The 51297-nt window shown below is 74.9% G+C and carries 34 protein-coding genes (1 of these 34 cut by a window edge); 12 read left to right on the top strand and 22 right to left on the bottom strand.

Going from position 1 to position 51297, the window contains the following annotated elements:
• Positions 1-397: 397 nt before the first annotated feature.
• On the bottom strand, positions 398-667 hold the full coding sequence (locus tag ABTY15_RS17705; protein ID WP_350589405.1) for a DUF5132 domain-containing protein: 270 nt from the start codon (positions 665-667) through the stop codon (positions 398-400).
• A gap of 132 nt (positions 668-799) precedes the next feature.
• Positions 800-2500, bottom strand: a complete 1701-nt coding sequence (locus ABTY15_RS17700) for a DUF885 domain-containing protein (protein WP_350589390.1) — start codon at positions 2498-2500, stop codon at positions 800-802.
• 172 nt (positions 2501-2672) lie between these two features.
• Here ABTY15_RS17700 and ABTY15_RS17695 point away from each other — a divergent pair, with 172 nt between their 5' ends.
• Genes ABTY15_RS17695 through ABTY15_RS17675 form a run of 5 tightly spaced genes read left to right on the top strand, consistent with a single transcriptional unit; the run spans position 2673 to position 9488 of the window.
• On the top strand, positions 2673-4262 hold the full coding sequence (locus tag ABTY15_RS17695) for an ABC transporter substrate-binding protein (RefSeq protein ID WP_350589385.1): 1590 nt from the start codon (positions 2673-2675) through the stop codon (positions 4260-4262).
• A gap of 13 nt (positions 4263-4275) precedes the next feature.
• Positions 4276-5241 (top strand): ABC transporter permease, encoded by a 966-nt coding sequence (locus ABTY15_RS17690; RefSeq protein WP_350589374.1) that lies wholly within the window; start codon positions 4276-4278, stop codon positions 5239-5241.
• A gap of 5 nt (positions 5242-5246) precedes the next feature.
• Positions 5247-7127, top strand: a complete 1881-nt coding sequence (locus ABTY15_RS17685) for a dipeptide/oligopeptide/nickel ABC transporter permease/ATP-binding protein (RefSeq protein WP_350589369.1) — start codon at positions 5247-5249, stop codon at positions 7125-7127.
• Positions 7127-8149, top strand: a complete 1023-nt coding sequence (locus ABTY15_RS17680) for an ABC transporter ATP-binding protein (RefSeq protein WP_350589364.1) — start codon at positions 7127-7129, stop codon at positions 8147-8149. Before ABTY15_RS17685 ends, ABTY15_RS17680 begins: the two co-directional genes overlap by 1 nt.
• Positions 8150-8177: 28 nt before the next feature.
• Positions 8178-9488 (top strand): NAD(P)/FAD-dependent oxidoreductase, encoded by a 1311-nt coding sequence (locus tag ABTY15_RS17675; RefSeq protein WP_350589355.1) that lies wholly within the window; start codon positions 8178-8180, stop codon positions 9486-9488.
• A gap of 14 nt (positions 9489-9502) precedes the next feature.
• On the opposite strand, the gene ABTY15_RS17670 is transcribed toward ABTY15_RS17675, so the two are convergent.
• On the bottom strand, positions 9503-9817 hold the full coding sequence (locus ABTY15_RS17670; protein WP_350589352.1) for a DUF5132 domain-containing protein: 315 nt from the start codon (positions 9815-9817) through the stop codon (positions 9503-9505).
• A gap of 365 nt (positions 9818-10182) precedes the next feature.
• Positions 10183-11457 carry an ROK family protein gene (locus tag ABTY15_RS17665; protein WP_350589348.1) on the bottom strand — a complete coding sequence of 425 codons (1275 nt, stop codon included), beginning with the start codon at positions 11455-11457 and terminating at the stop codon, positions 10183-10185.
• Positions 11458-11582: 125 nt separating this feature from the next.
• On the opposite strand from ABTY15_RS17665, the gene ABTY15_RS17660 reads away from it, so the two are divergent.
• Genes ABTY15_RS17660 through ABTY15_RS17640 form a run of 5 tightly spaced genes read left to right on the top strand, consistent with a single transcriptional unit; the run spans position 11583 to position 19029 of the window.
• Positions 11583-12935, top strand: a complete 1353-nt coding sequence (locus ABTY15_RS17660; protein WP_350589341.1) for an extracellular solute-binding protein — start codon at positions 11583-11585, stop codon at positions 12933-12935.
• A 46-nt stretch (positions 12936-12981) separates the two neighbouring features.
• A complete protein-coding gene (locus tag ABTY15_RS17655; RefSeq protein WP_350589333.1) occupies positions 12982-13917 on the top strand; it encodes a carbohydrate ABC transporter permease in 936 nt (311 codons plus the stop codon).
• Complete coding sequence (locus ABTY15_RS17650) at positions 13914-14777, top strand: carbohydrate ABC transporter permease (RefSeq protein ID WP_350589315.1); 864 nt, start codon at positions 13914-13916, stop codon at positions 14775-14777. Before ABTY15_RS17655 ends, ABTY15_RS17650 begins: the two co-directional genes overlap by 4 nt.
• A gap of 9 nt (positions 14778-14786) precedes the next feature.
• Positions 14787-16778, top strand: a complete 1992-nt coding sequence (locus tag ABTY15_RS17645) for a hypothetical protein (protein WP_350589303.1) — start codon at positions 14787-14789, stop codon at positions 16776-16778.
• A gap of 25 nt (positions 16779-16803) precedes the next feature.
• Entirely contained in the window at positions 16804-19029 is a 2226-nt protein-coding gene (locus ABTY15_RS17640; protein WP_350589293.1) for an RICIN domain-containing protein, read from the top strand.
• A gap of 112 nt (positions 19030-19141) precedes the next feature.
• Here ABTY15_RS17640 and ABTY15_RS17635 read toward each other — a convergent pair whose 3' ends face one another.
• Positions 19142-20827 carry a PLP-dependent aminotransferase family protein gene (locus ABTY15_RS17635; RefSeq protein ID WP_350589285.1) on the bottom strand — a complete coding sequence of 562 codons (1686 nt, stop codon included), beginning with the start codon at positions 20825-20827 and terminating at the stop codon, positions 19142-19144.
• A 180-nt stretch (positions 20828-21007) separates the two neighbouring features.
• On the opposite strand from ABTY15_RS17635, the gene ABTY15_RS17630 reads away from it, so the two are divergent.
• Positions 21008-21499, top strand: coding sequence for an Lrp/AsnC family transcriptional regulator (locus tag ABTY15_RS17630; protein WP_350589277.1), 492 nt, complete (start codon positions 21008-21010; stop codon positions 21497-21499).
• A 41-nt stretch (positions 21500-21540) separates the two neighbouring features.
• Here the strand turns inward: ABTY15_RS17630 and ABTY15_RS17625 are convergent, their stop codons facing one another.
• From ABTY15_RS17625 to ABTY15_RS17615, 3 genes are all read right to left on the bottom strand, one after another.
• Positions 21541-22485 (bottom strand): hypothetical protein, encoded by a 945-nt coding sequence (locus ABTY15_RS17625; RefSeq protein WP_350589267.1) that lies wholly within the window; start codon positions 22483-22485, stop codon positions 21541-21543.
• 78 nt (positions 22486-22563) lie between these two features.
• The gene (locus ABTY15_RS17620; protein ID WP_350589261.1) at positions 22564-22806 is read right to left on the bottom strand and encodes a hypothetical protein; all 243 of its coding nucleotides are present in this window, start codon (positions 22804-22806) and stop codon (positions 22564-22566) included.
• Positions 22807-23001: 195 nt separating this feature from the next.
• Positions 23002-23949 carry a quinone oxidoreductase family protein gene (locus ABTY15_RS17615; protein ID WP_350589253.1) on the bottom strand — a complete coding sequence of 316 codons (948 nt, stop codon included), beginning with the start codon at positions 23947-23949 and terminating at the stop codon, positions 23002-23004.
• Between the two features lie 75 nt (positions 23950-24024).
• Between ABTY15_RS17615 and ABTY15_RS17610 the strand changes: the two genes are divergently transcribed.
• Positions 24025-24516 carry a MarR family winged helix-turn-helix transcriptional regulator gene (locus ABTY15_RS17610; protein ID WP_350589244.1) on the top strand — a complete coding sequence of 164 codons (492 nt, stop codon included), beginning with the start codon at positions 24025-24027 and terminating at the stop codon, positions 24514-24516.
• Positions 24517-24547: 31 nt separating this feature from the next.
• Here ABTY15_RS17610 and ABTY15_RS17605 read toward each other — a convergent pair whose 3' ends face one another.
• The 14 genes from ABTY15_RS17605 to ABTY15_RS17540 all read right to left on the bottom strand — a co-directional run.
• Positions 24548-26200 (bottom strand): CocE/NonD family hydrolase, encoded by a 1653-nt coding sequence (locus tag ABTY15_RS17605; RefSeq protein ID WP_350589238.1) that lies wholly within the window; start codon positions 26198-26200, stop codon positions 24548-24550.
• Positions 26201-26340: 140 nt separating this feature from the next.
• Entirely contained in the window at positions 26341-28032 is a 1692-nt protein-coding gene (locus ABTY15_RS17600) for a DUF885 domain-containing protein (protein WP_350589233.1), read from the bottom strand.
• A gap of 127 nt (positions 28033-28159) precedes the next feature.
• Positions 28160-28582, bottom strand: coding sequence for a VOC family protein (locus ABTY15_RS17595; RefSeq protein WP_350589227.1), 423 nt, complete (start codon positions 28580-28582; stop codon positions 28160-28162).
• The gene (locus ABTY15_RS17590) at positions 28579-28845 is read right to left on the bottom strand and encodes an acyl carrier protein (protein ID WP_350589212.1); all 267 of its coding nucleotides are present in this window, start codon (positions 28843-28845) and stop codon (positions 28579-28581) included. The genes ABTY15_RS17595 and ABTY15_RS17590 overlap by 4 nt, the downstream gene beginning before the upstream one ends.
• Complete coding sequence (locus ABTY15_RS17585; RefSeq protein ID WP_350589205.1) at positions 28838-30727, bottom strand: HAD-IIIC family phosphatase; 1890 nt, start codon at positions 30725-30727, stop codon at positions 28838-28840. The genes ABTY15_RS17590 and ABTY15_RS17585 overlap by 8 nt, the downstream gene beginning before the upstream one ends.
• Positions 30728-30747: 20 nt before the next feature.
• Positions 30748-33369, bottom strand: a complete 2622-nt coding sequence (locus ABTY15_RS17580; RefSeq protein ID WP_350589201.1) for a 3-oxoacyl-[acyl-carrier-protein] synthase III C-terminal domain-containing protein — start codon at positions 33367-33369, stop codon at positions 30748-30750.
• Entirely contained in the window at positions 33366-33614 is a 249-nt protein-coding gene (locus ABTY15_RS17575; RefSeq protein ID WP_350589198.1) for an acyl carrier protein, read from the bottom strand. Before ABTY15_RS17575 ends, ABTY15_RS17580 begins: the two co-directional genes overlap by 4 nt.
• Positions 33611-35008, bottom strand: a complete 1398-nt coding sequence (locus ABTY15_RS17570; protein ID WP_350589196.1) for an MFS transporter — start codon at positions 35006-35008, stop codon at positions 33611-33613. Before ABTY15_RS17570 ends, ABTY15_RS17575 begins: the two co-directional genes overlap by 4 nt.
• Before the next feature lie 41 nt (positions 35009-35049).
• On the bottom strand, positions 35050-41328 hold the full coding sequence (locus tag ABTY15_RS17565) for a condensation domain-containing protein (RefSeq protein ID WP_350589186.1): 6279 nt from the start codon (positions 41326-41328) through the stop codon (positions 35050-35052).
• Positions 41329-41355: 27 nt separating this feature from the next.
• On the bottom strand, positions 41356-41559 hold the full coding sequence (locus tag ABTY15_RS17560; RefSeq protein WP_350589181.1) for an MbtH family protein: 204 nt from the start codon (positions 41557-41559) through the stop codon (positions 41356-41358).
• A complete protein-coding gene (locus ABTY15_RS17555) occupies positions 41556-44543 on the bottom strand; it encodes a type I polyketide synthase (RefSeq protein ID WP_350589175.1) in 2988 nt (995 codons plus the stop codon). The genes ABTY15_RS17560 and ABTY15_RS17555 overlap by 4 nt, the downstream gene beginning before the upstream one ends.
• A complete protein-coding gene (locus tag ABTY15_RS17550) occupies positions 44540-47788 on the bottom strand; it encodes a non-ribosomal peptide synthetase (protein ID WP_350589168.1) in 3249 nt (1082 codons plus the stop codon). Before ABTY15_RS17550 ends, ABTY15_RS17555 begins: the two co-directional genes overlap by 4 nt.
• Before the next feature lie 11 nt (positions 47789-47799).
• The gene (locus ABTY15_RS17545; RefSeq protein ID WP_350589159.1) at positions 47800-49713 is read right to left on the bottom strand and encodes a non-ribosomal peptide synthetase; all 1914 of its coding nucleotides are present in this window, start codon (positions 49711-49713) and stop codon (positions 47800-47802) included.
• A gap of 152 nt (positions 49714-49865) precedes the next feature.
• Positions 49866-51297, bottom strand: the 3' portion of a protein-coding gene (locus tag ABTY15_RS17540; RefSeq protein ID WP_350589150.1) for an AfsR/SARP family transcriptional regulator. 623 nt of this gene lie beyond the right edge of the window; 1432 of the gene's 2055 nt are visible here — the last part of the coding sequence; its start codon lies off the right edge, out of view; its stop codon occupies positions 49866-49868.

Genomic DNA, 51297 nt, shown 5'->3' with positions numbered 1-51297 from the left:
GGACCGCCTTCCAGCGGGCCCTCCGGGCGCTTCGTTCTTTCGTGTTTCCAGCTTATCAGATGTTTTCCGCTCCGTTTCCGGGGCTTCGTTCATCCGACTCGCCGGTGTCTTCCGGGGTTTTGCGCCCCGTCCGACGTTCCAAACATTAGCCGACCTGCGCTCCGAAAAGCGAATCCGGCCGCAATCCCCGGAAACGCGCACGCCGAATAAGCACCGAGCCGCGAAGCGCACAAGGCACGACACAACCCGGCCCGAACCGGGAAGTGGTGTTTCGTGAGGATTGGCCGCCCCGGGACCGTCCGCGCCGATGCGTGTCCGGTGCTCCCTGCCGAGCGACTAGAGAACACTACCCGTCCTTGCCGCCGCACACAAATCCCCTGACGAGCGGCATGACGGCTCAGGGCGCCTTGCTGCCGTTGTCGCTGACCGGCGCGACCGTCACCCGCGCGGTCCGCGCCGCCGGGCGCCCGGCGGCGGACTCGGCGGAGGCTTCGGCCGCGATCTCCTGGAGCTCGGCGCGGGCCTCGTCGGCGGCCTTCTTCACGTCGAGGGCGATCCCGACGGAGGCCTTCACCACCTCGCGCAGCACCGGCTTGGCGACCCGCTTCACCAGCGGCAGCACGACCAGGCCGAACAGAAAGGGACGCAGAGCAGGCAACGGCAGCATGGACTTCACATCTCCCCGATTCGCGCCGGCGTGCGGCCGAACGCGTCAAGACCAGGACGGAATCAAACCCGCACGCACCGTAGTCCGCCGCCGAACCGTCCAGCCAGTCAACCGTCAGCGCAGCCACGGCCGTCAGTCCTTCGAGTGATCGGCGAGTTCACGCACCATCCGCCGTCGCAGGGCGGGGAACGGCAGCCCACCACCACCGAGCACGGCCTCGTGGAAGGCCCGGACGTCGAATCCCGCCCCCTGGATCCGCTCCGCCTCCGCCCGCAGTTCACCGAATTCCATGTAACCGGCGCGATACGCCAGCGCCTGCCCCGGCAGATCGGTCGCGTAGCGCAGCAGGTCGGAGGCGATCTGCCGGTCGGAGGCGGTGGAGTTGGCCCGCATGAACGCCCCCGCCTGCGCCAGGTCCATGGTGCCGAGGTTGAGCCCGGTGTCGACGACCAGGCGCTGTGCGGTGAACCGCTCCTCGCCGAGCCGCCCGTAGGCGTCCCAGGGGTCCTCGTACAGCCCCATCTCCCAGCCGAGCCCGGCCGCGTACTCGGCCCAGCCCTCGTTGAACGCGTCGAAGCCGATCACCTCCCGGCGCAGCTCGGGCAGGGCCCGGTCCTCCGACTGCCGGGCCAGGTGGAAGTGGTGCCCCGGCGCGAGCTCGTGGTAGATCAGCGAGGCCGCCCCCAGCAGTGAGCGCTCGGCGAGGTCGGAGCCGTTGTAGCGGTACCGGCCGACGGGCGAGGCCGCCGTGGGCTGCTCGTAGTAGCCGAAGGTCATCCCGGCCTCCAGCGCCGGATCCAGCCGGGCCAGCCCGTACGGCGCGGCCGGCAGGCGCGCGAACCACCGGGGCAGCCGCGGGGCGAGCCGGTCCAGGTGGGTGCGGAAGCGGGCCTCCACCTCGGCGGGTGTGGCCGCGTACAGGTGCGGCTCGGTGCGCAGCCGGTCGTGGAACTCCTCCTCGGTGCCCCGGAAGCCGAGCGCGGCCCGGATCTCGCGCATCCGCTCGGCCAGCTCCCGGCACTGCTCCCGGCCGAGTCGGTGCAGCCGCTCGGGCGGGTGTTCGCCTCCGGTGTGGGCCCGGACGAACTCCCGGTACGCCTCCTCGCCGCCCTGGTACCCGGCCCAGCCGACCGCCTCGGGCGCGGCCCGCCGGTAGGTGGGGTCGTCGAGGACGGCCAGCAGCCGGTCGAAGGCCGGCTCCAGCTCCGCTGCCACCAGCCGCTGTACGCCGTCCCGGACCAGGCCGCGCGCCGCCGCCGGCAGCCCGTCGAGCCGGCCGTCCTCGGCCGCCACCCGGCGGGCCAGCGAGGACCGCAGGCCGACGGCGGTGGCCCGCGCCCCGGCCAGCGCCGGGGCCGGGACGCGGAAACCGCGGTCCGCCTGCCCAGCCGTCTTGGCGGCCACCGTGCCGACCGCCCGGGCGAGTTCGCGCACCAGCGTCAGATAGCGCTCACCGTCGGCCGGTCCGGTGAAGGCGAACCCGCCGAACACCGCGTCCCCGTACTGCGCCAGCGGGAAGAGCCGGTACGGCGTGGCGGCGGGTGTCAGCCAGTAGCAGCGGTCCGCCCGGAGGTCCTGCTCGGCGAGCGCCGCGAGGAAGGCGGCGGTGTCGGCGTCCGCGCCCGACAACTGCGCGCCCGCCAGGGCCCGCAGGCGCTCCAGCACGCCCGCCGCGAAGGCCGCCCGCTCCGCCGCCTCGGCGGGCGACACCCCGGGCAGCGTCTCCACCGGCAGGCCGCGCCGGGCCCGCAGCAGTGGATCCCGGGCCAGCAGGAACTCCCAGTAGCCGTCCGCCAGATGACCGATCTCCTGGCCCGCCTCGTCCGCTCTCATAGGGTCAGTGTGGTCACGAAGCACTCAGCAGGGCGCCAATGTCGCCCGAACGAGCGAAATCCTCGACCGGCTGCGGACCGCCCGCGCGGCCCCGAACGCCAAGTGCCGTGGCGGTCGCCCGGGTTGCCCCCGCCCGTGGGCCCGGCGTGCCGCGGCGCCGCGCGGTGGCACCATGGCCGCCATGCCCCGCCGCCGCACCCCGTGCACGGCCGCCCTGACCGTCGCGGCCCTCCTCGCGGCGGGCTGCGCGGGCCCGGTCCGGTCCGCGACGGACACCCCGGTGGTGGCGCACGGGACGGTCCGGATCGCGGTGCCCGCCGAGACGCCGAGCTTCCACCCGTACTCGGCCTTCGGCGCCGGCCCGGCCCGCTACGCCTACGACTCGCTGGTCAACGTGGCCGCCGACGGCACCGTGGTGTCCGGGCTGGCCACTGCCTGGCGGGCCGACCCGACCTCGGCGGTCTTCACCCTCCGCCCGGGCGTGACCTGTTCCGACGGCACGGCCCTCACCGCCGAGGCGGTGGCCCGCTCGCTGCGATACGCGGCCGACCCGGCCAACCAGCTGGCCGGTGCGCAGGCGGTGCTGCCGGGCGTCCCGTTCACCGTGACCGCCGACGACCCGACCGGCACCGTCGCGGTCACGGCGGCCGCCCCGCACCCTTTCCTCACCCGTACCCTCGGCCTGCTGCCGATCGTCTGCCCGGCCGGCCTGGACCGACCGCAGTCCCTGGACCGCACCAGCGCGGGCACCGGCCCGTACGTGCTGACCGGTTACACGGCCGGCGGCCCCTACGAGTTCACCCGGCGCGAAGGCTACGGCTGGGGCCCGGCCGGGGCGGACACCGCCGCCCCCGGCCTGCCGGCGCGGATCGTCCTCAACGTGGTCCCGCAGGAGGCCACCGCCGCCAACCTGCTGCTCACCGGCGGTGTGGAGATCGCCACGGTGCACGGCCCGGACCGGGCCCGGCTCACCGACCGCGGCCTGGCCACCGCCGACGTGGCCACCATCGTCGGGCTGACCTTCTTCAACCAGCGCCCCGGCCGCCCGCTCGCCGACCCGGCGCTGCGCCGCGCCCTGGTCGCCGCGCTCGACCGCCAGGGCCTGGCCAACGTCGCCGTCGGCGGCACCGGCCGCCCGGCCGGCGACTTCGGCGCGGTCGGCGCCGTCTGCCACGCCGAGCTCGCCGCCGCCAACCTGCCCGCCCCGGCGACGGCGGCCGAGGCGCTGCGCGCCGCCGGCTGGACCCGGGGCGCCGGCGGCCGGCTGCTCCGGGACGGCCGGCCGCTGCGGCTGCGGCTGATCACCAGCCCGGACCTCGGGCCGACCCTGCCCTCGGTCGCCGAGCTGATGGCCCGCAGCTGGACGGAGCTCGGCGCGGACGTCCGGCTGGTCTCCGAGAGCCTGCCCGCGCTGGTGAACGCGATGTACCGGTCGGGCGACTTCGACGCCGTGGTCGGCAGCACCCCGGGCTTCCCGCTCCCGGTCGGCTTCGTCCCGTTCTTCTCCGGCCCGCCCCCGGCCGAGGGCCTGAACTTCGCAGGTGTCACCAACCCCGGGTACGACGCCCTGGTCGCCCAGGCGCTCCGGGAGCCGGACACCACCGGCTGCGACACCTGGAACCGGGCCTCCGCCGAGCTGTTCCGCGCCGCCGACGCGCTGCCCGTCGCGGACGGCCGTAGCACCGTCTACGGCCGGCGCACCACCTTCGCCACCACGTTCGGCGGCGCGCTCGTACCGACCAGCATCCGCCTGCACCGGTGAACGGGAGAACGACGTGCCCCGACGACGACCGTCGCCCCACGCCCTCGCCTTCCTGACCCGCCGCACGGCCCGGCTGCTGCTCTGCCTGGCGGTGGTGCTCACCGCCTCCTTCGCGATGGTCCGGCTGGTCCCCGGGGATCCGGTGCGGGCCGCGCTGGGGGTGGACGCCGCCCCGGCGCTGGTGGCCGCGCGCCGCCACCAGCTCGGGCTCGACCAGCCCTTCCTGACCCAGTACCGGCACTACCTGGCCGGGCTCCGCCACGGCGACCTGGGCACCTCCCTGGTCACCGGGGTGCCGGTGGCGGAGCTGGTCCGCACCCGGCTGCCCGCCACCCTCGCCATCGCCGCACTGGCCTTCCTGGTCACCCTGGCGGTCGCCCTGCCCGGCGGCCTGCTCGCCGCCGTGCTCACCCGGGACGGACGGCGCCCGCGCTCCGAGCTGGCCTTCACGGCGGTGACCGCCGCGCTGGCCGGGGTGCCGGACTTCCTGCTCGCCGCCGGGCTGACCGCGCTGCTGGCCGTCGGCCTGCGGCTGCTGCCGGTCGCGGGCGCCACCGGCGCGGACTCCGCCGTCCTGCCGGTGCTCGCGCTGGCGCTCGCCCCGACCGCCGTGCTGCTGCGGATCGTCCGGGTGGAGGCGCTTCGGGTGCTGGCCGAGGACTACCTGCGCACCGCCCGCGCCAAACGCCTGCCGCCCGCGCGGCGCTACCTGCGGCACGCCGCCCCGAACACGGCGACCGCCGCGCTCACCGTCGCCGGGAGCCTGCTGCCCGCCATGATCGCCGGGACGGTCCTGGTCGAGAAGGTGTTCGCCTGGCCGGGTATCGGCTCGGCGCTGGCGCAGTCCGTGGTCGCCCAGGACTACCCGGTGGTCCAGGCGATGGTGCTGATCCTGGGCAGCACCGTCCTGCTGGCCGGCCTGCTGGTCGACCTGCTGCTCGCCCTGGTGGACCCGCGCTCGACGATCCGGGAGACCTGACCCCGATGCCCCGAATCCTCCGGCTGCCGCGCTCCCCGCTGGCCTGGACCGCACTCGCCATGCTGGCCCCGCTGCTGCTGCTCGCCGCCCTCGGCCCGTTCCTCTGGGGCGAGGCCGCCGACCGCCCGGACGTCACCGCCGTGCTCGAGGGCCCGTCCCTCACGCACCCCTTCGGCACCGACAACCTCGGCCGGGACCTGCTCGCCCGGGTGCTCACCGCCACCCGGCTCTCGCTGCTGCTGGCCTGCGCGGCCACGCTGCTCAGCGCCGGCGCGGGCATCCTGCTCGGCGCGTCCACCGCCGTGCTGGCCGGCCGCGCCCGCCGCTGGCTGGGCGCCCTGATCACCCTGCTGCTCGCCTTCCCCGGCCTGCTGGTCGCGATCTTCCTGGCCGTGGTCTTCGGCGCGGGCGCCACCGGCGCGCTGCTCGCCCTGGCCGTCGCGGGCGTACCCGGCTCCGCCCGGCTGGCCCAGACCCTCGCCGCCGGGGTCGCGGGCACCGACCACCTGGCGGCGGCCCGCGTCCTCGGGCTGCGCCGGCACCGGCTGATCCTGCGGCACGTGCTGCCCAACATCGCCGAGCCACTGCTGCTGAGCACCACCACGGCGGCGGGCACCGCGCTGATCGCCCTCTCCGGGCTGAGCTTCCTCGGGCTGGGCGTGCAGCCCCCCGCGTACGACTGGGGCCGGCTGCTGGGCCAGGGGCTGGACCGGATCTACGCCCAGCCGCTGCCCGCACTGGCCCCGGGCCTGGCCGTCCTCTACGCCGCGCTGACCTTCCAGCTGCTGGGCGAGGCGCTGGCCGGCGGCGCCGCCCGGCGCCCGCACCGCGCCCCCGCACCGCCTGCACCACCCGCACCACCCGCACCGCCCGCACCGCCCGCCGTGGGCGAACCGGCCGGCGGCGACGAGGTGCTGCGGATCGACGACCTCACCGTCGAACTCCCCACCCCCGACGGGGTGATCCGCCCCGTGCGGGACGTCTCACTCACCCTGCACGCCGGTGAGATCGTCGGACTGGTCGGCGAGTCCGGCTCCGGCAAGTCGCTCACCGCCCTCGCCATCGCCGACCTGCTGCCCGCACAGGCCCGGGTGAGCCGGCGCACCCACCGGCTGCTCGGCACCGAACTCACCGCCCTGCCGGCCAAGGAGCGCGACCGCCACCTCGCCACCACCCTGGCGATGGTCTTCCAGAATCCGGCCTCGGCCCTCAACCCCGCGCTGCGGGTGGACACCCAGCTCACCGAGGCGGTCCGGGCGCACCGCGGCGCCGGCCGGACGGCGGCCGCCGCGCAGGCCGTGCACGCCCTGCGCCGGGTCGCCCTCCCGCCCGCACTGCTGCGCTCCCGCCCGCACCAGCTCTCCGGCGGCCAGCGCCAATGCGTGCTGATCGCCGCCGGGCTGATGGTCCGCCCGGGCCTGATCATCGCCGACGAGCCGACCACCGCCCTCGACGTCACCGTGCAACGCCAGGTCACCGACCTGCTGGCCGCCGTCCGCCGGGAGTCCGGCACCGCCGTCCTCTTCATCAGCCACGACCTCGCGCTGGTCGCCGGCCTGTGCGACCGCGTCCTGGTGATGTACGCGGGGACGGTGGTCGAGAGCCTGCCGACCGACCGGCTCGCCGACTCCGCCCGGCACCCCTACACCCGGGCCCTGGTCGAGTCCGTCCCCCGCCTGACCGCCGACCGCGGCCAGCCGCTGCGCACCGTCGAAGGCAGCCCGCCCGACCCGCTCGCACCCCCGCCGGGCTGCCCGTTCCAGCCCCGCTGCGCCCACCGCCGGGACCGCTGCGCCGCCGAGGCCCCCGCCCTGACCGGGCTGGACGCCGACCACCGGGTCGCCTGCTGGCACCCGCTGCCCGCACCGGCGACGGCGGGGGCGTGATGACCCTCCTCCAGGTCGCCGACCTCACCGTGCGCCACCACGGCCCGCACGGCCCGGTCACCGCCGTGGACGGCGTCTCGCTGGAGATCCCGGCCGGCCGCACGCTCGGCCTGGTCGGCGAGTCCGGCTCCGGCAAGTCCAGCCTGGCCCGCGCCCTCGTCGGGCTCAGCCCGGTGCACTCCGGCCGGGTGCTGCTCGACGGCCGGGCGGCCGGGGGCCGCACCCTGCGGGCCCGGCGCCGGCTGGGCCGCCGGGTCCAGGTCGTCTTCCAGGACCCGGACACCGCGCTCGACCCCCGGATGACGGTCCGGCAGACCCTCGCCGAGGCCGCCACCGCCTTCCGCCGGCTGGACCGGCCCGCCCGCGCCGAGCGGGTCGCCGGGCTGCTCGACCTGGTCGGCCTGGACCCGCAGCTGGCCGGCCGGCTGCCGCGCCAGCTGTCCGGCGGGCAGCGCCAGCGGGTGGCCATCGCCCGCGCGCTGGCCGTCGAACCCGCCCTGCTGATCGCCGACGAGATCACCTCCGCCCTGGACGTCTCCGTCCAGGCGGCCGTCCTCAACACCATCCGCGACCTGCAACGACGGCTGGGCCTGGCGATGCTGTTCATCGGCCACAACCTGCCCGCGGTCTGCCACGTCTCCGACGCGGTGGCGGTGATGTACCGCGGCCGGATCGTCGAGTCGGCGCCGACCGCCGACCTGCTGCGCGCGCCCCGGCACCCGTACACCCGTGCGCTGCTGGCCGCCGTCCCCGGTCTCCCGCCCGCGCCACCACCGCCGGACGCCGCCCCGCTCCCGCTCGCGGCCGCCGAGGCCGCGGCGCCGGCCGGCGGCTGCCGGTTCGCCGCGCTCTGCCCGGTCGGGCCCGCCCGGCACGCGGAGCGCACCGTCTGCACCGAGCGGGACCCGCAGCCGGGCGCCGCCGAGCGCCCGCACCGGGCCGCCTGCCACTTCCCGCCCGACCCGGACACGCCCGGACCCTTCCGGCCCGGCCCGGACACGCCCGAGGATGAGCGGTCGTGAACCCCGACGCACCCCAGGAGGCGTGGTCGTGAACCCCGACACACCGGACGCCGTGGTGGTCGGCGCGGGCGTCATCGGCGCCGCCGTCGCCCTCGAACTCGCCCGCACCGGGCGGCAGGTGGTCGTCCTGGACAAAGCCGGCGCGGCCGGACACGGCTCCACCAGTGCCTCCAGCGCGATCATCCGGTTCAACTACTCCACCTTCGCCGGAGTCGCCACCGCCTGGGAGGCCCAGCACCTCTGGACCCGCTGGCCGGAGCACCTGCACCTGCCGAACGACCGCCCGCTCGCCGTCTTCCACCGCACCGGCGCCGTCGTCCTGGACGCGCCCGGCGCCGACCCGGCCGCCACCGCCGCCCTCTTCGACCGGGCCGGCGTCCGGTACGAACGCTGGGACGCCGCCGCGCTGCGCCGCCACCTCCCCGGGATCGACGCCGGGCGGTACTGGCCGCCCAAATCGGTGGACGACGAGACCTTCTTCGCCGCCCCCACCGGCGAGCTCGGCGCGCTGTACACCCCCGACGCCGGGTTCGTCGACGATCCGCAGCTCGCCGCGCAGAACCTCGCCGACGCGGCCGCGGCCCTCGGCGCCCGCTTCCACTACCACCGGCGGGTGGTGGCCGTGGACCGGCACTCCGACCGGGTCCGCGGCCTGCGGCTCGCCGACGGCGACCGGATCGCCACCCCGGTGGTGGTCAACGCGGCCGGTCCGTGGTCCGGCGCGCTCAACCGACTGGCCGGCGTCGGCGCCGAGTTCACCGTCGGTGTACGGCCGCTGCGGCAGGAGGTCCACCAGGTCGCCGCACCGCCCGGCTACGGCTCCGGCGCCGCGCTCGGCCCGGTGATCGCCGACCTCGACCTCGGGACCTACCTGCGCGCGGCCCCCGGCGGCCGGCTCCTGGTCGGCGGCACCGAACCGGACTGCGACCCGCTGGAGTGGCTCGACGACCCCGACCAGGCCGACCCCCGGCCGACCGTCCCCCGCTTCCGCGCCCAGGTGACCAGGGCCGCCCGCCGGCTGCCCGGCCTCGTCGTCCCCAACCGCCCCAGCGGCCTCGCCGGCGTGTACGACGTCGCCGACGACTGGACCCCGGTCTACGACCGGACCGACCTCGGCGGCTACTACGTCGCGATGGGCACCAGCGGCAACCAGTTCAAGAACGCCCCGCTGGTCGGCCGCTTCCTCGCCGAGCTGGTCGACCGGGTCGAGGCCGGGCACGACCACGACCACGAGCCGGTGCGCCACCGCTGCGCGCACACCGGCACCGTGGTCGACCTGGGGGCCTTCTCCCGTCAGCGCCGGGTCGACCCGGGCGCCGCCCGGACCGTCATGGGCTGACGCTCACGACGAGGTCAGCCGGACTTGGCGCCGGAGCCGACGGTGGCGGGCACCGGGGCGGGAGCGCCGTTGCGGGCCTTTCCGGCCTTGCCGTTGCCGGAATCGGCGGAGTCCGCGGGGTCCACCGCGACATCGGACCCGCTCATCTCGGCCGTCACCTCGGCGGCCAGGTCCTGAATTCCCTCGCTGGCTTCGTGCGCGACCTTCTTCACCTCCACGACGAGCCCGATGGAGGTCTTCACAATTCCCCGGAGGAGGGGCTTCGCGATCCGCTTCGCCAGCGGGGCCACAATGAGACCCACCAGGAACGGGGGAACAACAGGCGGCATGATCCTTCTCCCTGAATGGACTATTCGGGACTACTCGACGTGCTGCCTCGGAACCTACCGGACACGGTTTCCGAGATTAGGCCGCCCACCTGGGACCTCGCCAAACGGCGGCAGCAGATTTCACCCCTGCGGGTGTTCCCGGGGCTCCGGAGGGTGAATTCCGGCATTCGACTTGCCCGCGCGCCGGACGCTCGGCTAGATCACGGTCCGGCCGGTCCGACAATCAGCGAATTTCTTCGCCGACTTCCGGTGTCGGACCCCACGCCAAATCGACCACGAACTCAGGTACTTCGTAGGGAAAGCTGTGTCCGGCGCCTTCCGGCGTGAACGGCGTGAACGGCGTGAACACCGATCGGGGCCGGGCCTCAGGCGTTCGCCATCACGGCCGTCGGGTCCTGGTAGACGGCGTCCAGGGCGAGCAGGGCGCCGCCGCGCGCGGTGCCGGCCAGGCCGAGCTCGGAGAGGACGATCTCGCAGCCGCCGGCGTCGGGGGCCATCACCAGCTCGCGGACCTGCGCGGTGACGGTGTCGATCAGGTGCTCGCCGAAGAAGGCGAAGTGCCCGCCCAGGACGAGCAGCCGGGGGTTGAGGATGTCGGCCAGCAGGGCCAGCCCGGGGGCCAGGTGGTCGGCGATCCGGCCGAGTGCGGCCAGCACCCGCCGGTCGCCCGCGCCCGCCCGGTCGTGCAGTTCGGCGAGGCGCTGCCCGAGGTCGATCCGCGGGTCGCGGACCGGGTCGCCGGGCTCGGCGGCGGAGCGCAGCAGCGCGTCCCGGCCGACGGTGGTCTCCCAGCAGCCGCGCCGCCCGCAGGCGCAGGGCTCGTCGGAGGGGACCAGCCGCAGGTGCCCGACCTCGCCCGCGTACCCGCCGGCGCCGCGCACCAGCTGCCCGCCGGCGATGATGCCGACGCCGACGCCGGTCTGGCCGGTGACGTAGACCAGGTCGCGCACGTTGTCGGCGGAGGCCAGCACGTACTCGGCCAGGGCGCCGAGCTTGGCGTCGTTCTCCAGGTGCAGCTCCGGGGCGCCCGGGCCGATCCCGGCGCGCAGCAGGGCGAGCGCCGGGACGTCGCGCCAGCCGATGTTGGAGGCGTACTTGACCACGCCGGCGTCCATGTCCACCGCGCCGGGGGTGGCGAGGGTGACGCCGACGACGTGCCCGCCCGCGCCGCGGACCGCGGCCATGCCCTCGGCGGTGAGCCGCGCCACCGCGTCCAGGGCGGCCTGCGGGCCGACGGCCCGGACGTCCAGCGGGGTGCGCCGCTCGAAGGTGACCTCGCCGCGCAGGTTGAGGGCGAGCAGGCTGATGTAGTCGACGTTGATCTCGGCGCCCAGGCCGTGCACGCCCCGGCCGTCGACCTCGACCGCCTGGCCGGGGCGGCCGACGGCGCCGCGGTCGCGTTCCGCCTCGCCCTCGCGGACCAGGCCGCCGTCGAGGAGTTCGGCGATCAGGTGGGAGACGGTCGCCTTGGGCAGCCCGGTGTCCTCGGCGATCCGGGCGCGGGAGCGCGGGCCGTCGTCCCGCAGCAGCCGCAGCACCATGCTGAGGTTCGCCCGTCGCGAGGCGGACCGGTCCCGCGCCACGGCCGGGCGGGCCATGGCCAGGTCGCGTACGCCCGTTCCCTCCAGCGCCTGCTTCACCAAACCGCTCCTCTCCTGTGTCCGGTCCCAGCCTATTGACGCACCCGCTATTAGTTCGAACAATAGCGGAACTAATTGGCCAGCGCTCGTGCCCACCCCTCCTCCACGACCTCCAGGAGACCCACGTGAACGTCGGAACCCACTCGGCCGGGCCCCGGACCGCGGCCGCCGCGATCGCCGCCCTGACCCTCGCCGGCCTGCTCGGCGCCTGCTCCTCCGGTGACTCCGGCAGCTCCGGCAGCTCCGGCAGCACCGACGCCGGCGCCGGCTCCGGCGGCGTGGTGAAGCTGGAGTTCTGGGGCTGGGCGCCCGGCTACGAGCAGTCGGTGGCGCTGTTCAACCAGAGCCACCCCGGCATCCAGGTCACCTTCGCCAAGACCGCCTCCGGCGCCAAGGGCGGCTACACCAAGATGCTCACCGCCGCCAAGGCCGGGAACGCCCCGTGCCTGGCCCAGGTCGGGTACGAGACGCTGCCCAGCTTCGCCGCCGCCGGCGCCCTCACCGACATCGCCAAGTACACCGCCGAGACGAAGCCGCAGTTCGCCGACTGGACCTGGAAGCAGGTCACCATCGCCGGCCAGACCTACGGCATCCCGGTCGACACCGCGCCGATGGCCCTGATCTACCGCAAGGACCTGTTCGCCAAGTACGGCATCACCGCCCCGCCGGTCACCTGGGAGGAGTACGCGGCCGACGCCGCCAAGGTGCACGCCGCCGACCCGAACGTCTACCTGGGCAACTTCGGCAACGACGCGTACAACTACGCCGGGCTCGCCTGGCAGGCCGGGGCGAACTGGTTCGGCACCTCCGGCGAGCAGTGGCAGGTGACCCTGGACAGCCCGGCCAACCAGAAGGTGGCCGGCTACTGGCAGGCGCTGCTGGACCAGAAGCTGCTGAAGACCGACCCGAGCTTCGAGGCCGCCCACTTCGGCGACCTGACGAACGGCACGGTGCTCTCCGACGTCAACGCGGTCTGGGCCACGCCGATCATCGCGAGCAGCGTCAAGGAGGGCGCCGGCCAGTGGGCGGTCGCCCCGATGCCGGTCTGGGACGCCGCCAAGCCGGTCTACGGCAACGACGGCGGCTCGGCCACCGCCGTGCTCAAGGGCTGCGGCCACGCCAAGGAGGCCGCCGAGTTCGCCACCTGGATGAGCACCGACGCCGCCAGCGTCGGCAACCTCGTCAAGGTCACCGGGATCTACCCGGCCGCCACCTCCGGCCTCTCCCACCCGGCCCTCGCCCAGCCGGACCCGTTCTACGGCGGCCAGACCGTCTTCGACGTCTTCAAGGCCGAGACCGCGCACATCAACACCGACTGGCAGTGGGGGCCGACCATGACCCAGACCGCCACCGACCTCGGCGACGGCCTCGGCCGGGCCGGGACGGGCGGCACCACCCTGCCGGGCGTGCTCGCCGCCGTGCGGACCAAGACGGTCGCCGGGATGAAGCAGCAGGGCCTGAGCGTCTCCGGCGGCTGACGGCCGGTCGACCCAGCAGACGAACCGACCGAAAGGCCGCACCCCCATGACCACCGCCCCGCCGGGCCCCGGCCGCCGGCTGCCCGGCCGAGGCCGGCACCAACGCCGGCGCCGACCGCCCGTGGTGCTGTTCCTGGCGCCGTTCCTGGTGCCGTTCGCCGCGATCTACCTGGCACCGATCGGCTACACCGTCCATCAGAGCCTGTTCCGGATGCACCGCTCCGGCCTCGGCCTGACCGCCCCCACCGAGGTGTTCGTCGGGCTGTCCAACTACGCCACCGCGCTGGGCGACGCCGAGTTCCGCGGCTCGCTGCTGCGGGTCCTGCTGATCGGCCTGGTGCAGGTGCCGCTGATGCTGCTGCTGGCGCTCGGCCTCGCCCTGCTGCTGGACGCCAAGGCCGCCCCGCTCAAGCGCTTCTTCCGGCTGGCCTTCTTCCTGCCCTACGCACTGCCCGGCGTGGTCGGTGCCCTGATGTGGTCCTACCTGGTGGCGCCGGGCCTGAGCCCGATCACCGCCGCCGCCCACCACCTCGGCCTGCACCTCGACCTGACCTCGGACGCGCTGCTGGGCCCGACCATCGGCAACATGCTGACCTGGGGCTGGACCGGCTACAACATGCTGATCATCTACTCCGCCCTCCAGGCCATCCCGGCCGAACTGAGCGAGGCCGCCACCATGGACGGCTGCTCGGCCTTCGCCATCGCCTGGCGGATCAAGGTCCCGCTGGTGCGCCCGGCCCTGGTGCTCACCGCCGTGTTCTCGATCATCGGCACCGCCCAGCTCTACAACGAGCCGGCCATCCTGCACAACGTCGCGCCCAACCTGTCCAGCGGCTACACCCCGATCTCCGCCGCCTACCAGGCGGTCGGCGCCAACGACTTCAACGCCGCCGCCACCGAGTCGGTGATCCTCGCCCTGCTGGCCTTCGCGCTCTCCTTCGGCTTCCTCCGCCTGGTCCAGCGACGGGGGGCCGCCCTGTGAGCGCCCCCTCCCCCGGCACCCGGCCCGGGCTCTCCCGCTACCTCGTGCTCGGCGTGCTGCTGCTCGCCTCGGTGTACTTCCTCGCGCCGGTCTGGTGGCTGCTGGTCTCCAGCACCAAGACCAACACCGACCTGTTCAGCGGCAACGGCTTCTGGTTCGGCCACTTCGCGCTCGCCGAGAACGTCCGCGAGGTGTTCACCCGCCAGGGCGGCATCTACCCGGAGTGGCTCGCCAACAGCGCGCTCTACGCGGTCGGCGGCGCCGCGGTCAGCACCCTGATATCCGCGCTGGCCGGCTACGCGCTGGCCAAGTACCGCTTCCGCGGCCGGGAGTTCACCTTCAACACCGTCCTCGCGGCGGTACTCGTCCCGCAGCCGCTGCTGGCCGTCCCGCTCTACCTGATGTTCTCCGGCGTCCACCTGGTCAACACCCCCTGGGCGGTGCTGCTGCCCAGCATGGTCAGCCCGTTCGGCGTCTACCTGGCCCGGATCTACGCGGGCGCCTCGGTGCCCGACGAGCTCATCGAGGCCGGACGGCTGGACGGCGCCGGGGAGTTGCGCATCTTCGCCACCATCGCCCTGCGGGTGATGTCCCCGGCGCTGGTCACCATCTTCCTCTTCCAGTTCGTCGCGATCTGGACCAACTACCTCCTGCCGGTGCTGATGCTGGCCGACGACCACCTCCAGCCGGTCACCGTCGGCGTCGTCGGCTGGCAGGCGCAGCGCGCGATCGGCCCCAGCGCCGTGCCCACCAACATCGTGATCACGGCGGCCGCCGTCTCGGCCGTCCCGCTGGTCGTCATGTTCCTTTCCCTGCAACGCTTCTGGCGCTCCGGCCTGGTCGCCGGCAGCACCAAGTGAGGAGCCCGCGTGCCCGCCAGGTACCACCTCCGCTTCCAGCTGCACCCCGGCCGGGACGTCGCCCGGCAGGCCGCCGAGCTGGCCGGGTTCTGCCGCGGGGCAGGGGTCGCCGAGGTCGTGCTGCTGCTCGGCGCCGAGGAACTCTTCGCGGGGCACCCCGCCGGGGCGGCCGAGGACCTGCTCGTCGAGACCGCGGCCACCGCCACCACGATCCTGCGGGAGGCCGGGCTCGGGGTCAGTCTCAACCCCTGGGTCACCGCCGGACACGCCGACCGGGGCCGGGTGGACGAGCTCGGCTTCGCCCCCATGGTCGACCCCGCCGGGCGGGCCGCCACCGCCCAGGCCTCCTTCGCCTGCCCGCGCTGGCGGGCCTGGATCACCGCCCACTACGCCCGGTTCGCCGCCCTGGACGTGCGGGTGCTCTGGCTGGAGGACGACTTCCGCTACCACAACCACGCCCCGCTGGAGTGGGGCGGCGGCTTCGAGCCGCTGATGCTGGACCGGTTCGCGGAGCTGGCCGGGGAGCCGGTCACCCGGGAGCGGCTGGTGGCCGCCGTGACCGCCCCCGGGGAGCCGCACCCGTGGCGCGCCCTGCTGCAACGGGTGTGGCGCACCGCCCAGTTGGAGGTCGCCGAGCTGCTGGCGGCGGCCGTCGCGGAGCACTCGGACGGGACGGTCCAGCTCGGCCTGATGAGCTCCGAACCCGGTGTCCACTCGGTGGAGGGCCGCGACTGGCCGGCCCTGTTCACCGCGCTCGGCGTCCACGGGCGGGTCGCCCACCGCCCGCACTTCGCCCGCTACAGCGACGCGCCCGGCCGCGAACTCAGCTTTTCGCTCTGGATGTTGGAGGCCCAGCGGGTGCTGCGGCCGCCGCACGCGACCAGCGAGCCGGAGATCGAGAACTGGCCGCACACCGCCTGGTCCAAGTCCGACACGCAGACCTGGTCCGAGCTGGTCACCGCCCAACTCGCCGGCTCCGACGCGCTGTTCCTCAACCTCCACCCGATGCAGTCCGGCCGGGCCGGGCGCTTCCCCCGGGTCGCCGAGCTGCTGCGCCGCTCCCGCCCGGCCCTGGACTGGGTCGCCGACCAGCGGCAGCGCGGCGCGGGCACCCTCGGGGTGGGCCTGCCGATGCCGCAGGACGCGGCCGCCCACGTCCGCACCCGGGCCGGGGGTTCGCCGGCCGCGCTGGCGGTCGACGCCGGTCCGGCCGCCGACTTCCTGCTGCGCTACGGCGTCCCGGTGACCGCCGAGGACGCCCCCGTCCAGGCCGTCTTCGGTGAACTCGCCCGGGCGCTGCCGGACGCCGAGGTGGAGCGGCTGCTGGCCGGCGGGCTGCTGCTGGACGGCGCCGCCGCCGAGGTGCTCACCGCACGCGGCTTCGGCCCGCTGCTGGGGATCCTCGGGTGCGAGCTCGTCGAACGCGAGGCCGGGCACCCGGGCCGCCCGTACGCGCTGGAACAGGTGCACGACGAGGAGGTGTACCTGAGCGTCAACGTCCAGCCCGCGCTGCCGCGGCTGAAGCTCGCCGACGAAACCGAGGTGTGGACGTCCGTCCTGACCCCCGACCTGCGCCCGTGGGGCCCCGGCCGGTTCGGCTACCGCAACGCGCTCGGCGGACGGGTCGCCGTACTGCCCGCCACCGCCCCGGCCCTGCTGCCGTACGACGACGACGGCCGGCGCCTGCTGCACGCCATGGTCCGTTTCCTCGAAGGCGACCGGCCGGACCTCCCGCTGGTCAGCGGCGGCCCCCACCTGATGCCGTACCTGACCCGGTCCGGGCCGCGCCGGCTGCTCGCCGTAGCCAACGGCAGCGCCGATCCGGCCCGCCCGCGGATCGCCCTGCCGAACGCCCCCGAGGCCCCGGGCGCCACCCTGCTGGCCCCGCTCACCCCACCGACCCCGGCCCGTCTGACCCTGGAACCGGACGGGCCGGCCCTCGACCAGGACCTGCCGCACCGCGGCTGGCTGGTCGTGGACTGGCAGTTGGCGCGTGTCTGATCCCACCCCACCGTGAGGAGAGTCCGTGTTCCCCCCACCCCGCGGCCGCCTGGTCGCGACCCTGGCCGCCCTGGCCGCCCTGCCCCTCGGCCTGAGCGGCGCGGCGGCCACCCCCTCCGCCGCCGCTTCCCCAGCCGCCGCTTCCTCGGCCGGCTTCACCGTGACCGTCGGCGCCCCCGTGCCGTTCGGCCAGATCTCCGACACCCCCGCCTCGCCGTACGTCGACAAGGACGGCACCTTCTACTTCCAGCAGTCCGCCGCCCTCTACGGCGCCCAGGACACCCGGGAGTGGAGCTTCTTCACCGGCAGCGACCTCGACGGCGCCACCCCGGCCGCGGGCCTGAACAAGGCGGTCGACCCGGCCAACCCCGCCGACCGCAACGACGACACCACCTGGCGCTGCAACCACAGCCCCACCGGCCGGACCGCCACCCCCGCCCCGGCCGGTTCGCACTACGCGCAGCCCAACTACTGCGACCTCACCGGCACCTGGGTCGACCCGGACACCGGCGACTGGTACGGCCTGGTGCACAACGAGTTCACCCCGCAGCCCTTCGGCGACGGCATCCACTTCGACGCGATCGACTACGCCGTCTCCACCGACCAGGGCCACACCTGGACCATCAAGGACCAGGTGATCACCTCCCCGTACAGCACCGCCCGCGGTGACACCACCGCCTTCCCCAACCAGACCTACGACTACGGCGACGGCGACCCCCGGCTGTTCGTCGACACCGCCTCCGGCTACTTCTACGTCACCTACGGCTCCCGGATCGTCGACAAGGGCGGCAGCTGGGGCAACTTCCGCGCGCACGTGGCCCGGGCCCCGATCGCCGGCAAGATGGCGCCCGGCACCTGGCAGAAGTGGTACGACGGCGCCTGGTCCCAGCCCGGCACCGGCGGCCGGGAGAGCACCGTGGTGCCGGTCGACGCCGCCCACCCGAGCGGCTACCTGCCGCCCGCCACTGAGTACGACCCGGCCCGCACCGGGACGGTGAGCCAGCAGGTCGCCGCGGGCACGCTCGCCCCGACCTCGCCGCTGTTCGTCATGGACGTCACCTACGACGCCTACCTGGGGCTGTACATCGGCGAGCCGCAGGGCGTCGACCAGAGCGGCAACGCGCCGCAGCAGTTCTACGCGACCACCGACCTGGCCACCCAGAAGTGGACCCTGATCGGCGACACCGGCGGCTACCACACCGCCTCCTGGTACCGCTGGTTCCTGGACGACGCCAACCGGACGAACAACACCGTGGTCGGCAGGACCTTCCGCGCCTACTGCGCCTGGAGCTGCGCCAAGGGTGCGAACGGCGAGTACACCCGGGTGACCATCGACTCGGCCACCCCGGCCGCGCCCGTGGACACCGCCAGGGCCTACCGGATCGGCAACGCCGACGGCCGGATCCTCGCCCAGGTCCCCGGCAAACCGGGCACCACCTCGCTGGGTGCGCCCACCGGCGCCGCCGCGGAGTCCTGGCGCTTCACCGCCAACGGCGACGGCTCCTACCGGATCGCCAACGCGGGCAGCGGCGGGCTGCTCGGCGTCGACTCCACCCGCACCGCCGGCCGCGCCTGGGGCACCAAACCCACCGTCACCCCGGTCGGCACCGGCGGCCCCTCGGTGGGCCAGCAGTGGTTCGTCCTCCCGGCCGGCCCGGCCGGCGCCCTGCGCCTGGTCAACCGGTACAGCGGCCTGGCCCTCGGCCTCTCCTCGGACGCCGCCCGCGCCGTCGAGACCACCCCCGCCCGCACCTGGAGCGACACCACCGGCAACCCGGTCGGCGGCGCCCGCACCGCCGGGGAGCAGACCCTCGCCCTCACCCCGACCGGTGCGGGGAACGGCCCCCTCACCGGCACCCACACCCTGACCGCCGCCGGCAAGGCGCTGGACGACCCGGCCCACTCCACCACCGCCGGCACCCAGCTGATCACCTGGACGCCCAACGGCGGCGCCAACCAGGACTGGGTGTTCACGCAGCAGCCCGACGGCACCTACCAGATCGTCAACCGCGAGTCCGGGCTCTGCCTGGACGTCAACGGCGGGTCCACCGCCCGCGGCGCCAAGGTGATCCAGTGGACCTGCACCGGCGGCACCAACCAGCGCTGGAGCGCCACCCCGGCGGGCGGCGGCTACACCCTCGCCGCGAAGGTCAGCGGCCTGTTGCTGACCACGGCCGGCACCGCCGACGGCTCACCCGTCACCCAGCAGGCCGACACCGGCTCGGACTTGCAGCGCTGGACCGTCAACTGAGCTGTTTCGTCGGCTAGTTGACGGCACGCGACCCGCCTCGGCACCCGCCTCGGCACCCGGCTGCGGGGCCGGGGCGGGTGGCGCGGTACGGCGTCCGCCGCCGGTCGAGCCGTTACGCCCGGCCCAGGATGACCGGGTCCTCGGCGAGTTCGGCCAGCAGGGCGTCCAGCTTCGCCCGGTCGACCGAGGGCATCAGGAAGACGTGTACGTAGCTGCGGCGGGTGGACTCGTCGCCCGGGACCATCAGCACGTCCTGGGAGGACAGCGACCACTTCGCCACCAGCTCGGCGCTCGGCTTGCGGAACCGCACGGTGACGGCGCCCGGGGTGCGAGCCGGCCAGAGCTCGACGCCGGTCTCCTGCTCCATCGCCAGCAGGCGCCGCTCCAGGTAGTCGGCCAGCTCCTGGGCGCCGCGGATCCGGTCCACCTGGTCCTGGTAGGAGTGCCGGGACAGGTGGTCCCAGAGCACCAGCGGGGAGAAGCCGTTGCGGGAGCCGGCGAAGGTGGTGTCCGGCGCACCGATGTAGTCCGGCTGGGACGGCGGCGAGATCTGGTACTTCACCTTCGTCATGTAGATGCCGCACGGCCACGGCGCACCGGGCCACTTGTGGCCGCTCATGGCGATCGAGGAGACCATGTCCACCTCGCCGAACTCCGCGGTCGGCAGCCGCAGGCCGAAGTCGAACTCCGGCAGCCGCGCGTCCGGGGTCCAGCCGTACGCCGGGTCCTCGGCGGCCATCCGCATGAAGGGCGCGTAGCCGGCGCCGAGCGCGCCGTCGACGTGGATCCAGAAGCCCCGCCGCAGGTCGACCAGCGGCTCGCCGGTCTGCGGGCAGGTGCCGTACACCACCTCGCGGCGGACCAGGCCGTGCCGCTCGAAGATCGGCAGCAGCCGCTCGCAGACCGCCCGGACGTCGTCGTGGGCGCCCTTGAAGGTGCTGCCCAGGTTGAGGTTGACGAAGACCGGGTGCCCCTTGGCGGCGAAGAACTCCACCAGCACGGCGAGCGCGTCGACGTCTATCTCGCCCGGGCCGTCCCAGGACCGGCCGGACGGGCCCGGGGCGGAGGGCACCTCGGTGGGCCAGCCGGGACGGCCGGTGGCGGGGTCGACCAGCGGGCACTCGTCCGGGTACAGCTCCAGGCCGACGGCGTGGAAGGTCTCGACGCCCAGCACCCGGACGGCCTTGGCGAAGGAGTAGTGGGTGTCCTCGGAGTAGAACGCGACCGGGCGGTGGGCGTTCGGGTTGTGCCGGTCGGGCGCGGCCTGGACGTAGCGCAGGGCGTCGAACGGGGCCGTCGGCGGCTGGATCAGCGCCTTTCCGCTCAGGTAGTCCCGGGCGTTCCAGAGCGCGTACATGTTGCCCTCGGTCGAGCCCATGGACAGCATGTAGCCCCAGTACGACTCGGGGTCGGCCGGGTCGTGCGGGCGCTCGGCGTGCCACAGCCGCGCGTAGTAGTCGAGCACGGCGGCCTCGACGACCTTGGTGTTCGGCTTGTAGCCGCCGCTCTGGAACGGGTCGCCGAGGTTGTTGATGTTGTTCGGCATGAACCGGGCCAGGTCCAGCGCGGTGCCCTTCATGTCCTGGGTCGCCTGGTAGCCGACCAGGTGCTCGCGCTTGCGGGTCAGGTACTCGTCCACGGTGTCGAGGGCGCGCAGGCGCTGGGCGTCGTCCAGCCCGCCCGCGGGGAGCACGAACTCACCGCCGTCCAGCTCCGGCCCGGGGTCGACGGCGGTCGCGGCTTCAGCGGCGGCGGTCGCGGTCGCGGTCGACTCGGTGAGGGTCACGGTCGGGCTCATGGGCGCGGCACTCCGGGATCTGCTCTGCGAACGGGAGTCCGCGAACGGGCGCGGCTCGGTTCGCCGCTCGGGGCCCAGGATGGAACTTTCCGACCCGGAGCGGAAGATCACCCGAACAAGATTCGGTCTAGCGGCGTCCTGTCTTGCGAATGTGCGGAAACGCCTGCGATCCTAGGCGCCATGCCGAATAATCCGCAGGCCCGGCGGGCGCCCATCGACGACGTGGACGGGGCGATCATCCGCGCGCTGGCCGACAACGCCCGGATGCCCAACAACGCCCTGGCCGAGGCGGTGGGCATCGCCCCGTCCACCTGCCTGGCCCGGGTCCGCGCGCTCCAGGAGCGCGGCATCATCCGGGGGTTCCGGGCCGACGTCGACCCCGCCGCGATCGGGCTGCCGCTCCAGGCGATGATCTCGGTCCGGCTCCGCGCCCACACCCGCGAGCAGAACGAGAGCTTCCGCAGCACCGCCCCGGACCTGCCCGGCGTGCTGGCGGTGTTCCACATGGCCGGCTCCGACGACTACCTGCTCCACGTCGGCGTCGCCGGGCCGGAGGCGCTGCGCGACTTCGTCGTGGACAACCTCACCACCCACCCGGCGGTGGCGCAGACCCGGACCAACCTGATCTTCGAGCAGATAGCGGGCCGCCGTTACCTCGCCCCGGAGCGCTGACGCGATCCGGTTGACGGCTCGTCAGCCCAGCGCCTCGGCTCTCAGCCCAGCGCCTTGGCCTGCCAGTAGCCGAACTGCCCGAGCGCGTCGCCGTCCAGCGCCCACGGCCAGTCCGTGACGGTGTCGCCGATCAGCCGGAAGACCTCGCTGCTCTCCCGCACCCGACCGGCCTGGACCAGGGCGAACGCCAGCAGGTTCAGGTCGGCCGCGGCGGCCGCGTGCCGCAGGTGCCCCGGGCGCGGCCAGCTCGCCAGCGCCCCGTCCAGTGCCCGGGCGGCCCGTGCGTTCGTCCACTGCCGCCGGGCGAGCAGCGCCTCCACCCCGCCCTTGGCGGCGGTGCGGGTGTGCTCGTCGACCACCCCCATGAGCTCCACGCCGACGGCCGGGGCGTTCGACGGCACGGAGGCCCGGACCGACTCCACGAAGTCCAGCTGGCTGCTGCGCGAGCCGCACTCCTCCGGGGAGAGGTAGCGCAGCATCTGGACGTGGGCCTCGCGGTTCCACCGGTCGCGCGTCACGATCTCCTGCCAGACCGCGAACACCTCGCGCGAGTCGGCGCGGATCAGCCGCAGGATCCCGAGCAGCACCACCCAGGGGGCCGGGTCCCCGGCGCGGGCCTCGGCGGCGGCGTAACAGAGCTCGGCGGCCGCCCGGGCGTCCTCCATCCGCCCCGCGTGCCGACCGCGCACCAGCTCGACCCAGGCCTCGAAGATCATCGGATCGGCGCCGTTCGGGCTGCGCATCCGCCAGGACCGGGCCAGCGCGGATGGCGCGGCGGCCTCGGCGAGCACCGCGAACCGGTGCCCACGGCGGTCCCAGTCCGTACCGGCCTCCTGGAGCAGCCGCTCGACCTGGTCGACCTGAATGGAGTCCTGGCCCGGCATCCCGCGGGAATTCAGCTGGCGCCGGACCCGGCCGAGGCCGGCGTCGTCGAGTTCCGGCAGGAGGCGCGGGCCGGAGGCGCGAAATCTTCGAAGGATCGACACGCGGCGCAGCCTAGGCCCCGGACGTAAGGCCGAAAAGCCCTCGGAAGGGAATTGTTATTTCCGACGAATCCGGTGACCCTACCGCTTCGTACCGCGACCGGTCGGAGGGGGGAAAATTCCGGACTTCCCGTGGCTCCGGAACTCGTTGCCCACCACCACCAGCTGCGCGTCGTCACCGTTCGGCATCCCCGCGATCGCGATGCTGCTCGCCGCGAAGATCTGCGCACTGCCCACCCCCTGCACCGCGTTCCAGCCCTGCCACGAACCACTCGCGAAAAGGGCGATGTGATATGCCAGCCCGTCGTAACCGATGATCAACACCTGAAGGTCACCGCTCGGCATCCTGGGCCGCGCTGCGCAGCGCCGGCTGCGGCCGACACGGGGCACTGATCGCGGACGGGCCTTAGTGGTCAACTCCGAAAGTCCCTTCGGGGATTGACGCGATGGGTGTGACTGCGTGGGGCACGGCGGGCTGGTCGCGGGAGCCGCCTCGTGGTCGGCGCTTTCTGCGTGTTGTCAGGCGACACGGAGGATGCTCTTGCCATGTGTTGCGCCCTCGGCGAGGTGCTGCACGGCCGAGGCCATGTCCCCGAGGGCGTACTCGGCGGTGATGTCCAGGCGGACCTTGCCGTCGGCGACGAGGCCGAGTGCGCGGCGGGCACTGTCGGCGAGCCGCTCGGGGTGGGTCTGGCTGAGCAGGTTGCTGTTGTAGGTCAGGAGTGACTTGCCGTGCATGAGGAGGTCGTTGGCGTTGGCGAGGACGGGTTCGTACGTGGCGAGGTTGCCGTATGCCACCAGTCGGCCGTGTACGGCGAGCCGCTCGAGGCCGGCGGTGCGGGTCGAGCCGCCGACCGGGTCGAGGATGACGTCGGGCTTCTCGTCACCGAGCTTGGCCGGGAACTCCTCGCGGAGCAGGAGCTGGTCATACCCGAACCGTGCGGCGTAGTCGGCCCTGTCGGCAGTGCCGACCACGCCCACGATCCGGCCCGCTCCGGCCAGTCGGGCGAACTGGGCGGCGAGCGTGCCGACTGAGCCGGCGGCGGCGTGGATCAGCACGCTTTCGCCGGGCCGTACTCGCGCGGCGGTGTTGATCAGGTCGTAGGCGGTCGGCGCGCCCCACCCGAGACCTGCGGCCGTCCTCAGCGGCATGCCGCCGATGCCCAACGTGAGCGTGGCGGGTGCCAGGACCACCTCGGCGTAGGCGCCTGAGGCGGTCAGCGCGGCGACGGCCTCACCGACACGGCGTGCGTCGACACCCGCGCCGACCGCGACGATGTGCCCGGATGCCTCGAACCCCGGGACGAAGGGGCGCGGCACGGCGAAGTGGCCGTCCCTGACCATGGTGTCGCCCCACTGGATCCCGGCGTAGGCCACGCGGATCGCCACCTGGCCGGGGCCGGGGGTGGGCTCATCGAGTTCGACGATCCGGTAGTGGTCATCGGTGTCGAGAACGACAGCCTTCATCGCTACAGCCCCCTGTGTTGACTCAGTATCCTTACAGTTGAGAAGCGTAGGTATATAAGGTTCCTGAGTCAACCCATGAACCTGTCAGTGGAGCGGGAGTACGCGGTGGAAGCCCGGATCGAGAACGACCTCTGCACCCGGATCAGGCGGTCGGAGCAGGCGCTGATGGCGCACCACGAGGCAGTGCTGCGCGCCTACGGGCTGACCATGACGCAGTACACCGTGCTGTTGATCCTCTCGCGCGAAGGCGGCATGTCCGGCGCCCAGCTGGCCCGTTCCTGCGGGGTGACGCAGCAGAGCATGAGCAGCGTGCTGACCAATATGGAGACCAAGGAACTGATCCGCCGCGAGACGTCCCCGGTGCACGCCAAGGTGCAGATCGCCACCCTCACCGATGGAGGCCGGACGCTGCTGGACAGTGCCTACCAGGAGGTGATCATCCTTGAGCGCGCGCTCACCGACGCGTTCACGCCCTCCGAACACGCCGCACTCTGCGAGCTCCTGGAACGCGCCACCACCGTCCTGGTCCAGCAGACGCGCCCGGCGACAGCCCCGCCCGCCGGCTGAGCCCGCCTCCGCGGGATCAGCCAGGCACGCCCTAACGAACGGGGAGGGCGAGGTCGGACGGGTCGGCGGCCGTGGAGCCGAAGGTGACCGTGCTGCCCGACGGGGTGAGGCCGCCGTAGAGGGGGTCGCGGGTGCCGAGGACGAGGGCGAGGCGGTGGCCGGCGGGCAGGTCGTAGGCGGTGGCGAAGAGGGTGACGTCCAGCGGGAAGGGCTGTCCGGCCGGCTGCCCGGACCAGCTCTGCGGGGCGTGCGAGATCAGCCGGCCGAGGCCGAGCGCGTTCACGTCGTAGAGGTAGGCGACGACCGTGCCCTGCGGGCTGGTGGCGGTGACGGTGGTGTGCAGCCGGGCGGCGCCGCGCAGCGCCAGGCCCTGCGGGTACGGCGCGGACTGCCGGACGACGGCGGCCGAGCGGGCCAGCAGCGGGACGACCACGGTGGGCGACTGGTGCGTGGTCTGGTCGACCAGCCCGGACAGCAGGGCGATCCCGCCGCTCGCACCGGAGGGCAGGTCGCCGAGCACGGTCGTCCGCCAGTCGCCGGGCCCGGCGGCCGGCCCGGTTTCCCCGAGGCTGTCGGCGCCGAGGGCCAGGTGGGCGGTGCGGGAGCTGACGGACGACCAGTCGGGGTGGCTCTCGTGCGTACCGGCGGGGCGGACGGTCAGGTCGACCGCCGGCCGGCCGTCGCCCGGCGCCCCCTTGAGGTACTGGTCGAACCAGGAACGGGCGCTGCCCCAGGCCGGGTTGACCAGGCCGAGCAGTCCGGTGAACTCCTGGCTCGCGTGGTCGCCCGGGCGCAGTTCGAGGCGCTTGGGCCCGGTCAGCCGGTCGTAGAAGGCGGTGACCTGGCCGGGGTTGAAGAAGCTGTCGCCCCAGGCGTTGGCCAGCAGGACGGCGGTGCCGTTGGCGTTGATCCGGTCCAGGTAGCGCGCCGGGGAGCGGACATCGGCCCAGCGGACCACCTCGGGCAGGTCGCGGTCGGCGAACAGGTCGTCCAGCACCCGCCCGAACTCGGCGCTGCGGCGGCCGGTCGGGGCCTGGATCCCGGCGAGCACGGTGGCGGCCTGGAGGTGCCGGGTCTGCCCGCTGTACAGCGAGTCGGTCAGGTCGGCCCAGCCGCTCAGCGAGGCGACGGCCTTGATCCGCGGGTCGAAGGCGGCGCCGAGCAGGGTGAGGCCGCCGCCCAGCGAGAGCCCCACCATGCCGACCCGCTGCGGGTCGGCCGGGGTGTGCGCGAGCGCCCAGTCGATCACCGTCGAGATGTCGGCCACGTCCTTCGGCCCGGCGACGTCGACCTCGCCCCCGGAGCCCCAGAAGCCGCGCACGGTGTAGGTGACGACGACGTACCCGGCGGCGGCGAACGCCCGCCCCTGGGCGACGTACTCCAGGTCGTTCTGCCCCCAACTGGCCGGCTGCACCACCAGCGGGTAGCGCCCCTGCGGGTCGGCACCCGGGGTGCCGGGCGCCGGGGTGAACACGTCGGCCTTCAGCACCACGCCGTCCCGGGCGGAGATGTCGGCCAGGTGGAACGACCCGACGCCGAGCGCCTGCTGCACGGCGGAGGCCGCCGGGGCTACCGGGGCCGCGGCCGCCGCGGGCTGCGCCACGGCGCCCGCGCCGAGGGCGAGTGCCACCGCCAGCGCGGCGCTCGCCACCCGACGTCCGTGGCTGCTGGGGAATCGTTCCATCGCTGCTCCACCGCTCCATCCGTGCGCTAACCATTCGACTGCCGGAGCCTAGCGATCTGATGGGCCTTCAGAGGAGATGATGATCAGCCAACTTACCGGCCAGTAATGCAGGTCGCACACGCCACGCCTGGCGGCACGGCTCACAGGGCGGCGAGGGTGTCCGCCAGGTCGGTGAGGCCGAGGGAGCCCAGGGACAGGGCCTCGGTGTGCCAGGCCTTGAGGTCGAAGGTGGTGCCGTGGCGGTGGCGGGCGCGGGCGCGGCCGTCGAGCCAGGCGCGTTCGCCGAGCTTGTAGCCGATCGCCTGGCCGGGCCAGCCGAGGTAGCGGTCGATCTCGCCGGCCCGCCGGGCGGGTGAACTGCCGTGGTGGGCGGCCATGAAGGCGGTCGCGAGGTCCGGCGTCCAGCGCTCGCCGGGGTGGAAGCCGGAGTCGGCGGGGACGGTCAGCTCCAGGTGCAGGCCGAGGTCGACGATGACCCGGATGATCCGCAGCATCTGCTTGTCCAGGTAGCCGAGTCGGCGGGCCGGGTCGGTGAGGAAGCCGAGTTCGTCCATCAGTCGCTCGGCGTACAGCGCCCAGCCCTCCTTGTTGGCACTGACCGCGCCCAGGGTGATCTGGTACTGGCTGAGCCGGCCGACCTCGGCCGTCCAGCGGGCGGTCTGGAGGTGGTGGCCGGGGACACCCTCGTGGTACCAGGTGCTGACGATCTGCCAGGTGGGGAAGGTCCGTTCGCCCAGGGTCGGCAGGTAGGTGCGGCCGGGGCGGGTGAAGTCCAGGCTGGGGCCGATGTAGTGCGGCGCGGTCGAGCCGCCCGGCGGGGCGATCCGGGTCTCCACCCGGCGCATCGGGCCGGAGATGTCGAAGTGGGTGCCGTGCAGGGCCTCGATCGCCTCGTCGGTGATCTGCTGGAGCCAGACCCGGATCGCCTCCTCGCCCTCGACGGCGTGGCCCTGCCGGTTCAGGTGGTCCATGGTGGCGCGGGCGGTGGCGCCCGGGAGGATGCGCGCGGCCTCGGTGCGCATCTCCTCGGCGGTCCGGTGGAACTCCTCCCAGGCCCAGGCGTACGCCTCCGGCACGTCGACGTCCGTGCCGTTGGCCCAGCGGGCGGAGCGCAGGTAGCGCTCGCGGCCGACGGCGTCCGGGGTGCCGTCCGCGGCCGGCAGGTAGGTGTCGTGCAGCCAGTCGCGGAACCGCCCGACCGCGGCGGTGGCGTCGGCGGCCGCGGCCTCCAGGCATGGCCTGCGCCGGTCCGGACCGGCAGCGACGAAGCCGGCGAACCAGCTCGCGCCGCCGTCGGATCGGCCGGTCCAGGCGTCGAGCTGGTCGACCACGGCCCGGGCCTGGCGCGGCGCGGACAGCAGCCCGCGCGCGATGCCCTCGGCCAGGGTGGCCCGGTAGCCGTCCAGGGCGGCGGGCAGCTTCTGCAGCCGCCCGGCCACCGCCGCCCAGTCCTCGTCGGTGTCGGTGGGCATCATGGTGAGGATGCCCCGCAGCTGGTGCACGGGCGAGTTGACGTTACGCAGCTGCCGGTAGTGGTCGCCGGCGTCGTGCACGGCGAGCTCGGCGGTCAGGCGCTCACGCAGCAGCCGGGCGCAGGACCGGTCGGCCGGCTCCGCCCAACTCCCGCCACTGGAGCGTTCCGCGGCGTCCAGGGTGGCCAGGGTCCGGCGGGCCAGTGCGGCGAGTGCCTCGAAGCCCGCCGGGGACAGGTCCGGCTGCCGGTCGTCCCCCGGCTGCGCCCCGAGCCGGACCGCCACCACCGGATCGAGCGCGGCGACCTCGGCCACGTAGTCGTCGGCGATCCGGCGCGGCGTGCTCAGTTCATCGGCCATGGCGCCATTCTGACGTCGCGTCGACAGTGCTGTCAGCACCGTCGGCCGGGAGGGGCACGGGACGGGCAACGGACCCAGGGCCGCCGGTCGTGGTGAGCGGCGGCCCTGCGTCCCGGGTGGGGTGGGGTCAGTGGGGCCCGGGGGTCGCGTACTGGACGAGTTCGACCAGGAGGCCGGTGGCCGGGCCGAGGTGGACGAAGGCGATCTGGAGGCCGGGCTGGCCGCCGGGGCGGGGTTCGTCGTCGACCAGGACGGCGCCCCGGGCGCGCAGGGTGGCGAGTTCGGCCACGATGTCGTCGACCTCGAAGGCGACGTGGTGCAGGCCGGGGCCGCTGCGGGCGAGGTGGCCGGTGACCTGGCTGCCCGGGCCGGAGGGGGTGACCACCTCGATCGCGGTGGGGTCGCCCTCGCGGCGCCAGAACTGGCAGGTGACGTCGTAGGTGTCGACCACGTCGGTGAGGTCGGGACGCATGGTGAGCATCTCCAGGCCGGTGGCGGCGGTCTTGAGGTCGGCCGCCACCAGGCCGACGTGGTCGATCCGGCGGATCACCGGGCCGCCAGTGCGCTGGTCACGAGCTCGGAGAGCTGGTCGATGTCGGCGATCGCGAAGTAGGCGCGCAGGTCGAGTTGGACGCCGAAGGTGTCCTCGATGTCGGTGAGCAGCCGGAGGGCGGCCAGGCTGGTCCAGTTGTCGAGGTTCTGGAACCTCGACTCGGTGGTCAGGCCGGGTAGTTCGGTGACCTGCTCGACCAGGCCGACGAGCCGGCCGGTGACGTCGGAGAGCGTGGCGTCGGAGAGCGAGGCGTCAGACATGGGTGGGTTCCCTTCGGTCCAGTTCGATCCAGGCGGGGACGGCGACGTCGGCCGTGGAGAGGTCGAGCGCGTACCGGGTGGTGCCGTCGGTGGCACCGTCGGTGGCGCCGGTCTCGGCGAAGGCCTCGACCAGGGAGGCGGCCGGCCCGTTCCGCTCGCCGCGCCGGTAGTCGGCGTGCAGGGTGGTGGCGCCGGCGGCCCGGGCGAGTTCGGCGAGGTGGGCGAGCACGGCGTGTTCCACGCCGCGGGAGAAGACCCGGCAGCTCATCACGAAGTTCTCGACGAGCCAGTGGTCCGGGCCCTTGGCGACCCAGGCCGCGCCGACCCAGCCCTCGCGGCCGAAGCGGTCGGAGACCTCGAAGCCGAGCACGGCGTGGTCCACCGAGGCAGCCATCTCGCGGGTGCGGCTCTCCCCGTGCGCGCCCGGGTTGAGGTTGAACTGGTTCGTGCGGGCCGCGAGTTGGACCAGCCTTGGCAGGTTGAACTCGTCGGCCGGGGCGACCGTGACCTTCAGTCCGAGACCGGTCAGGTAGTCGTTGGCGGAGGCGAACGAGGCGGCGAAGTCGGCGCGTTCTGCCCGGGCCCGGTACATCCCGGTCCGCTCCCGGTCGGTGGCGGTGGTGCTGAGCGCGCCGAAGAACTGCGGCTCCAGCACCGCCGCGAGGTGCCCGGCCGGGTCGCCGCTGAGCCGGACCACCTTGACCTCGGGCAGCTCGCGGGCGACCAGGTCGCACTCGAACGGGCTGTCGTCGACGAACACGACGCTGTCGAGTCCGATGTTCAGCGTCTCGACGATCTGGCGGATGTTGTGGTCCTTGCGGCCCCAGTTGGCGGCCCGGGCCACGAAGTCGTCCGGCCGCAGCAGCAGTTCGGGGTGCGAGGCGAGCACCGCGTCGACCGCGGACTGCTCGTTCTTGCTGCACACCGCGAGCAGGACGCCCTGCCGCTTCAGCGCGAGCAGGCCGCGCTGGAGCTCGGTGTAGCAGCTGCCGGGGTAGCCGCCGCCGACCTGGATGCCCTCGGGGCCGTCGTCCCCGAGGACGCCGCCCCACAGGGTGTTGTCCAGGTCGACGACCAGCAGCTTGCCCGTTCGCCCGGCCGTCGCGCGGCAGAACGCGGCGGCCTCGCGGGCGAATTCGGCCTCCACGCCGAAGGTCCAGGCGATGCCGCCGAAGCGGTGCAGCCGGTCGTCCCGGACCGGGCCCGGGTGGTCGACCAGCAGGGCCTCGAAGTCCAGCACGTGGACGGACGGGTGGCGCGCCCCGAGGTCCAGCAGGTTTTGGTTCAACTCCCGCCAGGCCGCGCCGAGTTCGGCCCGACCGGCGTAGCCGATCACACGCCGCTGCTGGGCCCGGGCGAGCGGCACCGTGTGCAGCACGACGGCGCTGGTGGAGCGCTCGGCGAAGCCGGCCACCGCCTGTTCCAGCATGGCCAGCCGGTGGGCGGCCGGGCCGCTCAGGGTCTCGATGTCGGCCGGGTCCCAGTCCAGCGGGAGCAGCGCCTCGTCGTGCAGCAGGCACAGCGTGACGTCCGGCGCGAACCGGGCCAGCTCCGAGTCCGGGTCGCTCAACTCGACCAGCAGCTGGTCGAATCCGCTGACGTGCAGCTCAGGCGCGATCCCGCTGCGCAGCAGTTCGAGCCGGAGCAGCGGTGCGACGTTCTCGGCGGTGAAGGTGCCGGCGATGGCGACCCGCAGCGGGCGCAGGGCGCGGCCCTCGGGGGTGATCCGGGCCGGTGGGACGTTCGCCAGCAGGCGGCCGGCGTCGCGTCGGGCGGTCGGGGCGGTCAGCCCGGCCAGTGCGGCGAGCAGGCCGGGGTCGGCCGGTGCGTCGGGGCCGCGGACCGCGCGGATCCGGGCCAGCAGGTCCTCGTCGGTGTGCATGTCGTCTCCGTCTCCGTTTCTCACACCTGGAGCAGCGTGCAGATCCAGTGCATGCCGCTGCTGGTACTGGTCAGCGCGACGACGTCGCCGGTGGCGAGCTCCCCGGCGGCCAGCAGGCGGCGCAGGGTCACCAGCTGGTCGGCGCAGCCGATGTGGCCGTGCTCGAGGGCGGTGTCGACGTTGGTCCGGTCGAGCGCGATGTCGAGGTCCTTGGCGAGGTCGGCGAGCTGTCGGCCGTTGTCGTTGAAGTGGATCACCCGCCGGATGTCCTGGCGGGCGATCCCGGCGCGGGCGCAGGCGAGGTCGACGACCTCACGGCTGCGGGAGCGGATCATCGACACGAACCGGTACATCGCGCGGACGTCGCCCTGGAAGAAGGCGTCCAGCCGGTCCTGCGGGTTGGCCACGTGCGGCTGTTCGGGGTCGCCGGCGCGGAAGGGGTTGGCCGCCCCGCCGACGTCCATCCGCATGAAGTCGGCGTAGGTGCCGTCGGTGATGGTCTCGGTGGCCAGCCAGCGGCAGCCGCCGTGGTCGCGCCGGACGACGGCGGCTGCCGCGCCGTCCGAGTAGACGCTGGTGTTGATCTCCATCCGGTTCCAGTACGGCTCGGCCACCCGGTTGGCGCCGATCACCAGCGCGGTGCGGTACGCCGGGTGCACCGCGAACTTGCCCGCGACCAGGTCGAAGGCGGCCACGCCGCCGCCGCAGGCCTGGTTGACCAGCACCGCCTCGGCGCCGTGCGCGCCCAGCCGGGCCTGGGTCGAGGCGGCCGGGTCCCAGTACAGGTACTCGGCGAGGTCGGCGATGGCGAGCACCACCAGGTCGACCTCGTCCGCGCCGATCCCGGCCTCGGCGAGGGCCTGCCGGCCGGCCTCGACGGCGAGGTCGGTGAGGCCGACGCCCTCGGGCGCGCGGTGGAAGGTGCGGTAGCCCCAGCCGCGGATCCGGTCCAGGTCCTCGGTGTAGGACGGCGCGAGGTCGGCGACGGCGGAGGGTTCGGGCAGCGCCTGGCCGATCGCGACGACGCCGAAGCGGACGCCGGTCGGCGCCTGGTCGGCGGCCGGGAGCGGGTCGGCCCAGGTGAGGGCGTGCACCCGGCCGGCCCGCCCGGTGCCGTCGGGGTGGTTCTCCGGCAGGGCGCGCAGGAAGGTCAGGGCGGCGCCGTTGTGCTCGGTCTCCCGGTAGCGGAACACCACGTCGGCGCCGTCGGCGCGGCGCAGGATCTCGCGCAGCACGGCGTCCTCGACCTGCCGCCCGAGGACGGGGCAGGAGAGCGAGAACAGGTCGACGGTGCAGTGGCCGCCGTCGCGGCGCAGCCCGACGGCGCCGCTGATGCCGTAGTCGCCGAAGCGGTCGCGCACCGAGACGGCCAGGAGGTCCCCGGGGTAGCCGGCGACGGCGTCCGCGTCCTGGTCGTTGCCGAGGGTGAAGTCCTTGGCCCGGGTGACCACTTCGGCCACGGTGTCGAGCAGGCCCGCGGCCGGCCGGACGTCCACGACCACGTCGAGGCTGGCCACGAAGTCGTCCAGCGAGACGGCGGACGGCTCGACGGACGACGCCGGGGACTCCACCGGCAGCACGGACGGCGGGGCGGGCGCGGTGGCGAGCGTCAGCGGCGCCGGGCGGTCGAACAGACCCGCCGCGGCCAGCTCGGCGGTCCAGGCCTCCGGCTGCTCCCCCAGCACCACTCCGGCGCCCGGCGGCAGCAGTTCGGGATCCGCCGTCAGCACGGCCACCGCGCGGGCCGGGACGTCCAGTGCCTCGGCGACGGCGGCCAGCCGGTCGGCGACCGGCCCGCGGGCGACCACCGCCGCGTCGACGGAGGCGACCAGTTCGGGGCAGGACTTGGCGAGCGCCGGCCAGACCGCGGCGTCCGTGGCGCACAGGCCGACCCGGGCCCCGACGCCGCGCAGCGCGCGCAGCGGGTCGCGCAGGCCCGCGGCCGGTCCGTCGGCGAGGCTGTCCGCGTCCAGCACCACCGCGCGGACGCCGGCGCCGAACCGGCCGACGAGCAGCCGGGCGATCCGGGTGCCGAGCCGGGCGAACAGCTCTTCCGTGTAGGGCACCTTGGCCAGCTTGAACATGGCCGGGTGGTAGGCGCCCGCGGCCCCGACCTCCCGGACGGCGTCCTCGGCGTCGGCGAGCAGGATCCCGGGCAGGCCGGCCAGCCGGGCGCGGGCGGTCTCGCGGGCCGCCGTGGCCAGCGCGGCGGCACCGGCGGTCCGGCCGGTGTCGCCGACCCCGAGGCCCTGGTGGTCGGGCAGCGCGGGCAGCACGAAGACCAGGGTGCCGACCCAGCGTTCGACGGCGCTGCGGGCGGCGTCAGCGACGTCCAGCAGGTCCCGGGTCCACTGCGGTCCGGCCGGGCCGAGCTCCTCGAAGCGGGGCGCCACGACCAGGACGTCCGGCCGGGAGCGGGCCGTCTCGCCCTGCTCGTCGAGGCACTGGCGGACGATCTGGTCGAACGGGCCGACGTGGCAGAGCGGCGGCAGTCCGGCCCGGTGCAGCGGCACGCCGAGGTACGGCACCAGCTGGTCGGCCGTGTAGCTGGCCAGCAGGCCGATCCGCAGCCCGGGCGCCGCGCCCTCACGGGACAACTCCCGCCAGGCGGAGCGCAGTTCGTACGGGGTCGGGGTGGTCATGCCGCCACCCCCTTGGCGCGCAGCACCGTGCGCAGCCGGCCGATGGACGGCACGTTCCGCACCTCCTCGTAGGCGAACGAGACCTGGTAGATCTCCTCCAGCGTCACCACCAGTTGCAGGTGGCGCAGGCTGGTCCATTCGGGCAGGGTGGCGGGGCCGTCCTCGTCGGTGACGGCCGCCGGGTCGAGGTCGAGGACCTCGGCGACGAGCGTGAGCAGCCGGGCGGGTTCCTGGAGTGCGGTCACGGGGTCACCGCCTCGGTCGCGACGGCGGCGCCGGCCGCGCCGGCGGTCGGCTCGGTCTTCGGCCCAGCCCCGGACGCCGGCTCCGGCTCCGGTTCGGCGTCCGGCAGGATGCTCTCGATCCGCCGGATGCTGGGCACCAGGAAGGAGCCGAGCGCGAGCACCGCGCCGACCACCCCGATGCCGACGAAGACCAGGCCGATGCCGCCCGCCTGCCCGCTGCCGACCAGGCCGCCGAGCAGCCGGTCGCCCTGTTCGCCGGGCTCCATCCACGGGGTGAGCACGTGGTCGACCAGCGGCCCGGCGATCAGCGTGGCGATCGGGATGGACAGCTCCTCCACGAACTGCCGGGCGGCGAACACCCGGCCCTGGAGGTGCGGTTCGACCTTCTCCTGCCACACGGTGTTGGTGTAGCCGTCGATGATCGGGATGCACATGTGCACCACGATCAGTGCGATGCCGAGCAGGATCACCACGTCGGAGACGCCGTAGAGGATCCGGCCGATCACGCTGAACGCCACGGTGGCCCACAGCACGTACCGCATCTTGTCCCGGGGGGACTTCAGCGCCGCGACCAGGATGGTGCCCCCGATGCCGCCGATCGCGCCGGTGGACAGCACCAGGGCGAGCGAGCCGTTGCTGTCCCCGGTGCGGGCCAGCACGAGCGGCCGCAGCAGCAGGTAGCCGGTGGAGGCCAGCACGTTGATGATGACCAGGAAGGTCTCCAGGTTGCGCAGCGGCTTGCTGCGCAGGATGTAGCGGAAGCCGATCTGGCAGTCCTGCCAGAAGGTCGAGGGGGCGGCCCCGTCGGGTTGCTTCGGGGTGGCCGGGAGGGCCACCAGCAGCACGGTGGCGATGGCGAAGGCGTACGAGACCGTGTCGATCAGCAGGATGGTGCTGATGCCGGTGACGGTGAGCAGCAGGGCGGACAGCAGCGGCGCGAACAGCTCGGGCGTCGAACGGACGGCGAACATCATCGCGTTGGCCCGCGCGTAGTTGCCGCGTTCCATCATCAGGGTGATCGTGGCCTGGAACACCGGCACCTGGAACGCGACGAAGGCGCCGGTGACGAAGTTGACCAGGTACAGCTCCCCCATGCCGGGTGTGCCGGTCAGGAACAGGATCAGCAGGGCCGCCGTGGCGACCGCCGAGCCGAGCTCGGAGATCATCATGGTCAGCCGGCGGTTCCAGCGGTCGATGAACGCGCCGGCGACCGGGCTGAACAGCACCGTCGAGGCGAAGGCGAAGAACAGGCTCAGGGTGAACTGGGTGGTGCTGCCGGTCTGGTCCCAGATCCAGACGCTGACCGCGAAGTTGGTCATCCGCGTCCCGACGACGGACAGGAACTGACCGCACCACAGGACGGAGAAGGCGGCGAATCCGGTTGGACGTCGCATGATCGTGCAGGTCCTTCCACTGGTGTTGGTCGGGTGGACGCTCAGCCGGTCGGCTCTGCGGCGCCGGTCGGCTCGGTGGGGCCGGTCGGCTCGGTGGGGCCGGTCGGCTCGACGAGGCCGGTCAGCCGGGCGCAGAGCTCGTCGAGGAAGGCCTGCGCCGTCCCGGCGGTGTAGACGGTGGTGGCGTGGCCGACGTCGATCCGGAGCCGGCCGCCGACGATCACCCCGCCGACGTCCAGGTCGTAGGGCCACTGGCCGACGCCGTCGTCCGTCTCGCCGTAGGGGGCGTCGCAGACCTCGAACAGGTCGTCGGCCTGGGACACCTCGTCGAAGCCGAAGTTGCCCATGTAGTTGACCGCGACCCGGGGGTGGGCGACGGCGGCGAGCCGGGCGCGGGTCTGCGGGTCCGGGCCGCTGAACCGCAGCACGCCCCAGCCGATGCCGTTGTTCGGCACCTGCGCCAACTGCCGTGCCACGTCGGCGACCCGGGCGTCCGCCGCACCGCCCGCGGACAGCCCGGCCGTGGAGAGCCCGCCGCCGGACAGCCGGACCAGCACCGGGTACATCACCTGGAACCAGCCGGTGGTCCGGTTGAGGTCGACGTCGGGGAACAGGTCCTCGCGCCCGTGCCCGGTGGTGGCGAGCAGGCACTCGTCGCCGCCGGTGCGGGCCGCGACGCTCTCCGAGACGCCCCACACGATCAGGTCGCGGATGCCGACCTTCAGCCGCCGGGCCGCCTCGTGTAGGCCGTCGGTCTGCTCGGTGGTCAGGGTGGTGCTGATCATCGCCCCGGCCGCGAGCGTGGTGACGCCCCCGGGGTGGTCGACCGGCGGCAGGGTGGCCCCGGCGGAGGTCTGCGCCAGCCAGTACGGCAGTTCGGCGCTCAGGTCGTGCGCGGCGAGGCGCCGCGCCCAGGCGCTGTAGGCCGTGGTCCGGGCCGGCAGCCGCGGCTGCTCGCCCTTCTCCAGCTGGGTGCACAGGGTCCGCAGGTCGCCCAGCAGGAGGTCACGGGAGATCGCGTCCGTCACCAGGTGGTGGGTGATGATCAGCACCCGGTCCGGCCGGTCCGGGCCCGTGACGAAGTGCAGCACCCGGCAGGTCGGGCCGTCGGTGAGGTCGAGGGTGCGCTGCGCGGCGGCGGCCAGCGCGGCCATGGTGTCGTCCACCTCGGCGGGCTGCTCGCCGGTCAGGTCGTGGCCGGCGACGGGCACCGCGTCGGCGCCCTCGGCGTGGTGCTGCCACAGCACGCCCGCCTCGTCCCGGCGGAACCGCAGCCGCAGCGAGCCGTGGTGGTCGGCGAGCAGCCGCACCGCCTCCCGCAGGTGATCGGCGGCGACCGGGCGGAGCACGTCCAGGTAGTACGGGTGGTTGAACCACGACGGGTCGGCCATGGTGCCGGCCACCGACTCGAACCACCAGAGCTGGGCCGGCGTCAGCGGCACCTCGCCCGCGACCGGCTCCTGCTCGATCACCGGGGCCGCCGCGCCGGCCGGGCCGTCCGCGTCCAGCTCCAGTTCGGCGATGGTGCGGCGCTCGGTGAGCCGGCGGGCGGACAGCTGGATGCCGGCCTCCGCCGCGTGGAAGGCCACCGTGATGGCCAGCAGCGAGTCGCCGCCCAGCTCGTAGAAGTCGTCGTGGATGCCGACCTCGCCGCCCAGGTGCAGCACCTCGGTCCAGATCGCGGCGAGGGTGCGCTCCCGTTCGGTGCGCGGGGCGGCGGCCGGGCGGCGCGCGGAGCGGCGCACCCCGGAGCGGACGGCCTGCGCCACGCTCTCCGCCGTGGTCAGCGCGGTGGCGAGGTCGGCGAGCAGGTCGGCCGGGAGCGGCGCGGGCCGGGCCCCGGCGGGGGCCGGTTCGTCCAGCGGCCACAGGTGGGCCGGGGTGAGGGCCGGGTCGAGGGCGAGGGCGCCCTCGGGGGCCGCGCCGACCCGGACGGCGCCCACGGTGACCAGGGCGTCGAGTTCGGGCAGGACCGGCGGTGCGGTGAGCACCACCTCCCGGCCGTACCGGAGCTGTTCGCGCAGCAGCGGGGCGAGCTCCGGCCCGAACGCGCCGGGGTCGGCCGCCACGACGGACACCGGGGCGTGCCGGTGCCGGGCGGCGAAGCGGGCGACGGCGGTGGCGGCGGCGGTCTCGAAGGCGGCCGCGTAGGGCAGTCCGTCCGGGCCGGGGTACGGCTCGGTGACGCCGTAGCGCCGGGCCCAGCGGTCCACCGGGAGCACCCGGACGGCGGGCAGGGTCGCGGCGAAGGCGGTGAGCCGGTCGGTGAGGCCGCCGAACACCCCGGCCCACCGGTCGTCGGCGTAGCGCGGCGAGGCGGGGCAGACACCGATGAGCAGTTCGGTGTCGGTGCGGTCCCGGTAGGCGGCCACCGCGGCCGCGAGGTCGGCCAGCGCCTGTTCCAGGGCCGCGACCCCGGCGGGCAGCGCGGGTTCGCCGAACAGCAGGTCCTCCCAGCGCAGCAGCACCGCGTCCAGGGTGTGGCCGCGGAACGGGCCGTCCGGGTCGAGCAGCGGCCGCCGCAGCTGGCCGGGCGGCGCCAGGGTGACCGCTGCCGCCTGCTCGTCGAGCTGTTCGGCCCAGAACCGCAGGGTCGGCTCGGCCTCGCCGGTGGGGAAGGAGGTCGCCAGGCCGATGCCCCCGGCCACCGAGGGCTCGGCGGCCGTCGCGGCCTCGGTGCCGACGGCGGCGTCCGGTGCGCCGACCAGGCCGGTCAGCAGTTCGCCGAACCGGGCGACCACGGCGGCCGCGCGCTCCGGGCCGAACAGCTCGGCCGAGTAGGTGAGGTCGACCTCCAGCTGGTCGTCGACCCAGTCCACGGTGAGCAGCACGTCGAAGTCGGCCCCGGCCGCCCCGACCGGCAGCGGCTCGACGGTCAGGCCGGGGAGGGCGGGCGCCTCCTCGGGGGCGTCGGCGTAGTTGAGGATGCAGCGCAGGGAGTGCCGGGAGGAGTCGCGGGGCAGCCGCAGCGCCTCCATGATCTTCGGGAACGGCAGCCGCTGGTGCGCCTGGGCGTCCTTGACGGTCGCGTGCAGCCGGCGGACCAGCCGGCGGAACGTCGGGTTGCCGGACACGTCCAGGCGCAGCGGCAGCAGGTCGGCGAAGCAGCCGATGACGCCCTGGAGTTCGGCGCGGTCACGGCCGGTCGTCGGCATCCCGACCACCTGGTCGGCCTGGCCGGACTCCCTGTGCAGCAGCACGGCGAACACGGTGAGCAGCACGCTGTAGGGGGTGACGCCCTCGGCCCGGGCGAGTTCGCGCAGCGCGGCGCCGACCTCGGGCGGGAGCAGCTGCCCGGCCCGGCCGGCGGCTTCGGCACCTTCCACGGCCGCGGCGCAGCCGGCCGGGCCGTCACCGGGCAGTTCGACCGGCGCGGGCGCGCCGCGCAGCTTCTCCCGCCAGTAGGCCAGGTGGGTCTCGACCTCCGGCCCGGCCAGCCACTGCTGCTGGTCGTACGCGAAGTCGCCGTACTGGAGGGCGAGTTCGGGCAGCGGTGCGGGCTCCCCGGTGGTGTGGGCGCGGTAGAGCACGGCCAGCTCGTCCAGGAAGATGCCCCAGGAGGTGCTGTCGCAGACGATGTGGTGCATGCCGATCAGCAGGTGGTGCTCCTCGGGCCCGACCCGCAGCAGCCGCACCCGCAGCAGCGGGCCCTCGGGGAGGGAGTACGGGTAGCCGGCGTGCCGTTCGACCTCCTCGGCGACGGCCCGCTCCAGCGCCGGGCCGTCCAGGTGCGAGAGGTCGGTCGGCTCGCACCACACCGGCAGCTCGGGGTGGACCACCGGCAGCGGCAGGCCGCGGTGCTCGCGGTAGGTGGTGCGCAGCACCTCGTGCCGGCCGGCGATCCGGGTGACCGCCTGCTCCAGCGCCGTGGCGTCCAGCGGGCCGCGCAGCGTCATGGCGAAGGTGGTGTTGTGCCGGGCGTCCTCGCTGTCGAGCCGGCTGGTCGCCCAGAGGCGCTGCTGGATGGAGGAGGCGACGGGCTGCGCGTCGGCCGGCGCCGGGCGCAGTTCGTCCGCCGCGGGCCCCTCGGCGGTGTCGACCACGGTGCCCAGTGCGGCGAGCGTGGGGTTGGTGAACAGGGCGTAGAGCGAGACCTCCCGGCCGAACTCGCGGCGCAGCCGGGAGAGCAGCTGGGTGGCCAGCAGCGAGTGCCCGCCGAGCGCGAAGAAGTTGGAGTCGGCGCCGACCTCGGGGACCTTGAGGACGTCCCGCCAGATCTCGGCGAGCCGTTGTTCGGTGGGCGTGCGGGGCTCGCGCAGCGGCGCCGCGCCGTCCGTGGCGGCCACCGCGCGCGGGGCGGCCTGGCGGGCCACCTCGGCCGGGTCGTCCCACAGTTCGGCCAGGTGGGCGGCGCGCTCGGGCTCGGCTTCGGGGGCCGGCAGGCGGTGCGCGACGAGCGCGGCCAGGGCGGCGAAGTACTCCGGCGGGTAGGGGATGTGGCCGTGCTTGTCGGTCACGGCGTCGTGCTGCACCGGGTACGGGTGCTCCTCGGCCCAGTCGACGCTCACTCCGGGCAGGGTGTGGCGGAGCGCGGCCAGCCGGTCGTCCAGCCGGGCGAACAGGCCGGACCAGCCGCGTTCCGCGGCGGCGGGCGAGGCGGGGCAGCGCAGCAGCACGAGCGGCGCGTCGGTGGCGCGTCGGTGGGCGGCCACCGCGGTCTCGAGGTCGCGCATCGCGGCGTCGAGCACGGCGGCCGGGTCGGCGTCCTCGGCGGCCCGGCGCAGCCAGTCCTCCCAGCGCAGCAGGGCGACGGTGGCGGTGGCGTCGCCCGGGGTGAGCAGGTGCTGGACGAGTTGGCCGTAGGGCGCGAGGCGGACGGCGGCGGGGGTCCGGCGCAGGTCCAGCCAGAGCCGCAGCGGGTCGGCCAGCAGGTCGGCGGTGAAGGTGGCGGCGACGGCGACGGTGCCGCGGCGCATCGACGGCAGGGCGTGCAGCGGTGCGTCCGCCGAGCCGACCATCTCGGTCAGCACGGTGGCGACCCGCTCGGCGAGGCGCTCGACGGTGCCGGGCAGGTAGAGGTCGGCGTTGTAGTCGATGATCAGTTCGTCCTGGCCGGCCCGGCGGGACAGCGTGACGAACAGGTCGAAGTCGGTGAGCTGGTTGTCCACCGGGACCGGGGTGAAGGTGACGCCGGCCGCGGCGAGTTCGGCGGCGCCGGCGTCGGTGACCGTGAACAGCGCCTGGAACAGCGGGTTGATCCCCGGGTCGCGGGGCGGCGCGACCTCCTCGACCACCCGCGCGTACGGCACGTCCTGGTGCCGGTAGGCCTCGCCGGTGGTCCGGTGGGCCCGCCGGACGGCCTCGCGCACCGACGGCTCGCCGGCCAGGTCGAGCCGCAGCACCAGCATGTTGGCGAAGGAGCCGATCAGCGGTTCGAGCTCCACCCGCGGCCGGCCGGCGCCCGGCGTGCCGAGGACGAGGTCCTGCTGGCCGGTGGTGCCGGCGAGCGCCGCGGCGAACCCGGCCAGGGCGACCGCGTTGAAGGTGACCTCGGCCTCCTGGGCGAGGGTGGCCATGGCGGCGGACAGCGCGGCCGGGAACGCGCGGACGTGCCGGCCGCCGCGGTGGGTCTGCACCGGCGGGCGGCGGCGGTCGGGCCGGACGGTGCTGGTGAGCGGCGCGCCGGTGAGCGCGTCCCGCCAGTGGGCGAGGTGGGCGTCCAGGGCCGCGAGCGCCGCCGGTTCGCGCTGGCGGCGGGCGTGGTCGGCGAAGGAGGCCCGCAGCGGCGGCAGGTCGGCGGCGACACCCTCGGCGAACTGCCGGTAGTGGGCCACCAGTTCACCGGCAAAGACGTCGCCGGACCAGGCGTCGTAGACGATGTGGTGGACGGTGACCAGCAGCCGGTGCCGGTCGTCCGCCAGGGCCAGCAGGCAGGCGGCGAGCTGCGGTCCGCGGGTCAGGTCGAAGGCGACCAGGCCGTGCTCGGCCGCGGTCCGGTCGGCCCGGGCCGCGCGCTCCTCGACCGGCAGGTGCCGCAGGTCGACGAGCGGCAGTGGGACCTCGGCCTCGGGCAGGGCGCGCTGGTACGGCCCCTCCTCGTCCTCCGCGAAGACCAGCCGCAGGGCCTCCTGCCGGGCCACCACGGCGTTCAGCGCGGCGGCCAGGGCGTCCCGGTCCAGCGGGCCGTGCAGCTCGATGGCGAACGGCACGTTGTAGACGGCGGTGCCCGGGTCCATCCGGTCGAGGAACCAGAGCTGTTCCTGGGTGAACGACAGCGGCAGCCGTTCCGGCCGGCGGGCGCGGTCGGCCAGTCGTAACCGCAGCAGTTCCCGCTGGTCCGGCGTCAGGTCGGCGAGTTGCGCCGACACGTCCTGTGTCATCGGTCCGTACCCCTTCCTTGACGTCGGTCAGCGGACGCTGAGCGGCCGCATGTCGGTCCACACCCGGTCGATGTGGTCGAGGCAGTCGGCCCGGGTGCCCCGGAAGCCGCTGTCCCGCCAGCCCGGCGCGTTCTCCCGGCTCGCGGGCCAGATCGCGTACTGCTCCTCGTGGTTGACGACGACCCGGTACTCGCGGTCCTCGTCCGTGCCCTGGTTCTCGGCCTCGGTCATGACGTCTCCCCCCTCTGGGTCGCGCCGAGTTCGTGCCGCACCTGGTCGGGCGACATCGCCCGGATCTCGGCGAGCAGCCCGGCCAGGTCGTCCGGCGGGCGCTGCCCGGCCAGCAGTTCGGTGACGGTGGCCGCGAGGCCGCCGATGGTGGGTGTCTCGAACAGCGCGCTCGCCGGCAGGTCGACGTCGAGCGCCTCACGGATCCGCGCGACGACCTTGGTGCCCAGCAGCGAGTGCCCGCCCAGGCCGAAGAAGTCCTGGTCGGGGCCGATCTCCGGGATGCCCAGCAGCTCGACCCAGATCCGCCGGATCACCTCCTCCGGCGGCCCGGCGGGCTCGGCCGCGGCGGCGGGCGGCGCCGGTTCGGCCGCGACGGCGCCGGGGCGGTCCACCCAGTGCCGCTCCCGCTCGAACGGGTAGGTCGGCAGCGGCACCCGGCGGCGCGGCTCGGCCGGCCCGCCGAAGTCCCAGTCGACGTCCACGCCGGCCAGCCAGAGCCGCCCGGTGGCCGCCGCCATCGCGATCCGATCGCCCTCCGCGCTCTTGTGCCCGGGCAGCGAGGCGGTGCTGCGGGCCTCGGCCCCGGGGTGCTGGCGGACCAGGGTGGTCAGGGTGGCTCCGGGGCCGACCTCCAGCAGCGCGGACGGCCCGGCGAGCAGCCGGCGCACACAGGCGTCGAAGCGGACCGGTGCGCGCAGCTGCCGGGCCCAGTAGGCCGGGTCGACCGCCTCGGCGGCGGTGAGCGGCTCCCCGGTGACGTCCGACAGGATCGGGAACTCCGGCGCCCGCAGCTCGAACCGGCCGACGTACTCGGCGAATTCGGCGGTAATCGGGTCCATCATCGCCGAGTGGAAGGCGTGCGAGGTGCGCAGCTCCCGACAGCGCACGCCGTCCGCCCGCAGCCGCTCCGCGAGGGCGGCGATCCGCTCGACCGGGCCGGAGGCCACCGAGAGGGCGGGCGCGTTGGCCGCGGCCAGCTCGACGCCCTCGGGCAGCCGGGCCAGCAGCTCGACCGCCGGCAGCGGGACGGAGAGCATCGCGCCGGGCGGCAGGGACTGCATCAGCCGGCCCCGGGTGGCCACGATCGCCAGCGCGTCGGACAGCTCGAACACCCCGGCCAGGCAGGCCGCCGCGTACTCGCCCACGCTGTGCCCGGCGGCCAGGGCGGGTCGGACGCCCCGGTGCTGCCAGAGCCGGGCCAGCGCGTACTCGACGGCGAACAGCGCGGGCTGGGTGATCCGGGTCTGGCGCAGCAGCTCGTCGTCCCGGTCGCGGTACAGGACGTGCCGCAGGTCGAGGCCGAGCTGCGGGGCGAGCGCGTCGGCGCAGGCGTCCAGGTGCTCGCGGAAGACCGGTTCGGTCCGGTGGAGCTCCTCGGCCATGCCCGCGTGCTGGGCGCCCTGGCCGGGGAACAGGAAGGCCACCGTGCCGTCGGTGCTCTCTCCCTCGGCGGTGTCCAGGGCGGCCGGGGCGGCGAGCGCGGCCACGGCCTCCTCGACGGTCCGGCAGGCGACCGCGAGCCGGTGCTCGAAGTGGCGCCGGGTGCGGCTCAGGGTGTGGGCCACATCGGCGAGTTCGACGCCGGACGAGCCGTCCGCGAGGTGCGCGCGCAGCCCCTCCCTGGCCCGGTCCAGCGCGGGCGCCGTCCGGGCGGACAGCACCAGCACGTGCTCGGTACGGGCCGAGGGCGCGGCGGCGGGCGCGGGCGGCTGCTCGACGATGACGTGGGCGTTGGTGCCGCCGATCCCGAAGGAGCTGACCCCGGCCCGACGGGGGCCGTCCGGCACCGGCCAGGGCGTCGGCCCGGGGTTGACCACGAAGGAGCCGTCGTCCGGCAGGTCGGGGTGCGGGCTGGTGACGTACGGGCTGGGCGGGACGACGCCGTGCCGGACGGCCAGGCAGGCCTTGATCAGGCCGGTGACGCCGGCCGCGACGTCCAGGTGCCCGGTGACGGCCTTGACCGAGCCGAGCGCGCGCCGGCCGGAGCTGCCGAACACCTCGCGCAGGGCGGCGAGTTCGACCTGGTCGCCGAGTGCGGTGCCGGTGCCGTGCGCCTCGACGTAGCCGATCGTGGCCGGGTCCGCGCCGGCGGCCAGCAGGGCGGTCCGGATGACGTCCACCTGGCCCTCGACGCTGGGCGCGGTGTAGCCCACCTTCGCCCGGCCGTCGTTGTTCACCGCCGAGCCCTTCAGCACGGCGTGGATCGTGTCGCCGTCGGCGAGCGCGTCGGCGAGGCGGCGAAGCACGACCACGGCGACGCCGCTGCCGCCGACGGTGCCGGTCGCCGCCGCGTCGAACGGCCGGCAGACGCCGTCGCGGGCCATGATGCCGCCGGGCTCGTAGCGGTAGCCGGCGGCCAGCGGCAGCCGCAGGTGGGCGGCGCCGGCCAGCGCCAGGTCGCACTCCCCGGCGAGCAGGGCCTGCCCGGCCAGGTGCACCGCGACCAGAGAGGAGGAGCAGGCCGTCTGCACGGCCATCGCCGGACCGCGCAGCCCGAGGTGGTAGGCGACCCGGGTGGCCACCGCGTCCTTGTCGTTGGCCACCGACATCTCGTACTCCGAGCCGACGGCGTCGCCGGCCGGCAACAGCTGGTGCAGCAGGTAGCCGCTCATGCCGGTGGCCCCGTACACGCCCACCGACAGCCGGTCGACGTCGGCGGTGTGGCCGGCCGACTCCAGCGCCTGCCAGGCGCACTCCAGGAACACCCGCTGCTGCGGGTCGATCAGCCGGGCGTCGTGCGGCGAGTAGCCGAAGAAGCCGGCGTCGAAGCGGTCCGCCTCGTCCAGCACGCCGAACACCGGCACGTAGTCGGGGCGCCCGTACTCGGCGGCGGGCACCGAGCCGGCCAGTTCCTCGGGCGTGAACCGCGTGGTCGTCGGACGGCCGGTCAGCACCCGCTGCCAGAGGTCCGCCACGTCGGCGGCGCCGGGGAACCGGCCCGCCAGCCCGACGACGGCGAGGTCCAGGTCACCGTCCTCGCTCATATCTCCCCCTTCTGCGCGCGCACCCGTCGGGTGCGCGCGGCCAGTGCCCGCCGGCCGTCGGCGGCCGTGGGCGTGGTCGTGGTCGTGGTGGTACTGGAAGTGGTGGGCGTGGTCGTGCCGTCGTCGGCCAGGAAGTGCGCCAGCCGGGCGACGGTCGGGTAGCGGAACAGGTCGACCGCCGCGAGCCGGACGCCGAGCGCCTCGCGCAGCCCGGCGTGCACCCGCACCACCAGCATCGAGTTGCCGCCGAGGTCGAAGAAGTTGTCGTCGGCGCCGACCCGGTCCAGGCCGAGTACCGTCCGCCAGACCTCGGCGACGGCCTGCTCGGTGGCGCCGCGCGGCGCCCGGTAGGGCGTGCCGAGCCGGGGCCGGGCCGCCGCCGGGGCGGGCAGCGCGCGGTGGTCCAGCTTCCCGTTGGGCGTCGTCGGCAGGTCGGGGACCTCGACGAACGCGGCCGGCACCAGGTAGTCCGGCAGGCTGCGCAGCAGGGCCTCGCGCAGCGCGTCGGTGCCCGGCGCGGCGGGCCCGTCCGGCACCACGTAGGCGACCAGCCGCTGCTGCCCCGGCCGGTCCTCGCGGACCACCACGGCGCACCGGGCGACGCCCGCGCACTCCCGCAGCCGCGCCTCGACCTCGCCGGGCTCGACCCGGTTGCCGCGGATCTTCACCTGGCTGTCGCGGCGGCCGAGGATGTCCAGGGTGCCGTCGGCCCGCAGCCGGGCCAGGTCGCCGGAGCGGTACAGCCGGGCGCCGTCCGCGCCGAACGGGTCCGGGACGAAGACGGCGGCGGTGAGGCCCGGCCGGCCGAGGTAGCCGCGGCCGACGGCCGCGCCGCCGATGTACAGCTCGCCGACCACGCCGATCGGCACCGGCCGCAGCTCGTCGTCCAGGACGTGGATCCGGGCGCCGGTCAGCGGGCGGCCGATCGACACGCTCGGGCCGCCGAGGTGGCGGCCGCCGGTGACCATCACCGAGGCCTCGGTCGGGCCGTAGGTGTTGTAGAAGGCGCGGCCGTGCCGCCAGGCCTCGGCGACGTCCACCGGGCAGGCCTCGCCGCCGACGGTCAGCACCCGCAGGTCCGGCAGCTCCGCCGGGTCCATCGCCTGGAGGGCGATCGGCGGGACGTCGACCATGGTGATCCGGTGCTCGCGCAGCAGCCGGGTCAGGTCGGCGCCGGGGAGCCGCTCGTGGCGCTGCGCGAGGTGCAGTTCGGCGCCCGCGCACAGGGCGGTCAGCACGTCGGAGACGGCAGCGTCGAAGCCGGGCGCGTGGAAGGCGAGCACCCGGTCGTCCGGCCCGATCGCCAGCAGGTCGCGGATGGCGTCGGCCAGGTTGGTCAGGCCCCGGTGGGTGCTCACCACGCCCTTGGGGCGGCCGGTGGAGCCGGAGGTGTGGATCAGGTAGGCGGCCTGGTCGGGGCGGAGGGTGACGGCGGGTCGCGGCCGCAGCGGGCCGGCCGGCTCCTCGACCGGGAGCACCGTCGGGCCGGCGGGCAGCAGGTGCGCGGTGGTCGGGTCGGCGAGGACGAGCGCGGCACCGGAGTCCTCGACCAGGTAGCGCAGCCGCTCGGCGGGCAGGTCCGGGTCGAGCGGCAGGTACATCGCGCCCGCGGCCAGCACGCCGAGGAGGGCGGCCACCGCCTCCGGGCCCGGCCGCAGGCAGACGCCGACCGGCGCCTCGGCCGCACCGACCGCGCCTGCCGCGCCTGCCGCGCCGCAGGCCTCGTGCACGAGGGCGGCGAAGTGGTCGGCCCGGGCGGCGAGTTCGCCGTAGCCGGTGCGCCGTTCGCCGCAGACCACGGCGATCCGCTCGGGCGCGCCCTCGGCGACCCCGGCGATCAGCTCGGTCACCGGCCGCCAGGGCGCGGGCGGGCGGGTGGCCGTCCATCCGTCGATGGCGCGCCGCTCCGCCTCGTCCAGCAGCGGGAGGTCGGCGATCCTGCGGTCGGGCTCGGCGAGCGCGGCCGTCAGCAGGGTGCGCACGTGCCCGGCGATCCGGGTGGCGGTGGCCTCGGTGAACAGCGAGGTCCGGTACTCCAGCTTGCCGACGATCCCGGCCGGGCCCGGCGTCAGCGTCAGGGTCAGGTCGAACATCGCGGTGCCGGTGGGCAGTTCGACGCCGTGCACGGCCACGCCGGGCAGCCGCAGCCGCTCCGCCCAGCCGGCCTCCAGCGCGAACATCACCTGGGCGAGCGGGGTGGTGCCGGGGTCGCGGGCCACCCGCAGCCGGTCCACCAGGGCGTCGAAGGGCAATTCCTGGTGGGCGAGCGCGGCCAGCGTGGTGCTGCGGACCCGGTCGAGCAGTTCGCGGAAGGTGAGCGGGCCCGGCACCCGGGCGCGCAGCGCCACCGTGTTGGCGAACAGGCCGACGGCGCCCTCGGCAGCCAGCGAGGTCCGGCCGGAGACCGGCGTGGCCACCACGAAGTCCGGGCCGGCGTACCGGGACAGCACGGCCTGCCAGGCCGCGAGCAGCACCATGAACGGGGTGCCCGCCGTCCGGGCGGCCAACGCGGCCACGCCGTCGGCGAGTTCGGCGGGCCAGTGGAAGGTCAGTTCGGCGCCGGACTCGTCCAGCACCAGCGGGCGCGGCCGGTCGGCGGGCAGGCCGAGCGCGGCCGGTGCCCCGTCCAGGTGCTCGCGCCAGAACGCGACCAGTTCCTCGGCCTCGGACTCGACCGCGACGTCGACGTGCCGCGGGGCGGCGGCGCCGTCGGCGTCCAGCCGGGCGCCGGTGTAGGCGGCGGACAGGTCGTCGAAGAGCAGGCCCATGCTCCAGCCGTCGCAGACGATGTGGTGCAGTTCGAGGTGCAGCACCCAGCGGTCGGGGCCGTCCGGGAGCAGTGCCGCGCGGACCGGCGGCGCGGCGGCGAGGTCGAACAGCCCGCCCTCCGGCGCCTCGCCGATCCGCAGCCGGGCGCCCTCCGGTGCCTGCGGGAGCACCCACTGCCAGGGTTCGCCGTCGATCTCCAGGAACACCGTGCGCAGCGCCTGGTGCCGGGCCAGCACCTGGTCGAAAGCCGCGACCAGGGCCGGGGCGTCCAGGGCGCCGGTCAGCTCGAAGCGGAAGTGCACCCGGCACATCGGACTGTCCGGCCAGAGCCGGTCGTGCAGCCACATCCGGCGTTGTGCGGCGGTCAGCGGGTGCAGGTCGTACTGGTCGTGGTCCTCGCGCAGGCGGCGCAGGAAGGCGGCCCGCCGGTCGGCCGGCAGCGCGTGCAGCCGGTCGAGCAGATCGGGAGCGGTCATCGGGGGTCTCCTCAGCTCTCGAACTCGGCCAGCAGGTCCGCCGCGTCGCGTCCGGCGGAGGCGCGGGCGGTGGCCGGGGCCGACGCCGCGGTCACGGTCGCGGTCGTGTCGGCCGCCGGGGCCAGCCCGGCCACGGCGGCGGCGAGGCCGGCGACGGTCGGGTGGTCGAACACCAGGTGCAGCGGGACGTCCACCCCGGCGGCGGCGGACAGCCGCGAGCGCACCCGGGCCGCGGCGAGCGAGTTGCCGCCCAGGTCGAAGAAGTCGGCGTCGACGCCGGTGACCGGGACCCCGAGCGACTCCCGCCAGATCTCCAGCAGGGCCAGCTCGGCGGGCGTCGCGGTGCCGGGGCCCCCGTCCGCACCGTCCAGGGGGCCACTGTCGGCCGTCGGGACGGCCAGCGCCGCCAGGTCGACCTTGCCGTTGGCGTTCAGCGGCAGCCGCGGATGGACGGTGAACAGCGAGGGCACCAGGTAGCCGGGCACCCGGTCGGCCAGCCCGGCCCGCACCTGGGCGACCTCGACCCCGTCCAGCACCACGTGGGCGAGCAGCCGGGTGTCGCCGTGCGCGTCCTGGTCGGCCAGCACCGCGACCTCGACGACGCCGGGCAGCCCGCGCAGCGCCTCCTCGATCTCGGCCGGTTCCACCCGGTGCCCGCGCACCTTCACCTGCCGGTCCACCCGCCCCAGGAACTCCAGGGCGCCGTCCTCCCGGCGCCGGGCGAGGTCCCCGGTGCGGTACATCCGGGCGCCCGGCTCGGCGGCGAACGGGTCCGGCAGGAAGCGCCCCGCCGTCAGCCCCGGCCGGCCGAGGTAGCCGCGGGCGACGCCGGCGCCGCCCAGGAACAGCTCCCCCGGGGTGCCGTCGGGCACCGGCCGCAGCTCCTCGTCCAGCAGGTGGGCGCTGCTGTTGGCGGCGGGCCGGCCGATCGGCACCGTCCGCTGCCCGTCGTCCGGGCCGCCGCAGCGGTGGGCGACGGCGTAGGTGGTGATCTCGGTGGGGCCGTACAGGTTGACCAGCTCGGTGTCCGGGCAGTGCTCGGCGACGCTCGCCACCGTCCGCCGGTCGGCCTGCTCGCCGCCGAAGGACAGCACCCGGACGGTGCGGAACACCGTCGGGTCCTCGGCCGCCACCTGCCGCAGCAGCGCCGTGGGCAGGAAGAGCACGTCCACGCCGTGGGCGACCAGGGCGGCGCGCAGCCGCTCGGCGACCAGCACCTCGGCCTTCTCCAGCCCGAGCAGGCGGGCGCCGTTGAGCAGCGCCCCCCAGGTCTCCAGCGTCGCCGCGTCGAAGGAGATGGTGGCCGCCTGCACCGCGGTGTCGGTGGGCCGCACGTCGAGCGAGTCGGCGCTGCGGACCAGCCGGACGATGTTGCGGTGCGTCACCGCGACGCCCTTGGGACCGCCGGTCGAACCGGAGGTGTACATCACGTACGCCAGGGCGTGCGGGCCGACCGCCAGGCCGGGCCGGGTGGACGGCTCGACGGCCAGGTCCAGCGCGTCGAGGTCCACCCGGCGGCCGGGCAGCCCGAGGCCGTCCGCGCCGGTGGCCAGCACCAGCCGGACCTCGGCGTCCCGGGCCATGTACGTCAGCCGTTCCGCCGGGTAGCCCGGGTCGAGCGGCACGTAGCAGGCCCCGGCCTTCAGCACGGCCAGGGCGGCGACGACCCAGTCCGCGCCCCGCAGGCAGAGCCCGACCCGCGCCTCGGCACCGACCCCGGAACGGAGCAAGTGGTGCGCGAGCCGGTTGGCCCGCTCGTCGAGCTGACGGTACGTCAACTCGACTTCGCCGTAGCGCAGGGCGGGTGCCTGCGGGGCCCGGTCCGCCCAGTCCTCCAGCAGGCCGTGCACGGTGCGGTCGCCCGGGAAGGGCGACCCGCTTGCCATGGCCCGGTCGGGCCGCTCCTGTTCGCGCCGGTCGCTCACCGCCGTACCTCCCCTGTCCAGGTGGTGTACGGCCAGCATCCCGACCGGCTTTCGGGTTTCCTTCAGGCCCCTTTCAGGGCGCCTTCAGGGTGCCTTCAGGCCGCCTTCAGGCATTCTTCGAGCGGCCCTCCAGCAGCTCCCGGGGGCCCCGGTCAGAAGCCCGTGAGCTGGCCCGCGAGTTCCTGGGCCGGGGCGGGCGCGACGCCGATCTCGTGCATGCAGCGGGCGTAGGAGCGGTAGCGGCGGCGCGCCTCGCCGTGCCGGCCGGCCCGTCGCAGCGACCGGACCAGCTCCAGGTGCGCCTCCTCGTCGTAGGCGTCGCAGCGCAGGATGCGCAGCAGGCAGGACACCCGCTGGTCCACGTCCGAGGAGCGGGCCACCCGGGCGCGCAGCACGCTCACGTACGCCGTCTGGGCCTCGTCCCGCAGCTCCTGGGTCCAGTCGGTGTACGGGTCGTCGGGCATGAACTCGCCGACGTACAGCGCCTCGGCCGCCGTCAGCAGCTCGTCGGCGGCGGTGTCGCCGTGCCGGTGCGCCGCGCAGGCGTCCGAGGCGGCGATCAGGAAGCGCTCCACGTCCACGTGGACCAGGTCGAGGTTGACCGCGACGGCGGAGCGGTCGGCGTCGATCAGGTTGGCGTGCTGGATCCGCCGGTCCGGGTCCAGCACCCGGCGCAGGGTGGAGAGTTGGACGGAGAGCCGGCTGCCGCCCGCCGCCGGGGACTGGCCGGGCCAGAGCAGTTCCATCAGCCGCGCCCGGGGCACCGGGCGGCCGCGCGCCGAGACCAGGATCTTCAGCAGGTCCCGCGCCTTCTTCGACTGCCACTCGCTCGGCGCGATGCCGGAGCCGCCGCGCAGCACGCGGAACCCGCCCAGGCAGAGCACCGCGATCAGCGGGGTGCGCCGGGCGGCGACGGTGAGCGCGTCGGCCACCCCGGGGGCCAGCGAGATGCCGCGGTGGCGCAGGGTCTCCTCCTCGGACTGGGCCGTCCGGCTCGCGGTCGCGCCGCGCACCGCGGCCGCCACCGTCCGCACCCGGGCCTCGCCGGGCCGGTCGCCCACCGTCCGGTAGCCCATCCGGGCCTGCTCGAACAGGGCCGCGCCGGCCCGCGGGTCCACCGTGACCAGGCCGAGCAGCTCCATGGCCTCCGCGCCGGTCGCGGGGCGCCCCTCGCGGGCCGCGATGTTCCGGGCCTCCTCCCCGTCCGCCAGTGCGGTGCCGCCGTCGCCGCAGATCAGCGCCACCCAGGCCCGGCCGAGCAGGGCGGCGGCCCGCCCGGTGCGGTCCGCACCGGCCACCGCACGCTGGGCGTGCTCCCGGGCCAGCGCCGGATCGTCGGCGACGATCACCCGGCCGAGTTCGGCGTGGATCGCGGCCTCCAACGCGCCGCCGCCCGGCTCGGCCGGCAGTTCCTTGGCCGCCGCTTCGAGCGCCGTCCTGGCCTGCGCGAGGTCGCGCCTGCGGCGGTGCACGGCTCCGAGCACCAGCAGCCCGTACGCCTCGTCGTGCCGCACGCCGGTGGTCTCGCGCAGCCGCGCGGCGTGCACGGCGTCCATCAGCGCGTCGTCGAGCCGGCCGACCCGC

The organism is Kitasatospora sp. NPDC097643, from assembly GCF_040302625.1.
Lineage (GTDB): Bacteria > Actinomycetota > Actinomycetes > Streptomycetales > Streptomycetaceae > Kitasatospora.
The sequence above is the reverse complement of the archived record's forward strand: the minus strand, read 5'-3'. Positions and strand labels throughout refer to the sequence as shown.

What these genes read in the sequence shown, in the direction of transcription:
- ABTY15_RS17570 (WP_350589196.1), bottom strand. Translation starts at nt 35,008, where the DNA reads ATGCGACGTCCAACCGGATTCGCCGCCTTCTCCGTCCTGTGGTGCGGT.
- ABTY15_RS17555 (WP_350589175.1), bottom strand. Translation starts at nt 44,543, where the DNA reads ATGAGCGAGGACGGTGACCTGGACCTCGCCGTCGTCGGGCTGGCGGGC.
- ABTY15_RS17685 (WP_350589369.1), top strand. Translation starts at nt 5,247, where the DNA reads ATGCCCCGAATCCTCCGGCTGCCGCGCTCCCCGCTGGCCTGGACCGCA.
- ABTY15_RS17580 (WP_350589201.1), bottom strand. Translation starts at nt 33,369, where the DNA reads ATGACCACCCCGACCCCGTACGAACTGCGCTCCGCCTGGCGGGAGTTG.
- ABTY15_RS17585 (WP_350589205.1), bottom strand. Translation starts at nt 30,727, where the DNA reads ATGCACACCGACGAGGACCTGCTGGCCCGGATCCGCGCGGTCCGCGGC.
- ABTY15_RS17550 (WP_350589168.1), bottom strand. Translation starts at nt 47,788, where the DNA reads ATGACCGCTCCCGATCTGCTCGACCGGCTGCACGCGCTGCCGGCCGAC.
- ABTY15_RS17700 (WP_350589390.1), bottom strand. Translation starts at nt 2,500, where the DNA reads ATGAGAGCGGACGAGGCGGGCCAGGAGATCGGTCATCTGGCGGACGGC.
- ABTY15_RS17680 (WP_350589364.1), top strand. Translation starts at nt 7,127, where the DNA reads ATGACCCTCCTCCAGGTCGCCGACCTCACCGTGCGCCACCACGGCCCG.
- ABTY15_RS17610 (WP_350589244.1), top strand. Translation starts at nt 24,025, where the DNA reads ATGAACCTGTCAGTGGAGCGGGAGTACGCGGTGGAAGCCCGGATCGAG.
- ABTY15_RS17590 (WP_350589212.1), bottom strand. Translation starts at nt 28,845, where the DNA reads ATGTCTGACGCCTCGCTCTCCGACGCCACGCTCTCCGACGTCACCGGC.
- ABTY15_RS17705 (WP_350589405.1), bottom strand. Translation starts at nt 667, where the DNA reads ATGCTGCCGTTGCCTGCTCTGCGTCCCTTTCTGTTCGGCCTGGTCGTG.
- ABTY15_RS17615 (WP_350589253.1), bottom strand. Translation starts at nt 23,949, where the DNA reads ATGAAGGCTGTCGTTCTCGACACCGATGACCACTACCGGATCGTCGAA.
- ABTY15_RS17695 (WP_350589385.1), top strand. Translation starts at nt 2,673, where the DNA reads ATGGCCGCCATGCCCCGCCGCCGCACCCCGTGCACGGCCGCCCTGACC.
- ABTY15_RS17630 (WP_350589277.1), top strand. Translation starts at nt 21,008, where the DNA reads ATGCCGAATAATCCGCAGGCCCGGCGGGCGCCCATCGACGACGTGGAC.
- ABTY15_RS17670 (WP_350589352.1), bottom strand. Translation starts at nt 9,817, where the DNA reads ATGCCGCCTGTTGTTCCCCCGTTCCTGGTGGGTCTCATTGTGGCCCCG.
- ABTY15_RS17655 (WP_350589333.1), top strand. Translation starts at nt 12,982, where the DNA reads ATGACCACCGCCCCGCCGGGCCCCGGCCGCCGGCTGCCCGGCCGAGGC.
- ABTY15_RS17600 (WP_350589233.1), bottom strand. Translation starts at nt 28,032, where the DNA reads ATGGCCGATGAACTGAGCACGCCGCGCCGGATCGCCGACGACTACGTG.
- ABTY15_RS17565 (WP_350589186.1), bottom strand. Translation starts at nt 41,328, where the DNA reads ATGACACAGGACGTGTCGGCGCAACTCGCCGACCTGACGCCGGACCAG.
- ABTY15_RS17605 (WP_350589238.1), bottom strand. Translation starts at nt 26,200, where the DNA reads ATGGAACGATTCCCCAGCAGCCACGGACGTCGGGTGGCGAGCGCCGCG.
- ABTY15_RS17560 (WP_350589181.1), bottom strand. Translation starts at nt 41,559, where the DNA reads ATGACCGAGGCCGAGAACCAGGGCACGGACGAGGACCGCGAGTACCGG.
- ABTY15_RS17635 (WP_350589285.1), bottom strand. Translation starts at nt 20,827, where the DNA reads ATGAGCCCGACCGTGACCCTCACCGAGTCGACCGCGACCGCGACCGCC.